This is a genomic window from Burkholderia sp. MSMB1835, from assembly GCF_001526365.1.
GTDB lineage: Bacteria > Pseudomonadota > Gammaproteobacteria > Burkholderiales > Burkholderiaceae > Burkholderia.
In genome coordinates, this window is the sequence record NZ_LOYP01000004.1 from 1 (window position 1) to 57,477 (window position 57,477).

At 66.1% G+C, this 57,477-nt stretch carries 53 protein-coding genes and 1 pseudogene (1 of these 54 only partly in view); 33 read left to right on the top strand and 21 right to left on the bottom strand.

Annotated elements, in window-relative coordinates:
• Positions 1-6: 6 nt before the first annotated feature.
• Positions 7-999, top strand: coding sequence for a hypothetical protein (locus WS96_RS01750; protein ID WP_059830603.1), 993 nt, complete (start codon positions 7-9; stop codon positions 997-999).
• A 195-nt stretch (positions 1,000-1,194) separates the two neighbouring features.
• Here WS96_RS01750 and WS96_RS01755 read toward each other — a convergent pair whose 3' ends face one another.
• Complete coding sequence (locus tag WS96_RS01755; RefSeq protein WP_059830194.1) at positions 1,195-2,211, bottom strand: 1-aminocyclopropane-1-carboxylate deaminase; 1,017 nt, start codon at positions 2,209-2,211, stop codon at positions 1,195-1,197.
• Positions 2,212-2,408: 197 nt separating this feature from the next.
• On the opposite strand from WS96_RS01755, the gene WS96_RS01760 reads away from it, so the two are divergent.
• The 16 genes and pseudogenes from WS96_RS01760 to WS96_RS34955 form a co-directional block, all read left to right on the top strand.
• A complete protein-coding gene (locus WS96_RS01760; protein ID WP_059830196.1) occupies positions 2,409-2,909 on the top strand; it encodes an Lrp/AsnC family transcriptional regulator in 501 nt (166 codons plus the stop codon).
• Positions 2,910-3,055: 146 nt separating this feature from the next.
• On the top strand, positions 3,056-4,777 hold the full coding sequence (gene poxB, locus WS96_RS01765; protein WP_059830198.1) for a ubiquinone-dependent pyruvate dehydrogenase: 1,722 nt from the start codon (positions 3,056-3,058) through the stop codon (positions 4,775-4,777).
• A gap of 243 nt (positions 4,778-5,020) precedes the next feature.
• Positions 5,021-5,623, top strand: a complete 603-nt coding sequence (locus tag WS96_RS01770; protein ID WP_059830200.1) for a class I SAM-dependent methyltransferase — start codon at positions 5,021-5,023, stop codon at positions 5,621-5,623.
• Positions 5,624-5,888: 265 nt separating this feature from the next.
• The gene (locus tag WS96_RS01775; RefSeq protein ID WP_059501742.1) at positions 5,889-6,383 is read left to right on the top strand and encodes an RNA polymerase sigma factor; all 495 of its coding nucleotides are present in this window, start codon (positions 5,889-5,891) and stop codon (positions 6,381-6,383) included.
• A gap of 33 nt (positions 6,384-6,416) precedes the next feature.
• Positions 6,417-7,439, top strand: coding sequence for a FecR family protein (locus WS96_RS01780; protein WP_156443545.1), 1,023 nt, complete (start codon positions 6,417-6,419; stop codon positions 7,437-7,439).
• A 190-nt stretch (positions 7,440-7,629) separates the two neighbouring features.
• Positions 7,630-9,927, top strand: a complete 2,298-nt coding sequence (locus tag WS96_RS01785) for a TonB-dependent siderophore receptor (protein WP_082720152.1) — start codon at positions 7,630-7,632, stop codon at positions 9,925-9,927.
• A gap of 503 nt (positions 9,928-10,430) precedes the next feature.
• Positions 10,431-10,748, top strand: coding sequence for an H-NS histone family protein (locus WS96_RS01790; protein WP_059830206.1), 318 nt, complete (start codon positions 10,431-10,433; stop codon positions 10,746-10,748).
• Positions 10,749-10,909: 161 nt separating this feature from the next.
• Positions 10,910-11,140, top strand: coding sequence for a hypothetical protein (locus WS96_RS01795; RefSeq protein WP_156443546.1), 231 nt, complete (start codon positions 10,910-10,912; stop codon positions 11,138-11,140).
• Positions 11,141-11,229: 89 nt separating this feature from the next.
• On the top strand, positions 11,230-11,997 hold the full coding sequence (locus WS96_RS01800; RefSeq protein ID WP_059830210.1) for a DUF1120 domain-containing protein: 768 nt from the start codon (positions 11,230-11,232) through the stop codon (positions 11,995-11,997).
• Between the two features lie 33 nt (positions 11,998-12,030).
• Complete coding sequence (locus tag WS96_RS01805; RefSeq protein WP_059830212.1) at positions 12,031-12,750, top strand: DUF1120 domain-containing protein; 720 nt, start codon at positions 12,031-12,033, stop codon at positions 12,748-12,750.
• 61 nt (positions 12,751-12,811) lie between these two features.
• Positions 12,812-13,573: a fimbria/pilus chaperone family protein gene (locus tag WS96_RS34300; protein WP_257127911.1), complete on the top strand. Its 762-nt coding sequence runs from the start codon at positions 12,812-12,814 to the stop codon at positions 13,571-13,573.
• A gap of 89 nt (positions 13,574-13,662) precedes the next feature.
• Entirely contained in the window at positions 13,663-15,996 is a 2,334-nt protein-coding gene (locus tag WS96_RS01815) for a fimbria/pilus outer membrane usher protein (protein ID WP_257127924.1), read from the top strand.
• A 60-nt stretch (positions 15,997-16,056) separates the two neighbouring features.
• Positions 16,057-16,731 (top strand): hypothetical protein, encoded by a 675-nt coding sequence (locus WS96_RS01820; RefSeq protein WP_156443548.1) that lies wholly within the window; start codon positions 16,057-16,059, stop codon positions 16,729-16,731.
• A 150-nt stretch (positions 16,732-16,881) separates the two neighbouring features.
• Positions 16,882-17,511, top strand: coding sequence for a hypothetical protein (locus WS96_RS01825; protein ID WP_156443549.1), 630 nt, complete (start codon positions 16,882-16,884; stop codon positions 17,509-17,511).
• Positions 17,512-17,571: 60 nt separating this feature from the next.
• Positions 17,572-17,982 (top strand): hypothetical protein, encoded by a 411-nt coding sequence (locus WS96_RS01830; protein ID WP_156443550.1) that lies wholly within the window; start codon positions 17,572-17,574, stop codon positions 17,980-17,982.
• Positions 17,983-18,182: 200 nt separating this feature from the next.
• Positions 18,183-19,277 (top strand): annotated as a pseudogene (locus tag WS96_RS34955) (S10 family serine carboxypeptidase-like protein); the annotation flags it as partial.
• Between the two features lie 1,036 nt (positions 19,278-20,313).
• Here the strand turns inward: WS96_RS34955 and WS96_RS01840 are convergent.
• From WS96_RS01840 to WS96_RS01850, 3 genes are all read right to left on the bottom strand, one after another.
• Entirely contained in the window at positions 20,314-21,453 is a 1,140-nt protein-coding gene (locus tag WS96_RS01840; RefSeq protein WP_059830224.1) for an acyltransferase family protein, read from the bottom strand.
• A complete protein-coding gene (gene blaOXA / locus WS96_RS01845) occupies positions 21,450-22,262 on the bottom strand; it encodes an OXA-1043 family class D beta-lactamase (protein ID WP_059830225.1) in 813 nt (270 codons plus the stop codon). Before blaOXA ends, WS96_RS01840 begins: the two co-directional genes overlap by 4 nt.
• 326 nt (positions 22,263-22,588) lie before the next feature.
• Positions 22,589-23,740, bottom strand: a complete 1,152-nt coding sequence (locus WS96_RS01850; RefSeq protein WP_059795019.1) for a porin — start codon at positions 23,738-23,740, stop codon at positions 22,589-22,591.
• A 572-nt stretch (positions 23,741-24,312) separates the two neighbouring features.
• Between WS96_RS01850 and WS96_RS01855 the strand changes: the two genes are divergently transcribed.
• The 3 genes from WS96_RS01855 to WS96_RS01865 all read left to right on the top strand — a co-directional run bounded on the left by WS96_RS01855 (position 24,313) and on the right by WS96_RS01865 (position 27,225).
• Positions 24,313-25,350, top strand: coding sequence for an ABC transporter substrate-binding protein (locus WS96_RS01855; RefSeq protein ID WP_059784891.1), 1,038 nt, complete (start codon positions 24,313-24,315; stop codon positions 25,348-25,350).
• Positions 25,351-25,420: 70 nt separating this feature from the next.
• Positions 25,421-26,389 carry an ABC transporter permease gene (locus WS96_RS01860; protein ID WP_059830227.1) on the top strand — a complete coding sequence of 323 codons (969 nt, stop codon included), beginning with the start codon at positions 25,421-25,423 and terminating at the stop codon, positions 26,387-26,389.
• A 14-nt stretch (positions 26,390-26,403) separates the two neighbouring features.
• A complete protein-coding gene (locus tag WS96_RS01865; RefSeq protein ID WP_052100149.1) occupies positions 26,404-27,225 on the top strand; it encodes a quaternary amine ABC transporter ATP-binding protein in 822 nt (273 codons plus the stop codon).
• A gap of 157 nt (positions 27,226-27,382) precedes the next feature.
• Here WS96_RS01865 and WS96_RS01870 read toward each other — a convergent pair whose 3' ends face one another.
• The 6 genes from WS96_RS01870 to WS96_RS01895 form a co-directional block, all read right to left on the bottom strand.
• Positions 27,383-27,970 carry a class I SAM-dependent methyltransferase gene (locus tag WS96_RS01870; RefSeq protein WP_059830228.1) on the bottom strand — a complete coding sequence of 196 codons (588 nt, stop codon included), beginning with the start codon at positions 27,968-27,970 and terminating at the stop codon, positions 27,383-27,385.
• A gap of 104 nt (positions 27,971-28,074) precedes the next feature.
• Complete coding sequence (locus WS96_RS01875; protein ID WP_059830230.1) at positions 28,075-29,742, bottom strand: GMC family oxidoreductase; 1,668 nt, start codon at positions 29,740-29,742, stop codon at positions 28,075-28,077.
• A gap of 16 nt (positions 29,743-29,758) precedes the next feature.
• Positions 29,759-30,976 carry a mandelate racemase/muconate lactonizing enzyme family protein gene (locus WS96_RS01880; RefSeq protein WP_059830232.1) on the bottom strand — a complete coding sequence of 406 codons (1,218 nt, stop codon included), beginning with the start codon at positions 30,974-30,976 and terminating at the stop codon, positions 29,759-29,761.
• Positions 30,973-32,295, bottom strand: coding sequence for an MFS transporter (locus WS96_RS01885; RefSeq protein WP_236872741.1), 1,323 nt, complete (start codon positions 32,293-32,295; stop codon positions 30,973-30,975). Before WS96_RS01885 ends, WS96_RS01880 begins: the two co-directional genes overlap by 4 nt.
• Before the next feature lie 106 nt (positions 32,296-32,401).
• Entirely contained in the window at positions 32,402-33,826 is a 1,425-nt protein-coding gene (aldA, locus tag WS96_RS01890; protein ID WP_059830234.1) for an aldehyde dehydrogenase, read from the bottom strand.
• A 375-nt stretch (positions 33,827-34,201) separates the two neighbouring features.
• Positions 34,202-35,140 carry a LysR substrate-binding domain-containing protein gene (locus WS96_RS01895; RefSeq protein ID WP_011356424.1) on the bottom strand — a complete coding sequence of 313 codons (939 nt, stop codon included), beginning with the start codon at positions 35,138-35,140 and terminating at the stop codon, positions 34,202-34,204.
• Positions 35,141-35,360: 220 nt separating this feature from the next.
• Here WS96_RS01895 and WS96_RS01900 point away from each other — a divergent pair, with 220 nt between their 5' ends.
• Entirely contained in the window at positions 35,361-36,266 is a 906-nt protein-coding gene (locus WS96_RS01900) for a LysR substrate-binding domain-containing protein (RefSeq protein WP_059830236.1), read from the top strand.
• Between the two features lie 102 nt (positions 36,267-36,368).
• Here WS96_RS01900 and WS96_RS01905 read toward each other — a convergent pair whose 3' ends face one another.
• Positions 36,369-36,722: a hypothetical protein gene (locus WS96_RS01905; RefSeq protein ID WP_059830238.1), complete on the bottom strand. Its 354-nt coding sequence runs from the start codon at positions 36,720-36,722 to the stop codon at positions 36,369-36,371.
• Positions 36,719-37,477 (bottom strand): hypothetical protein, encoded by a 759-nt coding sequence (locus tag WS96_RS01910; RefSeq protein ID WP_059830240.1) that lies wholly within the window; start codon positions 37,475-37,477, stop codon positions 36,719-36,721. The genes WS96_RS01905 and WS96_RS01910 overlap by 4 nt, the downstream gene beginning before the upstream one ends.
• 414 nt (positions 37,478-37,891) lie before the next feature.
• Here WS96_RS01910 and WS96_RS01915 point away from each other — a divergent pair, with 414 nt between their 5' ends.
• Both WS96_RS01915 and WS96_RS01920 read left to right on the top strand, forming a co-directional pair.
• Positions 37,892-38,149, top strand: coding sequence for a type II toxin-antitoxin system ParD family antitoxin (locus tag WS96_RS01915; RefSeq protein WP_059830242.1), 258 nt, complete (start codon positions 37,892-37,894; stop codon positions 38,147-38,149).
• Positions 38,146-38,445, top strand: coding sequence for a type II toxin-antitoxin system RelE/ParE family toxin (locus WS96_RS01920; RefSeq protein ID WP_059784859.1), 300 nt, complete (start codon positions 38,146-38,148; stop codon positions 38,443-38,445). The genes WS96_RS01915 and WS96_RS01920 overlap by 4 nt, the downstream gene beginning before the upstream one ends.
• A 124-nt stretch (positions 38,446-38,569) precedes the next feature.
• Here the strand turns inward: WS96_RS01920 and WS96_RS01925 are convergent, their stop codons facing one another.
• The 4 genes from WS96_RS01925 to fae all read right to left on the bottom strand — a co-directional run bounded on the left by WS96_RS01925 (position 38,570) and on the right by fae (position 43,159).
• Positions 38,570-39,943 (bottom strand): MFS transporter, encoded by a 1,374-nt coding sequence (locus tag WS96_RS01925; RefSeq protein WP_059830243.1) that lies wholly within the window; start codon positions 39,941-39,943, stop codon positions 38,570-38,572.
• Between the two features lie 139 nt (positions 39,944-40,082).
• Positions 40,083-41,534: an NAD-dependent succinate-semialdehyde dehydrogenase gene (locus tag WS96_RS01930; protein WP_034205601.1), complete on the bottom strand. Its 1,452-nt coding sequence runs from the start codon at positions 41,532-41,534 to the stop codon at positions 40,083-40,085.
• Between the two features lie 22 nt (positions 41,535-41,556).
• Positions 41,557-42,579: an aldo/keto reductase gene (locus WS96_RS01935; protein WP_059501793.1), complete on the bottom strand. Its 1,023-nt coding sequence runs from the start codon at positions 42,577-42,579 to the stop codon at positions 41,557-41,559.
• Between the two features lie 55 nt (positions 42,580-42,634).
• On the bottom strand, positions 42,635-43,159 hold the full coding sequence (gene fae, locus WS96_RS01940) for a formaldehyde-activating enzyme (RefSeq protein WP_059501795.1): 525 nt from the start codon (positions 43,157-43,159) through the stop codon (positions 42,635-42,637).
• A 380-nt stretch (positions 43,160-43,539) separates the two neighbouring features.
• Between fae and WS96_RS01945 the strand changes: the two genes are divergently transcribed.
• Positions 43,540-44,499, top strand: coding sequence for a LysR family transcriptional regulator (locus tag WS96_RS01945; protein ID WP_257127913.1), 960 nt, complete (start codon positions 43,540-43,542; stop codon positions 44,497-44,499).
• A 379-nt stretch (positions 44,500-44,878) separates the two neighbouring features.
• Complete coding sequence (locus tag WS96_RS01950) at positions 44,879-45,445, top strand: hypothetical protein (protein WP_034205598.1); 567 nt, start codon at positions 44,879-44,881, stop codon at positions 45,443-45,445.
• Positions 45,446-45,472: 27 nt separating this feature from the next.
• On the opposite strand, the gene WS96_RS01955 is transcribed toward WS96_RS01950, so the two are convergent.
• Positions 45,473-46,348, bottom strand: a complete 876-nt coding sequence (locus WS96_RS01955; RefSeq protein WP_034205597.1) for a LysR family transcriptional regulator — start codon at positions 46,346-46,348, stop codon at positions 45,473-45,475.
• Between the two features lie 160 nt (positions 46,349-46,508).
• Here WS96_RS01955 and WS96_RS01960 point away from each other — a divergent pair, with 160 nt between their 5' ends.
• The 3 genes from WS96_RS01960 to WS96_RS01970 all read left to right on the top strand — a co-directional run bounded on the left by WS96_RS01960 (position 46,509) and on the right by WS96_RS01970 (position 48,679).
• Positions 46,509-47,828 (top strand): DUF3422 family protein, encoded by a 1,320-nt coding sequence (locus WS96_RS01960; protein ID WP_059830245.1) that lies wholly within the window; start codon positions 46,509-46,511, stop codon positions 47,826-47,828.
• 32 nt (positions 47,829-47,860) lie between these two features.
• The gene (locus tag WS96_RS01965) at positions 47,861-48,061 is read left to right on the top strand and encodes a hypothetical protein (protein ID WP_034205595.1); all 201 of its coding nucleotides are present in this window, start codon (positions 47,861-47,863) and stop codon (positions 48,059-48,061) included.
• Between the two features lie 183 nt (positions 48,062-48,244).
• The gene (locus WS96_RS01970) at positions 48,245-48,679 is read left to right on the top strand and encodes a GNAT family N-acetyltransferase (protein ID WP_059830246.1); all 435 of its coding nucleotides are present in this window, start codon (positions 48,245-48,247) and stop codon (positions 48,677-48,679) included.
• Here the strand turns inward: WS96_RS01970 and WS96_RS01975 are convergent.
• From WS96_RS01975 to WS96_RS01990, 4 genes are all read right to left on the bottom strand, one after another.
• Positions 48,666-49,571 carry a helix-turn-helix transcriptional regulator gene (locus tag WS96_RS01975; RefSeq protein WP_059830248.1) on the bottom strand — a complete coding sequence of 302 codons (906 nt, stop codon included), beginning with the start codon at positions 49,569-49,571 and terminating at the stop codon, positions 48,666-48,668. The two genes, WS96_RS01970 and WS96_RS01975, sit on opposite strands and share 14 nt — an antisense overlap.
• Positions 49,572-50,115: 544 nt before the next feature.
• Positions 50,116-51,507, bottom strand: a complete 1,392-nt coding sequence (locus WS96_RS01980; protein ID WP_059830250.1) for an MFS transporter — start codon at positions 51,505-51,507, stop codon at positions 50,116-50,118.
• 214 nt (positions 51,508-51,721) lie between these two features.
• The gene (locus WS96_RS01985) at positions 51,722-52,090 is read right to left on the bottom strand and encodes a hypothetical protein (protein WP_059830252.1); all 369 of its coding nucleotides are present in this window, start codon (positions 52,088-52,090) and stop codon (positions 51,722-51,724) included.
• Positions 52,091-52,112: 22 nt separating this feature from the next.
• Positions 52,113-52,499, bottom strand: a complete 387-nt coding sequence (locus tag WS96_RS01990) for a winged helix-turn-helix transcriptional regulator (protein WP_059830254.1) — start codon at positions 52,497-52,499, stop codon at positions 52,113-52,115.
• Positions 52,500-52,635: 136 nt separating this feature from the next.
• On the opposite strand from WS96_RS01990, the gene gstA reads away from it, so the two are divergent.
• The 5 genes from gstA to WS96_RS02015 form a co-directional block, all read left to right on the top strand.
• Positions 52,636-53,268 carry a glutathione transferase GstA gene (gene gstA, locus WS96_RS01995; RefSeq protein ID WP_059830256.1) on the top strand — a complete coding sequence of 211 codons (633 nt, stop codon included), beginning with the start codon at positions 52,636-52,638 and terminating at the stop codon, positions 53,266-53,268.
• Positions 53,269-53,355: 87 nt separating this feature from the next.
• Positions 53,356-53,745: a hypothetical protein gene (locus WS96_RS02000; protein WP_059785155.1), complete on the top strand. Its 390-nt coding sequence runs from the start codon at positions 53,356-53,358 to the stop codon at positions 53,743-53,745.
• A 91-nt stretch (positions 53,746-53,836) separates the two neighbouring features.
• Entirely contained in the window at positions 53,837-55,129 is a 1,293-nt protein-coding gene (locus WS96_RS02005) for a TolC family protein (RefSeq protein WP_059830257.1), read from the top strand.
• A gap of 11 nt (positions 55,130-55,140) precedes the next feature.
• A complete protein-coding gene (locus tag WS96_RS02010) occupies positions 55,141-56,664 on the top strand; it encodes an efflux RND transporter periplasmic adaptor subunit (protein ID WP_059830608.1) in 1,524 nt (507 codons plus the stop codon).
• A protein-coding gene (locus WS96_RS02015) for an efflux RND transporter permease subunit (protein ID WP_059830259.1) crosses the window boundary here: on the top strand, positions 56,661-57,477 show its 5' end (the start). Its footprint extends 2,390 nt past the window's final position; the window shows 817 of its 3,207 coding nt (coding positions 1-817); it begins with the start codon at positions 56,661-56,663; its stop codon lies off the right edge, out of view. The genes WS96_RS02010 and WS96_RS02015 overlap by 4 nt, the downstream gene beginning before the upstream one ends.

Genomic DNA, 57,477 nt, shown 5'->3' on the forward strand with positions numbered 1-57,477 from the left:
GCTGTACTGATTGCATTGACCTGCGTTGCGCTGACCGCTTGCGGCGGCGACGACAATTCCTCGCCCGCGGCGTCCGGGGGGGCGGGGACGAGCAACAACGGTGGCGGTGGAACGGGTTCAGGCGGGACGGGTTCAGGCGGCACGGGTTCAGGCGGCACGGGAAGCGGCGGGTCAGGCGGCAGCACGGTGACGCTGCGCTACGAGACGAAGCCTATCGCATCGGACAAGGCGAGTTTCGTGACGCTCGTCAACGGCGAAGGTGCAAAGGGCTATCGCTATCTGGGCGACTACTTTTACTCGGCCGACAATGCGACGGTTTCGATCTTCGTGAACGACGGGACGGCGCCGACCTATACATATCAGCTTCAGGACGCACCGTCCGATGTCGCGAGCTTCGTTACTCAAGCCAACGCGCAGGGCGCGAGCGGTTACCGTTACGACGGCCCGCTATCGTACGGCTACCTCTATCGGAAGGACGGCGGCTCGTCGTCCACCTATTCGTACGTGAGTGCGGCGTTGCCGACCAGCCAAGCCGCGTTTCTTGCGCAGGCAAATGGCCAGGGGCAGTCGGGTTACTGGTTCGTCAGTCCGATGATGGTGGCATCGGGCTCCGGCAATCTGTATATGAAGGACAACGCGTCGAGCGCCACTTACACCTACGAAGCGCTGCCGCAAGCGTCGAATGTGGCTGATCTGGTTGCGCAGGCCAACAGCGAGGGGGCGAAGGGCTTTCGTGCAAAGGGGGCAAACATGTTCGGGAGCGATGTCGCATGGGTCTATGTGAAGGACCAGACGCAGTCGCCCACTTTCGCTTATCAGTCGACCGCAATCCAGACGGCCGGTGCTGCCTTTGTTCAGCAGTCGAATAACCTGGCGGCTCAGGGATACGCGTATCTCAGCGACATCGTGACGGGAGGCGGCAGCGCGTCGTTCTATTTCAAACCGACCAACTGCACGGGCTTCCTGTGCACGACGCTGAATCCGCTCACGCAGAACTGAGCGGGCGCGTCCGGGGCGGCTGCATCGCACGGCGCGTTCCGTCGAACATGCCCCGCGCGCATTGAATCGCGTGCCTCAGGTGCGCCACATCCGTGGCCGCATCTTTTGTCGCCGGCTGGCCGGCGACATTTCATTTCGTACGTGCGTCGGTCGGGCACGCCGGAAACGCCGCGCGCGCAGTCTCGACCGGCGCCGTCAACCGTTGCGGAAGATCTCGTTGTACGCGCTCAACGCCGGCGCCCCGCCAAGATGCGCGTACAGCACCTTCGACCCCGGCTCGAATTCCCCGCGCCGCACCTTGTCGATCATCCCGTGCATCGATTTCCCTTCATAGACGGGATCGGTCAACATCCCTTCCAGTCGGGCGCACAGGCGAATCGCTTCCAGCGTGCCGTCGCTCGGCAAGCCGTACTCGGGTCCGCCGTACCGCGTATCGAGCACGACATCCCGTTCGACGATATCGCGGCCGAGCCCGACCAGTTCGGCCGTATGCCGCGCGATGCGCGTGATCTGTTCGCGCGTCTGCTCCGGCTTCGCCGACGCATCGATACCGATCACACGATCCGCGCGCCCGTCGGCCGCGAAGCCGACGACCATGCCGGCCTGCGTGCTGCCCGTCACCGAGCAGACGACGACGTAATCGAACTTGAACCCGAGTGCCGCTTCTTGCGCACGCACCTCCTCGGCGAAGCCGACGAATCCGAGCCCGCCGAGCGGATGCTCGGAGCAGCCGGCCGGAATCGGATACGGCTTGCCGCCCGCCTGCCGCACGCTCTCCATCGCTTCTTCCCAACTGCGGCGAATGCCGATGTCGAAGCCGTCGGACACGAGCCGCACGTCGGCGCCCATCATCCGGGACAACTGGATGTTGCCGACCCGGTCGTATACCGGATCTTCGTAGTTGACCCAGTGTTCCTGCACGAGCACGCACTTCATCCCGAGATGCGCGGCGACGGCCGCCACCTGGCGCGTCTGGTTCGACTGCACGCCGCCGATCGACACGAGCGTATCGGCGCCCTGCGCGAGCGCGTCGGGAACGAGATATTCGAGCTTGCGGGTCTTGTTGCCGCCGAACGCGAGACCGCTGTTGCAGTCCTCGCGCTTCGCATACAGCTCGACCTTGCCGCCGAGGTGCGCGCTCAGGCGCTCGAGTGGCTGGATGGGTGTCGGGCCGAACGTCAGCGGATAGCGGGGGAAGCGTTGCAGGTTCATCGGCGGGGCTCCGGAAAGGGGGAACAAGACGGGAAAGCGGATCGTTCGGGCGCTGCCGGCAGGCCGGGCTCCGATGCAAAAAATGATAGGCACAAGCGCGGGAAATGAGCTTGCGAAATGAATTGTGTCGACCTACGTTATCGACGATATGAATGCAGCTTGAGCAATTTCGATTCGTCGAAATGGGAGTTGACGCAATGAAATTAGATGGCGGCAGTGCATCGCGAGCCGACGCCGCACCGACGCTCGACCGTATCGACCGCGCGATCCTGCGGCAACTTCAGCAGGATGCGTCGATCTCGAACGTGAGCCTCGCGGCGAAAGTGAAGTTGAGCGCGCCGGCGTGCCTGCGGCGCGTCGAGCGGCTCAAGGAAATGGGGCTGATCCGCGGCATCGTCGCGTTGCTCGAACCGAAGCCGCTCGGCGCCGGGATGCTGGTCGTGATCGGCTTCGTACTCGATCGCTCGACGCCGGAAGCGTTCGCCGCGTTCGAGAAGGCGGCGCAGAAAGTGTCGGGGTGTGTCGAATGCCACGTCGTGACGGGAGAATTCGACTACTTCATGCTGGTGCGCACACGCGACAACGACAGCTTCAACCGGCTGCATGCCGAGCAGTTGCTTTACTTGCCGGGCGTGCGGCAGGTGCGCTCGTTCATGGTGCTCAAGGAAATCCTGTCGACGCATGCGTTGCCGCTGTAGCGCGGCAGGACGGCGGGTTGCGCGTCGGTCGTCCGTGCGGAACGAATCGCGATTGCACCGTTCATACGCGGGTTCGCATCCTTGACTATCATGCGCCGATGCAGGGCAGATGCTGCATGTCGCGACAACCCAACCGTGAGGGCATCATGGCAAGACAGACGATGGCGGAATATCTGGCGAAGACGCTTGCAGCTGCGGGCGTCGAGCGCATCTGGGGCGTGACGGGCGACAGCCTGAACGGCCTGTCGTTCAGCTTGAGCCAGATCGGCTCGATCCGCTGGATGCACACGCGGCACGAGGAGAGTGCGGCGTTCGCGGCCGGCGCCGATGCGGCCTCCACCAGGCGGCTCGCGGTGTGCGCGGGCAGTTGCGGCCCCGGCAACCTGCACCTGATCAACGGGTTGTACGACTGCCACCGCAACCACCAGCCCGTGCTCGCGATCGCCGCGCACATTCCGTCCACGGAGATCGGCCTCGGCTACTTCCAGGAAACCCATCCGCAGGAGCTGTTCCGCGAGTGCAGCCACTTCGCCGAACTCGTGACGAACGCGTCGCAGTTCCCGCGCGTGCTGGCGCGCGCGATGCGCACCGCGATCGACGAGCGCGGCGTGGCGGTGATCGTGCTGCCGGGCGATATCGCGCTCGGCGACGGTCCGGACGAAGCGCCGGCGTGGAGCGAAGCGGCGCCGCCGTCGATCCTGCCGGCCGATGCCGATCTCGACCGGCTTGCGGCGCTGCTCAACGGGTCCGACGCGGTCACGCTGCTGTGCGGCAGCGGCACGCAGGGCGCGCACGACGAAGTGGTCGCGCTGGCCGATACGCTCGGCGCGCCGGTCGTGCACGCGCTGCGCGGCAAGCAATTCGTCGAATGGGACAACCCGTTCGACGTCGGAATGACCGGGCTGATCGGTTTCAGCTCCGGCTATCACGCGATGGAATCGTGCGACACGCTGCTGATGCTCGGCACGGATTTCCCGTACCGGCCGTTTTATCCGACCCATGCGAAGATCGCGCAGATCGACTGGAAGGGCTCGCAGCTCGGCCATCGCGCACCGCTCGCGCTCGGGCTCGTCGGCACCGTGAAGGAAACGATCGCGGCGTTGTTGCCGCGGCTCACGCGCAAGACGCAGCGGCGTTTCCTCGAGAATGCGCTGAAGCATTACGCGGCCGCGCGCAAGGGGCTCGACGATCTCGCGGTGGCCGAGCCGCCGGGCCGCGCGATCCATCCGCAGTACCTGACGAAGATCGTCGACGAGGTCGCGGCCGACGACGCGATCTTCACGGCCGACGTCGGCACGCCGACACTCTGGGCCGCGCGCTACCTGACGATGAACGGCAAGCGGCAACTGCACGGCTCGTTCAACCACGGGTCGATGGCGAATGCGATGCCGCAGGCGCTCGGCGCGCAGGGCGCGCATCCGGGGCGGCAGGTCGTGTCGCTGTCGGGCGACGGCGGGCTGTCGATGCTGCTCGGCGATTTGCTGAGCGCACGCCAGTTGAAGCTGCCGATCAAGGTCGTCGTGTACAACAACAGCCTGCTCGGCTTCGTGTCGATGGAGCTGAAGGCGGCCGGCTATCTCGACACGAACGTCGACCTGAGCCCGACCGACTTCGCGGCGATCGCGAAGGGCGCCGGTATTTTCAGCGTGCGCGTCGAGCATTCGGAGAACGTCGAGCACGCGTTGCGCACGGCGTTCGAGCATGACGGGCCGGCCGTGGTCGACGTCGTCACGTCGAAGTACGAGCTCGCGATGCCGCCGAAGATCGAGCTCGCGCATGCGAAGGGCTTCAGCCTGTTCATGTTGCGCGCGATCCTCAGTGGGCGCGGCGACGAGATCGTCGAGCTGGCGCGAACGAATTTGCGGTGAGAGGGCGGCGCAAGCGGGACGGGCGCGCGCCGCCGATCCGGCACGAATTGATCGGGTAAATCAGGGACAATCTTCACGTCGCCTTAAGTTTGCTTTTCCTAAAATCGATTGGATCGCTGCGCCCTGCGGCGGATCGATTCGTTCCAGGAGGATGCGCATGCTCAAGCCCCGTGTCGCCGCAGCCCTGTTCCATGAAGTCGTCGACATGTCGAAGTCGACGGCGCAACCGCTCGAGGCGCGCCAATGACGTGGCCGAACGCGTGGCGTGTCTCGGCGCTGTTCGTGCGCGAGTGGGTCGATCGTCCGGCCTTGGTGGGCGCGTTGTGCCCCAGTTCGCGGCACCTGGCGCGCGAGATGGCCGATGCAGTGCCGGACGGCGACGGGCTGGTCGTCGAACTCGGCGGCGGCACCGGCGCGATCACCGCGGCGTTGCTCCAGCGCGGCGTCGCGCCACAGCGCCTCGTCGTGGTCGAACGCTCGCCCGCGTTCGTGCAGCACCTGCGACGACGTTTTCCGGGCATCTCGATCGTTTTGGGCGATGCGCGGCAGCTCGAGCGGTTGCTGCCGTCCGATGCTCGCGTCGATGCGATCGTCTCATGCCTGCCGCTGCGCACGCTGCCGCGTGAAGACGTGGCGGTGATCGTTGATCAATGCCGTCGTGTGCTGTGGGCCGACGGTGTGATGATTCAGTTCACGTACGATTTGCGGCCGCCTGGCCGTCATCCGCTCGGCGATTCGGCATTCGTTGCCTGCAATAGCCGGATCGTCTGGGCAAATTTTCCGCCTGCGCGCATCGTGACCGTGCGCAATGCGGCTACCGAAACATCGACACTCGTCGAGTATTGACTCGTGATGTCGTGCATTGGGCCGTGCGCGGTCAAATCCGGCGTCGAATTAAATGTTTTCTGAATTGACCGGACTGCCTCGATTCGAATCGTCAAAGCCAATTTTCAATTGTTGACAGTGATGGATGAGTCTTGTGAGAGAATTCAGTACGCATGGCGTAAGGTTTTGACGCGATATTCTCCATATGTACTCGCGGTTAAAAAGGGGCGGGGTCGCTCGGGATTTTCGGCGCCCCATGACATTCGACTGACGAACGGGGCGATAAATGTCTGGCGTGCTGGACGAGCTTCTGCGAGGCTACAGCGACCTGCGCCGCTATCTTTCCAGGCGGCTGAGCAGCGACGACGCTGCCGATCTTGCGCAGGCTTCGTTCGAGGTGGCGCTTCGCTACGCTCAGCAGAACGAAGTGCGGTCGCCGGCTGCGCTGATGTTCCATGTTTCGAATAATTTGCAGATCGATGCGGCGCGACGCCGCCGATTTTTCCCCCAGCAATTGTGCGAAGACGTCGGCGACGAAGGCATTGACCGGCTCGTGCGTTCCGATGTGACGCCGGAGCGCGAATGCATCGCGCGCGAGTCTCTCGATCAGGTGACGCGGGCGCTGGACGGGTTGCCGCCCCGCTGCCGCGAAGCCTTCGTGCTTTGCAAGCTGCATGGCCTTTCGTACGAAGAGGCAGCGCAGGAAATGGACATCAGTCCGACCGTCATCAAGAAGTACCTGGTTCAGGCAATGAAAGCGTGTCGGGACGCTGTGCTATAACTGCGCAATCGCGCGCATTGCACGGGGCCGCCGTTGACAGTCGACATGCCACTTACCCAGGCCGAGATAGACAAAGCCGATGACTTGCTCGTTTCGCTGACGTTCGGTAGCGACGCGGAGAAGTCGCGCGCGCAAATCGAGCTTGAATCGTGGGCGGGCAATCATCCGGAACGGCGCCAGTACCTGGCCGATCATCATGCGGCGGAGCGCGTCGTCGACGCGTTGAGCGACGACCTCGGCCGACGGTACAAGCGGCACGTCGGTCCCGCCGTCCACCCTCCTGCCCGTGCCGAAGAGCGAATCTCCCAGCCCGTGCCGAGCGGCCGGCGCACGGGCGTTCGCGTAGCGACCTATGGCGCCGCGCTCGCATTGTTCGGCGCAATTTCGACGCTCTGGATCGTCAACCCGATCCTGACGAGCCAGCACCTGCGAACCTCGATCGGCGAGCACGTCGATGTCGCACTCGCCGACGGCAGTCACGTTACGCTCAATACCGATACGGAAGTGATCTTCGTGAACCGGCTCCGCTCGCGCGATGCGACGGTTCAACGGGGCGAGGCGCTGTTTTCGGTTGCCCATAGCCTGGTGCGGTCGTTCGACGTGTCGGTGGGCACGGCCAACGTCCGGGATATCGGCACGCGCTTCACGGTGCGGAAAATGACCGATGGCGTGGACGTTGCGGTGCTGGAAGGCCGGGTCGAGCTGACCGCGTCCGCCGGCGCCGCGCCGGTGCCGTTGCAGGCTGGTCAGGCCGCACGCGCCGATCGCGTGGGGAACGTCGAACTGCAGGACCAGCAGCAGTTCGATGCGATGGTCGGCTGGAAGGACAACCGTCTGCAATTCAACGGGACGCCGTTGCGGGACGTCGTCCACGAAGTGCAGCGCTATCGCAAGCAGCCGATCGTGCTCGCCGATGCACGGGTGGGCGACTATCGCGTGACGGGCGGGTTTTCCAGTGCGGACCCCGACTTGCTGTTGAAGACGTTGTCGAGCGTCGTGCCGGTGACCGTCGACATTCAGCCGGCCGGTACGGCCGTGATTGCGTCGCGTCGTTGATACGCTCGGCGGCCTGCGTCGTCTGATCGCCCGGGTGCGGACTGCCGCTATCGAAGGCGGCTGTGGGTAAAAATAATGGCAGGCTGCCGACTGGTCCCTTCCTGCGTCTCGTTCGCCTCGTCGACAAAGACGGGCGTGGCGCGTGTGTCGCGTCGATCAGGTGCAAAGGGACGAAGTGGGGCGGGCGAGCATGGGAAAAACAGGAGCGGGTAACAGGATGGGGGTACGGGCGCGCGTCGCTGCCGCACTGTGGATACTGTTCAGTTCGCCGCTCCATGCTCAATCGGCCGTCGACCTGCCCGCCCAGCCGCTGAGCAGTGCACTGGTCCGTCTGGCGAGCGCCATGGGCGTCAACATTCTCGCGCCCGACCAGCTCGTTGCGGGCCGGCAAGCGCCGGCCGTATCGGGGCAAATGTCCTTGCGCGACGCGCTCGATCGCCTGTTGGCCGGCACCGGACTGAAAGCCGTGGCACGCGGCGACAAGACTTATGTGATCGAGGCGTCGTCTTCGGCGCCGCAATCGGCGCTGCCGGAGTCGACCGATTCCGTGTTGCCGGCGATCGAGGTCAATGCGAGCGCGATTTCCGACGCGCCGGGCTTCGTGAGCGAATCGTCGAGCGCGGCGACTCGCACCGACACCCCCATCGCGCTGCTTCCGCAGTCGATTCAGATTCTGAACCGGAAGTTGCTCGAGAGTCAGGGTACGCAGTCGGTATCCGATGCGCTCGCTTATCTCGGCGGCGTGACGACGAGCAATTACGGCGGCGTCCAGGCCCAGGCGACCGTCCGCGGATTCAATGCGCCGGTGACGGTCAACGGTCTGCCGACGGCGCTCGGGCTGGGTTCGCAGGTCGCCGGCGCGTTGAGCATCCCGATCGACGGCATCGAGAAGGTCGAGGTGCTCAGGGGCGCGGACTCCATTCTGGCCGGCGCGATGGATCCGGGCGGGATCGTCAACGTCGTCACCAAGCAGCCGACCGGGAAGTCGGTGCGCGAGGTGACGATGCAGGTCGGCTCGTTCGGGGACTGGAAGCAGGCGATCGACCTGGGTGGCCCGTTCGGCGGCGACAAGCGCCTGACTTATCGTTTTGTCCTGTCGGCCGAGAGAACCGGCGAGAGCGCGTATGGATACGATGGCGCCAAATCCCTCTACGTGGCACCGTCGGTGAGCTGGAAATCGGCGGGCGCATCGATCGTCATCGGCTACCGTCATCAGGTGCAGGACGTGCCGCTCAATGCGACGACGCTGTTCGGCCCTGACGGGTCTCCGGCGAAAGTGTCCTTGCCGACGGCCCAGCCTGGCGGGACGCTCGTCCAGTCGGACGACGTCGACGTCGATTTCAGGCATCGATTCAACGAGGTCTACTCGATCGAAAGTCGCACCGTTTATTCGCGCTATATCGAGAAATATTCGAATACCGGATACTGGCCGGCATCTTTTGCTTCGACGCCCGACTCGGCCTATTTCAATGCACTGGCCGGCGACCACCATGTATTCAATGTATTGACCGACAACAACCTGAATGCCCGATTCTCGACCGGCCCCGTCAAGCACGTGGTACTCGCCGGGTTCCAGTATTCGGTGAACTGGGAAAGTTCAAGTGCCCCCGCCGGTGACGGCAGTTTTCCCGCGGCGCCATTTCCGAGCCCGGTATTGCCTCCCTATAACGGGTCGTTCGTCTACAACGATCCCGGGAAAAATTACTTCAGCAACACGTATCTGCAAGATCAATTGTCGTGGGGGCGGCTGCATGTGACGGCGAGCGTCGCCTATGGGAAGTCGCAGACGCCCGCAGCGGCATCCCAGCATGCGTGGTTGCCCAATTTCGGCGTGCTTTACGAGCTGACGGACACCTTGTCTGTCTACGCGAGCTCGATGCGCAGCTTCTATCCGCGACACGGTTATGCGTTGACGACGGGCGGGACGCCGCCGCCGTATTCGGGACGTTCCGTCGAGGCGGGCCTGAAGCTGAATCTGCTCGACGATCGCCTGGCGTTGACCGCGGACGTGTTTCGAACCGAGTCGGCAACCGTCGTTCAGCAAATTCCGGGTACCGGCTTCGTCGATCTGCAAAGTGGACAGGTGACCCGCGGTGTCGAGGCCGGCGCAACGGGGCGGTTGTTGCCCGGCCTCAACCTCAATGCGAGCTACGCCTACAATGCCGTGCAAAGCGGCCCGGGTCTGCCGCGTCACGCGGGTTCGTTGTGGCTGACCTACGACCTTCAGGGCGAACGGTTGAAGGGCTGGGGCGGGGGCATCGGCGTGCTCGCGCGTACCGAAACATTCGTCCGGGAAGGCAGTGGCAATCGCTTGCCGGGGCAGGCTCAAACCGACTTCGGCATCTGGTATCGGGCGAAGCACTGGTCCACCACGCTCAGCGTCAAGAACGTATTCGATCGCGTGCTCTACCAGTCCGGTGCAACGACCAATCAAGCGTTTCTGCAGCCGGGCAGGCTGGTCTATCTGACGGCACGCCGCGACATCTAGGCTCGGCGCCTTCCGTACCGGCAACCGGCCGCAACGGTATCGTGCCGCGCGGCATCGATGCCGAATGCCCACCGGGAGCAGCAGTCTCGGCTCGGACCGAGGAAGACGGCAGTCATGAAAATATAAAAGCACAATCACTGTCGGGGGATCGATAGAGATTTTTGCAACAAATCGACTGGTCCGTTTTCCTGCGTCGTTCGCCTTTGCATACAGAGACGACGAAACGACTTCGTATGGCAATCGATAGTTGGCTCGTCACGCCGGCTGGGCGTTCGTACGGCATCAGCGTATGTCCGATCGCGAGCGGAGCGTCCCCGTCGGCGAACTCGGCAAGGCAGTGAGGTGGCGTTGGCATCGATTCGAAGCGTGAAGCTCCATGTCGATCGATATGGATTCCTGATTGTATGGGGCGGCGATGACACGTCGGTGATTCGGATCGTCATTCTGTCAAGGATTTAGTCAAACACTGAAGTCCGGAGCAGAGGCATAGGGTCGGGCGTGCGATGGATAAATTCACCAGATATATACAGAGGAAATGTGAGCTGGAGGCGCAGATCGCCAGGGACCGTGCGCTGGTCCGCGACGAGATTCTCATTGAAATCATGCTTGCGATCGAAGAATTCAACTTCGAATCGAACGAGCTTTTTCCTGGCGGAAAGAAGCGAAAAATCAAGCCGAAATACTTCGATCCACAAAGCGGGGCGGTGTGGAGTGGACGAGGGCGCGAGCCGCTCTGGTTGAAAGGCAAGAACAGGCGAGATTTCGAGCTCGAATCGACGGAGGGGGCGTGGAACGGCGTAGCGGGAGGCGGTTGCGAATAATGCCGCCGCAGTTCCCGGTGCATCGAGACGTCGAGGTTCATACAGCTTTGGCCGTGTCCGGTAATCCTCGTGACCGGACACTTTGCGCATCATCACCCCGCATGCGCACTTTTTATTCTGAAAGACGGAGATGGGTGGCGGACGCTATTGAGGAATGAGACGTGAGTACATTTCGGGAAGTCAGAATCCAGGCGTTGCAACAGGCATTGATGGACGAAGCACGAGGATTTTGGATCGACAACGAAGTGGCGGAAAGCGTGATCGCCAAACTCGACAACGTGACGCTGGCTGCAAAGATATCGATCGTCAATCGGAGATCGATATTCATGGAGAGAGACGAATTGCCGAATCGATCTGGTCTGAATGGCGACGCGTCGAACTCGTCGTCGTGACACGAAACTGATTATTTCAAGGAGGTGGACGGATTTCATTGATGGTTTTTTCCGGATGAACAAATTTGATCGACATGTGGAAGGTTGAAATGAAACTCAACAAGAAATTCACCCTGTTTGCGGCCATTTCGCTGCTCGCAAGCGCATCGACGGCTTTCGCCGCATCTTCGGGGACGCCGGTTGCATCGTCGGCAACGGGCACGCTCGCCGTGACCGGGGCGCTCGTTCCCGGGACCTGCAGCGTCACCTTGCAAGGCGGCGGCAAAGCCGATTTCGGCACCATCAGCAGCACGTCGCTGAATGCTTCGTCGACGACCGGTACCGCACTGCCGACGTCGGCTGCGATTCCGATGACCGTGTCCTGTACGGCGCCCACGCAGATCGCATTCCGGGTCTTGGACAATCGCGCTGCCAGCCTGGCAAGCATTACGTCTGGCAGCAATGTGACGTTGCAACTGAACAGCGGCACTGTTGCGAAATGCGCGTCCTCGTGCGCGCGCTATCTGGCCTACGGTCTCGGTACGGTCAGCGGCACGACCACTGCCGTGGGCGTGTACTCGATCACCGCGGACACGTTTGCAGTCGATGGAACCGCGGGTGCGGCTGCGGCGACCTACGGCGCCGACAGCAAGGGCAACTTCGGTCCTTACTCGGCAGCGACCACCGTTCAGGCGTATTCGCAACCGAGCGGGTACTGGACCTGGGTTTCGAGCGTGAGCGCGACTGCACCGACGATGGGTCAGGTGTTTACGGCCAATCTGTATGTCACGCCGACGATCAACAACATCAGCGCCCTTCCGTTGAACACGAATATCCCGCTCGACGGCAACGCGACCGTCACGATTTTCTATATCTGATGTTCGGGCGTGACACATTAGCTTGAGGACGACATGAAAAAACGAATCATCGAAGCGGCGCTTGCTGGCGCCGCACTGAGCCTGGCCAGCGCATCGTTTGCCGGTTCGCCCGTTCCCGGCCCGACCGCGACGCTGACGGTGACGGGCACGATCACGCCGCCGTCGTGCACGCTGTCGCTCGGCGCGAACGGCACGGCGGCATTCGGCACGACGCCGCTGAGCAGCATCTCCAACAATGCGACCGGCACCGTGCTGACGAACCCGCAGACGGTTCCGCTGACGATCACCTGTACCGGCAATACGCAGGTCGCATTCGGCGTCAAGGACAACCGCGCAACCAGCGTGGTGAGCGGGCTGACGGCCAACTGGGCGTCGGGCATCGCCGCGGGTACGACGAGCGCAACGAACTCGTTCGGTCTCGGCCAGGCGAGCTCGAGGAACATCGGCGCGTACACGCTGACGGCCAATACGTTCGCCGTGGACGGTACGACCAAGACGCCCGCTACGATCACCAAGGCGAACGAGACGCTGGCGCCGGCGGCATCGACGTCGGCGGGCCTGGTCGTGAACCCGAGCGACGCCACCAACCTGCTCACGTGGGCGGACAGCACGTCGTCGACGGCGGCATCGACCGGTTCGGCGTTCACTGCAAACATCGTCGTTACGCCGACGGTGAACCAGTCGAGCGCACTGCCGACGAGCGGCAACATCACGTTCGACGGTAGCGCGACGTTCACGGTGTATTACCTGTAAGGGCTTCGAGGCGCCGTCTCGCCGGCGCCTCGTCTTCAAGATGTGTTTTCTCGTGCTTATCATGAAAAACAGGATTACTAATAAATATGGCATGCCGATTCTCGCCAGCCTCGCGCTGTTAAGCACGACAAGCCATGCAGACAACCTCAAGCTCGAGTCCTCGGTGGTACTGGTCGATGCAGGAAAGGGGGAGGCGTCGCTTGGCGTGCTCAACAACGACAAAGGCCCGTTGCTGATGGTGACGCGCCTGGAGAAGATCCCGGAAGAACCGGTGCAGCGTCTGACCGTCACCCCGCCGGTCGCACGGGTCGAGCCGGGCGATACGCAGGTCGTCCGGTTCTTTCTGGCCAGCCAGGATGACATCAAGGTCGAGCACCTCGAGCGCGTGAGCTTCGAGGGCGTGCCGCCCAAGGACGACAACTCCGTCCACATCGCGATCAGGCAGAACATTCCCGTGATCATCCGGCCCAAAAATCTGGCCCGGAATGACGAGCCGTGGAAGCTGCTGACATGGTCGCGCACCGCATCCGGATTTTCGGTGAAGAATCCCGGCCCGTACGTCGTGCGCATGGCGCAAGCCGCGACGCTTCTGCCAAGCAAGACCGCGGTTGCATTGCCCCGGACCTACATCCTGCCGGGAGAGACGCTCGATATCAAGACGAAAGCGCCGAGCGCGTCGGATACGGACATCGAAATCAGTCCGGCTTCGCTATACGGCTACATCGTCGGCAAGTATCCGGCGAAGATCGGTCCGTCCGCGTCCGGCGCGCCGACCGCGTCGACGGGCGCGAACTCCGCCATGGCCACGAGCACTCCTCAATAACAAACCGGCGGCCCATCACCTCCATGCAATACCCAGAATGCTTCCCGAAGCGGACGCTGACGCGCTGCATCCTGCTCGGACTCGGTGCGATGTCCGCGGCGCATGCGGCCGACACGAAATTCGACGTGGACACGCTCAAGTCGATGGGTATCTCGCCGGCCGTGGCGGACTACTACAGCGCCGAGCCGCGGTTTCCGTCCGGCGCGAACGCGGTCGTACTGATCGTCAACGGGATGAGGATGGCGACGACAACGGTGCAGTTCGATCAGAACGGCGTACCGTGCCTGACGCACGAAGTGCTCGATCGCGCCAACGTCGAGTGGCCAGGACGCGAAGCGGCGACGGCCTGTGTGAACCTCAAATCGGTATATCCGGATGCGGTCGCGACGCCGAAGCCGTCGCAGAACACGCTCGAATTGCTCGTGCCGCCGGAAGCGGTGCGCTCGCGGGACCCCGCGCCCGTCTACGGGCAAGGCGGCCGGGGCGCGATGCTGAACTACAACCTGTTCACGGTTCGCACGCAGGCACCCGGCTCGCATACCAACACGTATTACGCAGACACGACGTTCGGTTTCAACGCGGGCGACTGGCTGTTTCGAAGCCACGAAATCTACTCGGGGCAGGACGGCAAGAGTCAGTTCCAGCATCAGGAAGCCTATATCCAGCGCACGTTCACGCAATACAAGTCGACGTTTCAGGCAGGCCAACTGAGTCTGCGCAGCAATCTGTTTTCCGCGCCGCTGTTTACCGGCGTGCAGTTTTTCCCCGAAATGCAGCTCGGCGAAGACAGCAGCACGAGCGTCTCGGGCATCGCGCAGACGCCATCGAGGGTCGAGGTGCGGCAAGCCGGGGTGCTGATCTATTCGACGCTGGTTCCGTCCGGGCCGTTTACGCTGAACCGGCTGCCGCTGATCAACGGCAGTTCGGACCTGCAGGTCACCGTGATCGAGGCCAACGGTTCTCGGCACGGGTTCATGGTGCCTGCCGCGTCTTTCGCCAACAATTTCGTCTCGCCGGAGAAGGGCGTGTCGTTCGCGGTGGGCAAGCCGCGAACGATTGGCGGCGACGTCTCCTATCTGCGGAGCAACTGGTTCGTGACTGCGACGGACGTGATGCCGCTGCCGCACATCCACGCGAACCTGACCACGGGCCTGCTGGTGGGGCAAGATTATCGGTCGATCGGGCTGGCGGTGGACGGTTCGCCGACGCGGCGCGTTCGCGCGTACGTGCGCTCGGTATTCGCGGACGACGCGCGCATCGACCACAAGGGCTTCAAGGGACAGTCGGGGATCAGCGCGATCCTGACCGACGCGATGGCGCTCAGCGCATCGGTGACGCATCAGACTCGCGGTTACCGCGAACTGGCCGATTCGCCGAGCTATCTCGACCTGTACTACGCGAACACGAAAGACACGTTCAATGCCACGGTGTCCTATTCGACGCGGAATTTCGGTGGATTCAGCGCTGGCTACACGCGCATTGCCAGTTTCGACGGTTCGAACAGCAACCGCGCGCTGCTCAGCTGGAACAAGAATTTCAAGAAAGTGTCGGTGTCGGTGAGCGCGGATATCGGTTCCGGGCGCGGCATGTCGAACCTGTACTACGCGAACATCAGCTTCCCGATCGGCGACAACGCCGGATACGTGTCGGCCAACGCGTTCCGCACCGGCGACCAGACGCAGGCGGGCGTCACCTACGACCAGCAGGTCAACGACTACTTCGGCTACAACGTGGCTGCGGCGACGCAGGCACCTGGCGGGCATCAGAACTACAGCGCAAGCGTTCGCGTGCTGCCCAAGTACACGCAGTTCGGCGCAACGGCCACTGCGACAAGCGACAGCGCGCAGTCCTATTCGGCAAGCCTGACCGGCGGCATTGCGTTCGACGGCATGCATCCGCTGTTCTCGCCCTATGCGATCGGCGATACCTATGCGGTCATGCAGGCAGGCGACCTGTCGGGTGCGCGCATCGTCACGCCGGCGGGCCCGGTATGGACGGACTATTCGGGGCGCGCCGTCGCGCCCAACCTGACGCCGTATCGCAACAGCCGTCTCGAGCTTGGCGTCGACGGGCTGCCGCGAAACGTGGAGGTGAAGGACGCCGTCAACGTGCTCGACGCGGGGCGCGGTTCGATCGGCCGTGTGGCGTTCAAGGCGGTACGCATCCGTCGTCTTCTGCTGACGGTGCGCGATGCCCAAGGCAAGTCGCTCGAAGGGGCGAGCGTGCTGGCGCCGGACGGGCGGTTCCTGACGATCGTCGGCCCCGAAAGCAAATTGTTCGTCGACGCCGACCAATTCGCAAGCGGCGCGCTTCAGGTCAAGCCCGAAACCGGGCCGGCGTGCTTCATTCACTTCAAGCCGAATGCGCATCCGGTTGACGACGCGATCTACGAGACCGCGTCGACCGTCTGCGCGGGGAACTGATTCATGTCGAATCTATCGAGTACGAGCCGAACGCTGGTCGCGACAGTGATCGCGTGTTGCATGACGCCGGCGCACGCCGGCTTGCCGTTGCCGGGCCAGCCGTTCAATCAGGGTATGCCCGTCGTGCCGGGTCAGGCGCTCTCGCCAGGTCACGTTATGGCGCCGGGCAGGAATATCACGTCATTCAACAAGGGGCCGCTCGGGCGTATCGGGCAAGCGATCGGTACGCCGGGGAACGCATTGTCCGAATGTGTGCTGACGCTGAGCAGCGCGAAGATCGATTTCGGGCGCTACAACAGCGGAGCAGCGGCAAATGCGGCACCCGGCACGCAGATTCCGATCGGCACCCGGGGGACGAATCTGCAGGTTGCCTGCCCGCAGCCCGGGTATGTCGCGATCACGTTGCACGGGCAGACGCGTCCGGACGGGGCTCGATATGCGTTCGGGCAGTCGGGGGACGTGACCGTTACCGCACGTTCGGCACAAGCCGACGGGCGGACGATTCGCGTCGGGCTGGTCGACACGCCCGGACAGGTTCCGCAGACCTGGCAGGACGAAGTGAAGTGGCTGCCGGGGAAGACGCTGGTGCTGGGCGAGCCGAACGTTGCGCCGTTCAGCCAGGCGAGCGTTCAGCTGACCGTCGACGCGAATCTCGACTCGGCCAAGGCGCATCCGACCGGTGCGCTGTCGCTGACGAATTCGCTTCAATTCAGTCTGTTCCGCTGGGAAAAGTAGCGACGCAACGGCGAGGCAGATTTCGACGGACGGCAACGGATGCATCGAGCGTATTGGGAGAACCGCTATGAAGCCATGTGTCGATGCCTGTCAGCCGGACTGGAACTGCATCCCCGAGGTAATGATCGATCGGAATCCTGGAGAAAATCGGTGACCAATACGCATCGCTATTCGACGGCGATCATGTCGGACGGACAACGCATCCTCGACGTCATCGAGCCGGGCCGAGCTTGCGAGCCGGCCGGATTGGCCGGTCAACTCGGCATGAGAACCTCGGCGGTTCGGGCGTGGTTGGAACACTGGGTCGCTGCCGGCAAGCTCGAACAAGGCATGTTTCAGAATGCCGACGGCGGCCGCAGGGTGTGCTTCTTTCTTCCTTCGGGCGACACGCCGTTGTGCGCTCACGACGAAGCGCGGCGTGTGGTCGAGGTGCGTGCGCACGACGTACTCGAGGCGATGAAGCCGGGTGTCGGCCATCGTGTCCGGGAAATCGCGACGCGGCACGTGCTGCCGCTACACCGGGCGACGGCGCTGCTCTCCCTGTTGCTCCGGGACGGGCGGGTGATCAGGAAAACGGAGGGCGGAACTCACCGCCGACACGACCTGTACTACGTCGCGGGCACCGAGCCCGATTCCGTCACGCGGAGCGCGGCAACGCCTGCACCGACACATGCGCACGCGACGGCACCGTTGTCCACTCAACCTGCGTACGACGCCGAATATGCCCGCGCGCTGCGATCGCTGCGCGACATCTGCATTGCGAGCCGTGGCCGATCGTAGCCGGTTCGTCGAGAGACGAATGCAATCATTCATGTGAACACGCCTGTCGCGAGGAAACGAATGAGCCGAATTCAACAGCGCCACGGAAGACGTATGGGCGAGCATCTGTTCAATCGCTGGATCGCTGCGGGGCTCTTCAACGGCGATATCGAGAAAGCAGGCGGAAGTACGGCCGACGAACGAAGCCTGATGTGCGACAGGCTGGCCAGCCGGCTGGCCGTCGCGTTTCTCAAGGGCGAGGTCACCTGTGACGCCGGACTTCGTGCGATGGGCAATCTGATCGTCGTTTCGAATACGCACTTGTCTCCGTTTTGTTGGGCGGTTTTCGAGGCATTTGCCGCCGGGATTTATGGTGCGGATGAAATCTCGATATATCTCGATCCGGTTATGACGTTCACGATCCCGCAGATGAAGCAGGCACTTGAGCGCCGCGAGAATGGGCGCGAAACCGGTGCGCGGGCTTCCGGTTAGCGGGCGGGCCAGATCGAATTCCGCCGGGAGAGGTATTTTCCGGCATTGATGGTCGTCGATGTGTTTCGCAATGCTTATTTTGTAGTGGTGTGTTTGATGTTCGTTGTTTTTTAAACATGAAGATCAGGATGGCTATGAAAAAATATGCGCAAATCAAATCGCGATCGGATGATTCAATTTCGAACGGTCGCGCATGGCGTTTGCCGGCCGCGCTGGTGTTGAGCGCCGTGCTGTCGAGCGCATGCGGTGGCGACGACGGTCCGTCGGCCTCGTCGGCCGCGCCGGTCGAAACGCCGACCAACACGCCGACGCTCGCGGCCGACAAGCCGTACTTCGATCCGGTCGCCTACGGCAATCGAGCCGACGATTCGATCACCGATGCCAACGAAGACGGCGCGATAACCCATCACGTCGTGACACTCAACGGGACGCCAATCCAATACACTGCGACGGCCGGCCATCTCGTGACGATCGATCCCCATAGCTCGCAGCCAGACGCGAAAATCTTCTACGTCGCATACACCGCCGACGGCAAGGATGCGAACACGCGTCCAGTCACGTTCTTCTATAACGGCGGGCCGGGTTCCGCCGCGGTCTGGTTGTTGCTCGGCTCCTATGCGCCGAAGCGAATCAAGACCTCGATGCCCGACTACACGCCGCCGGCGCCATACACGATCGAGACAAATCCCGACAGCTTGCTCGACAAGACCGATCTCGTGTTCATCAATCCGGTGGGCACCGGCTATTCGACGGCGATCGCACCGGCGAAGAACAGGAACTTCTGGGGTGTCGATCAGGATGCGTCTTCGCTGAAGCAGTTCATCAAGCGCTACCTGACCGCGAACCAGCGCTGGAACTCGCCGAAATTTCTTTATGGCGAGTCGTACGGTACACCGCGTACCGCCGTGCTTGCGAATGCGCTGCACAGCGACGGCGTCGATCTGAACGGGATCGTGCTGCAATCGTCGATTCTCGATTTCCGCCACAGCGACGATCCGGTCGGCCTGCTACCGACTTACGTCGCCGATGCGTGGTATCACAAGAAGTTCACCGCGCCGACCCAGGCGACGACGCTTGCCGGCGTGATGTCGGAGGCCGCGCAGTTCGCGTCGGGCGACTTCGCGACGCTGGCGAAAGACGCGATCGCCGCGAATGTGGCGGCGACGGCAACACGCTACGACCCGATCCTGTCTGCCGGTATCGATGCGGCTTTCGCGGCGGCGGGCAGCCCATCGTCGATGAAATGGACGGACATCATCGCGTACTTCGAGACGCAACCCAACGCAAGCGTGCTGCTCCAGAAAACGCAGGCGTATTTCGATGCTGCCGACGCGGTGTCCAATCTCCCGGCGCCGAGCGATGCTGCCGTGCAACGCGTTGCGCAGTACATCGGCATCGACGAGACGCGGGTGCGGGAGGCGAAACTGCTCGTCGATACCGACACGTTCCAGCGCAACCTCGTGCCGGGACGCAGCGTCGGTGCATATGATGGCCGCGTGACGACCACCAACCTGGGGGTGGCGGCCGACGTCAGCCTGATCAACAACGACGCATTCGATCGCGCAACGAACGGCGTATACATCGCTGCCTGGAACGTCTATTTGAATCAGGAGCTGAAATACACGTCGAACTCCGCGTTCACCGGCATCACCGACGTGTCGTGGGACTGGACGCACAAGGACCCGACCGGCAAGACGTCGCAAGGTCGCGGCAATCTGAACACGGTCACCGATCTGGCCGCGATCATGGGGATCAATCCGGACCTGAAGGTGTTCCAGGCGAGCGGCTATTTCGACGACGTGACGCCGTGGTACCAGACCCGGATCGACTTGCAGAACATGCAGATCGACCCCGCGCTGCGCAAGAACCTGCAGATCAACGAGTATCCGTCCGGGCACATGATTTATCTCGATCCCGAATCGCGCACCGCGTTGCGCGGCGACCTGCTGAAATTCTTCCAGGCGGTCGGTTCGGATCGGGCGGCGATGACGCGCATCCTGCGGTTGCAGAAGGCAGGTCGCGGGATCTGACGCGCGTCGGAACGGACGGCGGCACGACGACGCCTCCGGTTCGATCCCGGACCGGCAAACTGCGCAGCCCCTTCGAGACGCGCCCGGATCGTTGCGTCGGCGAGTCCCGCGACGCGTCGTCGCGAACGGATCGCCGGCAAATCGCGATGAAGTCGGGGCGATTCGCGCAAGGAACGCGTCGATCATCTGGCGTGATCGACGCGTCGTCAGCGGCGCTTGCGGTCCGGTCGGCCGGTATCGTGTTGGCGACACGGCCGAGCCGTGGCCGGGTTCTTCGTTGCGCGGCGCCGCACGCGGACAGCTAGACTCGCGTGCTGCTCGCCATCTGCACGGCAGGCCGCGACGCGACGCGCTTGATGAAGCGATCGAGCGGCGCCGCATAGCCGCGCGCGATGACTGCACTGAAACCTGCCGAAAGCACCAGATACGCGGCGAGCAGCGCGAGCTTGCCGTCGCCGTGCGTGGCGGACGGCGCCCAGAACGTGCGCAGCATGCCGAGCACGATCAGATGGAACAGATACAGCTCGTAGCTGAGCCGGCCGCTCCAGCGCAGCGGCGCGAGCATGCGGCCGCGACCGGGCGTGCGTTCCGCATGCGCGCCGATCAATAGCACGGCCGTGCCGAGCGCCATCGCGGAGACGCCGAACACATGGCTTTCGACGATCGGCCACGCGAGATAGAGCGCTGTCATCGCCGTTGCCGCGAGCCATTGCACGGGCGCCGCCGCGAGCACCTGCCAGCGCGCGCGTTCGGCCAGCAGCGCGGTGCAGCAGCCGATCGCGATGCCGTCGAAGCAGGCGAAGTACGCGTACAGGAAGCCGCCTTCGTCGCCCGAATGCGTGTAGCGGTACACGGGGCCGACCGCGGCGACCAGCAGCCAGAACGCGAACAGCAACGCGTCGCGGCGCAGTGCGATGCACAGCAGCGGGAACGACAGGTAGAACACTTCCTCGACCGACAGCGACCACAGTACGCCAAGCGCGTAGTTGACCCATCCGTACGTGCCGATCAGCACGTTCATCCAGAACGTGAGCGACGCCAGGTTCACGAGCCAGTACGACACGGCGACGCCCTGCGGCGCATGGTTCGCGAAGATCGGCACGCCGGCCGCGGCCAGTCCGTTGACGAGCGCGAGCAGCAGAAGCAGGCACGGGACGATCCGCGCGATGCGCGACACGTAGAACGCGCGCACGTCGAGCGTGCCGAGGCTGCCCCAGCGGCGGCGCGTGTTCGACGTGATCAGGTAGCCCGAGATCGCGAAGAACATCGTCACGCCGTAATTGCCGTTGCGCACGATCGCATGGACCGTGTCCCAGCCGAGCACGCGTGCGAGCGCGGTGTCGCGCAGCGGATACGCGATGTTGAAGTGATGCAGCAGGACGAGCAGGATCGATACGCCGCGCAGCAGGTCGATGCGGGCGTTGCGCGGGGCGGCGCTCATTGTGGCCGGGCCGGTTCGGCGAGCGCCGGCAGCGTCGCGAGAAACGTGTCGCGCGAGCGCAGGCCGGCATTCGGCGTGTGCGCCTGCTCATCCTGGATCAGGTTCGCGAACACGAGCGTACGCGCCCCCTTCGTTGCCCAGCCGACGAACCAGCCGTACGCGTGCGCGGCGTCGTACGCGAGGCCCGGCGATCCGGTCCCCGTCTTGCCGTGCACGGTCCAGCCGCCCGGCTGCGCGTCGAGCAGCGTGATGCGCTCGGTCATGTCGTACGCGTGCGCGCTGACGGGCAGCGTGCGGCGGACGATCTTGCGCATGAACGCGACCTGTTCGAGCGGCGAGATCCGTAGCGACGAGTTGACCCACGCGCCCATCACGCCGGGGAGTTCGCCCTGCCTGCTGGTGACGTCGGCATTGCCGTAGCCGAACGCGGTCGTGTACTGCTGGAAGCGCGCCTGCCCGAGCGCCTGCGTGACCTGCTCCGAATACCAGAAGATCGACAGCTTTATCCAGCGCGCCGGATCGGTCGGCTCGCGCCACGGCGCACCGCCCCAGTCGGGGTAGCCGGCGTGGAAGTCGAGCGTGGGCGTGTGCTCGTCCTTCAGCACGCCGGCGTCGAAGCCCATCAGGCCGATTGCGACCTTGAACGTCGATGCGGGCGTCACGCGGGTCGTGCAATCGCCCTGCTGCACGAGCACGTTGCCGGTGGCGGCGTCGGCGACGACGGTGCAGACGGGATGGGCGCGAGCGGACGCGGCGGCGACGAGGCCGGCGAAGGCGAGCAGCGCATGACGCCAGTGCTTCAAGTGCATCTCCTTGAAAAGCATGCGGAAGGTGTGCGGGGCGGGCGGGGAGCGGAAGGCCGTGCGCAATCGAAGCGACGGCCGGCATTCGATGACGAGGTCGATCGCCGCCGTCGGGATAGCTCACAGTGTATCGGCGGATCGCGGGCTGTCGACCTGTCATGGTTGACGGGGCACGCGTGCGACCTTCGCCGGTTCCGGCGGTTCATGTCGTTCGCGCACCCGTTGCCGGGCCGATGAAAAAACCCGCCGGCAGACCTGTGCCTGCGGGCGGGCGAAGACACCTCGCGCCGACCGGCGCGGGTATCGCGTGAAGAACGGAGAACGGGCTGGCGTCAGAACTTGTGGCGCAGCGCGAGCCGTACGGCCACCTGGTTCGACGTCGACGACGGCGCATCCGTGCCGGGGATGAATGCGTTGTCGAGGATCGAGTTCGTCCGGTCGCCGGCGATGTGCTGGTACGCGGCCTGCACGTACACGTCGGTGCGCTTCGACAGGTTGTAGTCGGCCATTAGCCCGACCGAATGGATCTTCGGCTTCGCGTCGCCGCTCGATGCGTCGTACTTCTCGAGCGACAGCACGTACTGCGCGCCGACCATGAACGCCGGCGTGATCTGGTACGAGCCGTTCACCTCGAAGTTCTGGTACTTGATCGCGCTGACCGTCGCTCCCGGCGCGATGATCGCGCCCGGCGTGCCCAGGTAGCCGTTGCCGGTCGGGTTCTTGTAGTTCGAGTTCGTGTACGCGAAGCCGACGGTCGCCGGCCCGAACGTATAGTTGATGCCCGCGCCGAACACGCGCATGCGCTCGGCGATGTAGCTCGCGTCGTTCGCGGTGATCGCGCCGGCCGAGCCGTTGCCCGGATGGTTCGCCTGCAGGTACGCGGCGCCGATCAGCAGCCCGCTGTTCTGGTACTGCGCGCCGAAGCTGTACGCGCGGTTGTCGGAGAAACCGGTGCTGTTGCTGAAGCTGTATGCGCCGCCGAACTGGAAGCCGCCGAAACTCGGGCTCGCGTATTTCACCGTGTTGTCGAGGCGGAACGAGTTGTCGGTGTTGTCGTTGTCGAACGGGTGCGCGAGCAGGTAGCCGCCCCAGTTGCCGTTGGCGGTGGTCGGCGCGAGATAGTCGACGACGGAATCGTACTGGCGGCCGAACGTCAGCGTGCCGTACTGCGCCTGGCTCAGGCCGACGTAAGCCTGGCGGCCGAACATGCGGCCGCCCTGGCCGAGCCGGCCGCTGTTCACGTCGAAGCCGTTTTCGAGCTGGAAGATCGCCTTCATGCCGCCGCCGAGATCCTCGCTGCCCTTCAGGCCCCAGCGGCTGCCCTGCGCGTAGCCGCTGGCCATTTCGTAGACGTGGCCGGTGCCGACGTTGTTCGTGTAGTTCAGGCCTTCGTCGATCACGCCGTACAGCGTGACGCTACTTTGCGCGAACGCGGGCACGGCGAAGGTTGCCGTTACGGCGAGCGCCGTCAGGGTCTTTTTCATTGATGAGATCTCCGGGATATCCAGCTCATATCGGTTGTCGTGAGCGCGTCCGGCGAGGCGCGCCCCGTCATCCGGGGCGATCCGGCGCAGCGCGTGCGGCGCCGGATCGCGCAACGCGCGGCGGCGCGGCACCCGGCAACGTCGGGTCGTGTCTCCTCCGATGACACCGCGCATTCTTCCGAAGCCGAAACGGAATCGAAAGCGAGTAATTTCGATGGATGGGATCGGGTTCGCCAATGGGGGCGCGACGGGCGGTTTCGACAGCGGAAACCGGCGGCTCGGCGTCGCGGTGCGAGGTCGCCCGGGCAACGGGCGAGCGGCGCGCAATGCCGCCCGCGCCGGGCCGTGGCCGCACGACCGGAAAACGGCCGGGAGGCCCGCCGCACGGGCCTCGCGGCGCGTCGGGCGATCGATTGACGCAGCCGATTGCAATGATCGGAATTACTCGTTTCCCTAAACAAATTGGCGGTTCGACCATGCAGGCTGACCGGGCGTGGATGCATTCGCGATGCGCCGGTCGCCGCGCCTGCCGCGACGCACAAACAACAGATTCGATTTGGAGACGACCCACCATGCAGATTCGACGACTGAAAACGGCCCTTCTCGCCGCCGCGGCGATCCTGTCCGCGCCCGCGGCCCACGCGGCCGGCGGCGCGTGCACCGACGGCAAGACGGTCCATTTCGCGAGCATCACGTGGGAGAGCGGGGCGTTCGCGACCGAGGTGCTGCGGCAGATCATGGAGAAGGGCTACGGCTGCAAGACGGACGTCGTGCCGGGCAGCACGGCCGCCACCGAAACGGCGCTCGCACGCAACGACCTGCAGATCTGGGCCGAGCAGTGGACGGGCCGCAGCGAGATCACCGCGAAGGCGGTCGCGTCGGGCGCCGTGAAGCTGATCGGCGACACGCTGCCGGGCGGCACGACGGAAGGCTGGTTCGTGCCCGACTACGTGGTGAAGGGCGATCCGGCGCGCCACATCAAGCCGGTCGCGCCGGGGCTCGTGTCGGTCGACGATCTGCCGAAGTACAAGCAGGTGTTCGCCGACGAGGAGGAGCCGGACAAGGGCCGTTTCCTGAATTGCCCGACCGGCTGGGACTGCGAGCGCGTGAACACGCGCCTGCTGCGTGTGCTGAAGCTCGACCAGTCCTATACGAACTTCCATCCGGGCACGGGCGCGGCGCTGGACGCGGCGATCGCGTCCGCGTACCAGCGCGGCGCGCCGATCGTGTTCTATTACTGGGGCCCGGCCGCGCTGATGGCGAAGTACAAGTTCACCGCGCTGAAGATGCCGGCCTATAACGAAGCATGCTGGAAGACGTTGCGCGACGAGAGCAGCACGCATCAGTGCGCGTCGTCGTACATGGTGTCGCGGCTGACGGTCGGCGTGTCGAAGCCGTTCGCCGATGCGAACCCCGATCTCGTCGGCGTATTCGGCAAGGTGCGTTTTCCGATGGACTTCCTGAACCAGACGATCCTCGAGATGACGACGAAGAAGATCGACGGCGCGGCGATGGCCACGCAGTTCCTGAAGACCCGCCCGGACATGTGGAAGCAGTGGGTGCCGGCCGACGTCGCGCAGAAGATCGCCGGCAGCCTGAAGGGCGCGTAACCTGCGCGCGGCGGCGGGCTCGCGCCTGCCGCCGCCGTCATGCGCCTTCGCGGCGCGACGGAGAATCAACATGGACGGTTTCTTTCTGCACCTGTCGATCGCCGACTGGGTCAACGGCGCGCTCGAGACGTTCGTCGCGCAATACGGCGACGGCTTCCATCGTTTCAGCGCGCTGGTCCTGCGCTACCTGCTCGTGCCGCTCGAAGGCGCGCTGCGCGCGGCGCCGCCGTGGCTCGTGCTGCTGGTCGTCGGCGCGATCGCGTGGAACGCGACGCGCCGCATCGGGCTCGGCGCGCTCTTCATGCTGCTGCTCTATGCGATCGGCTGCTTCGGCCTGTGGGACAAACTGATGCAGACGCTCGCGCTGATGCTCGTCGCGACGGTGCTGTCGGTCGCGGTCGGCGTGCCGCTCGGCATTCTCGCGTCGCGCAGCGCCTGGCTGCGCAGGATGCTGTTGCCGGTGCTCGACGTGATGCAGACGCTGCCGAGCTTCGTGTACCTGATTCCGGTGCTGATGCTGTTCGGGCTCGGCAAGGTGCCCGCGATCCTCGCGACGATCATCTACGCGCTGCCGCCGCTGATTCGCCTGACCGATCTCGGCATCCGCCAGGTCGATCCGGACGTGACGGAAGCCGCGCGCGCGTTCGGCACCACGCGCTGGCAACTGCTCGTCAACGTGCAGTTGCCGCTGGCGCGGCCGAGCATCATGGCCGGCATCAACCAGACGACGATGATGGCGCTGTCGATGGTCGTGATCGCGTCGATGATCGGCTCGCGCGGGCTCGGCGAGGACGTGCTCGCGGGCATCCAGACGCTCGACGTCGGCAAGGGCACGCAGGCCGGTCTCGCGATCGTGATTCTCGCGATCGTGATCGACCGGATCAGCCAGGGCTTCGGCCAGGAGCGGCGCGCCCGGCGGCGGCTCGCGCAGCAGCGCCGGCAGCGGGGCGCGTCGCGGGTGCCGTACCGGCTGCCGGGCAAGGCGGCATCGTCGGCGGGCGTCGATTCGAATCAGGCGACGCAATCGTCGCGCGCATAGGAACGGAGGCAAACATGGCGACCATCGACGTCAAACACGTGTACAAGCTGTTCGGGCCGCAGGCCGCGCATGCACGCGTGCTCGACCTGCTGCGGGCCGGCAAGCGCAAGGCCGACGTGCTGGCCGAAACGGGCTGCAACGTCGGGCTCAACGACGTGAGCCTCGGCATCGCGTCGGGCGAGATCTTCGTGATCATGGGGCTGTCGGGTTCCGGGAAATCGACGCTCGTGCGGCACTTCAACCGGCTGATCGAGCCGACCGCCGGCGAGATCGTGATCGACGGCCGCGACGTGATCAAGCTCGATGCGCACGGGCTGCGCGAGTTGCGCCGCTACAAGGTCAGCATGGTGTTCCAGAACTTCGGGCTGCTGCCGCACCAGACGGTGCTCGACAACGCCGCGTATGCGCTGCGCACGCGCGGCGAGAAGCGACACGACGCGGCCGATGCGGCGCGCAACTGGCTGACGAAGGTCGGGCTCGACGGCTACGGCGACCATTACCCGGACGAGCTGTCGGGCGGAATGCGCCAGCGCGTCGGGCTGGCGCGCGCGCTGGCGGCCGACACCGACGTGCTGCTGATGGACGAGGCGTTTTCCGCGCTCGATCCGCTGATCCGCACCGAGATGCAGGATCAGTTGCTCGAACTGCAGGCGACGCTCGCGAAGACCATCGTGTTCATCACGCACGATCTCGACGAGGCGTTGCGCATCGGCGACCGGATCGCGATCCTGCGCGACGGCACGCTCGTGCAGGTCGGAACGCCGGACGACATCCTGTCGCGGCCGGCGGACGACTATGTGAGACGGTTCGTGGAGAAGCGCACGAGCGTGGCTTGAGCGGCCGGATCGCTGCGTGAATGAAAAACGGCGCATCGCGATGAGCGGTGCGCCGTTTTTTACAGGGTTGGGCGACGGGATTCGTGCGACGAGCGGCGCTTCCCGCCAGTTGCCGATGCAGCGAACTCGTCGGCACGTGTCTTCACGCCACGCCCGCCTACTTGCTGCCGAGCACACAGGCAAGCGGATGCGACGCCGTGCCGTTGCGCTGCACGGCGACGGACCCGAAGCCCGCGCCGCTCATCAGCCGCGCGAGCTTGTCGGGCCGATGGGCATCGTAGGGCGCGCGGTCGAGGTCGCGAACGGTGATCGCGACGATCCCGCCGCGCCGGACGACGCGCCGCAATTCGCGCAGGCCGTGTGCGGGCGCGGGCCAGAAGTAGATGCAGTTGATCGAGAACGCCTTGTCGAACGCGTCGTCCGGGAACGGCAGCGCGTCGACGGAGCCGAGCGCGAGGTTCACGCGTCCTTGTTCGATGGGTACGCGGTTCAAGCGTTTCGCGGCGGCCAGCATGGTCAGCGAGTGATCGACGCCGGCGACGTGGCAGGACGGCGCCGCTTCGGTCGCGAGCCGGATCGCGTCGCCGGGGCCGAACCCGACTTCGAGTACCCGGTCGCTGTCGCCGATCGCCAGCAGCGACAGGGTCCACACGTTGTCCAGCCGGTTGTGCCGGCGCATGATGCGGCCGGCGATGCGCCCGGCGAGGCCGCGCGGCCGGCCGGGTTGCCCGAGATGAGTCGCCATGATGTGCTCTCCTTTCCGGCCCGGGCGAGCAAGCGGCGTGCCGCCGGCAGGGCCGCGGCGGCGGCCGGGGAGAGCAGGGAGCCGCGCGGGCCCCGTTCGCCGGCTCAGGGCGCGACGGTTTCCCGTTCGCCTTCGCGCGCGCCGGTCGTCTCGCCGCGCCGCGCGTCGGCCAGAATCAGGTCGGCCCCTTTCTCCGCGACCATCATCGTCGGCGCGTTGATGTTGCCCGACGTGATGTTCGGAAACACCGACGCATCGACGATCCGCAGCGCCTGCAGCCCGTGCACGCGCAGCGACGCATCGACGACGGACGTCGCCGCATCGGGACCCATCGCGCACGAGCCGCACAGGTGGTAGATCGAACCCGATTGCTCGCGGAAGTATTGCAGCATCGCCTCATCGGAATCGACTTGCGGGCCCGGCGAAATTTCCTCGACGGTCATCGATTTCAACGCCGGCGCGCGCATCAGCGCACGGATCAGCTTGCTGCCCTGCACGGCTTCGTCGAGATCCTTCTGCGTGGTCAGCGCGTTGATGTGGATCCTCGCGGCATCCTCCGCGCGGTTCGACGCGATCTCGATCGTGCCGCGGCTCGTCGGCCGGCACGGGTTGAACGCGATCAGGAAGCCCGAATACGGCTCGGGCTTGATGCTTGCGCGCTCGCTCTTCGGGATCCGGTACGACAGCGGGTTGAAGTAGAGCTGCAGGTTCGGTTCGTGCGCGTCGTCCGACCCGCGAAAGAAGCCGCCGGCCTGGTTCACGCTCATCGCGAGCGGGCCGCGCTTCGTCAGCAGGTAGCGCAGCCCGATCTTCATCTTGCCGAGCAGCGTGCCCATCTCGTCGTTCAGCGTCGGCCGGTTCGCCTTGAAGTAGAAGCTCACGCACAGGTGATCCTGCAGGTTGCGGCCGACGGCCGGCAGCGCATGCACGAGCGGCACGCGCCGGCGCGCGAGCAGCGCCGGATCGCCGACGCCCGACAGTTGCAGCAGCTTCGGCGTATCGACCGCGCCGGCGGCGAGAATCACCTCGCGCGCGGCGACGAGCGTTTCGTCGCCGTGCGCGCCGGCGACGACCACGCCGGTCGCACGCGTGCCGTCGAACGTCACGCGCCGCACGAGCACGCCGGCACGCAGCGTGAGGTTCGCACGACCGAGCGCGGGCCGCAGGTACGCGAAGCTGCTCGAACAGCGTTCGCCGTGCTTCGTGTTCAGGTCGTAGATGCCCGCGCCTTCGAACTGCGCGCCGTTGAAATCGTCGGTGCGCGGCAGGTTCAACTGCCCGCAGCCCTTCAGGAACTCGTGGACGATCGGATGCACGTCGGCCTTCATCGACGTGACGTGGATCGGCCCGGTCGCGCCGTGATGCTGCGGATCGGTCGTGCCGGCCGCGTGGGTTTCGAGCTTGCGGAAGTACGGCAGCACGTCGTCGTACGCCCAGCCCGGATTGCCGGCCGTCGCCCAGTCGTCGTAGTCGCTGCGCTGGCCGCGCACGTAGACCATCGCGTTGATCGAGCCCGACCCGCCGACCACCTTGCCGCGCGGGCAGTACAGCTTGCGCTCGGCGAGTTGCGCTTCGGGCTCGCTGTAGTACATCCAGTTGTAGCGGCGGTTGTAGTAGGTCTTCGTGAAGCCGACCGGTACCTTGAACCAGAACGACGCGTCGCGCTCGCCCGCTTCGAGCAGCAGCACCGAGTGCCGGCCCGATTCGCTCAGGCGATTCGCGAGGATGCAGCCGGCCGAGCCCGCGCCGACGATGATGTAGTCGTAGGTCATGTCGCTTCCTTTGCGCTCAGCCCTTCGCCGGGGCGAGGTCCTTCACGTCGACGGGCTTCTCGCCCATCTGCAGGTGCAGTCGCTCGCCCGTGTACGGCGTGTGGCGCTTCACGACGTCCATGTTCAGTTCGATGCCGAGGCCCGGCTCGTTCGACGGAACGATGTAGCCGTCTTCCCAGCGGATCGGCGTCTTCACGACTTCCGAATGGAAGCCGCCCCACGTCATGATGCTTTCCTGGATCAGGAAGTTCGGCGTGCAGGTCGCGAGCTGGATGCTGGCGGCAGCGCCCACCGGCCCGTTGTACAGGTGCGGCGCGATCTGCGCGTAGTGCACTTCCGCGAGCGTCGCGATCTTCTTCGCTTCGAGCAGGCCGCCCACGCGCGCGACGTTCAGTTGCAGGATCGATGCGCCGCCCGCCTGCAGCAGCTTGTGGAATTCGTACTTGGTCGTCAGGCGCTCGCCGGTCGCGATCGGAATCGACGTGTGCTTCGCGACTTCCGCGATCGCTTCTTCCTGCCCGGGCGGCACCGGTTCCTCGAACCACAGCGGGTCGTACTTTTCGAGCCGCTTCGCGAGCCGGATCGCCGACGACGGCACCATCTGCCCGTGCGTGCCGAACAGCAGGTCGGCCTTGCTGCCGACGGCTTCGCGCACGCGCCGGCAGAACAGTTCGCAGCGGTCGAGGACTTCGAGCGACAGCTGGTGGCCGGAATAGGCGGTGTACGGGCCGGCCGGATCGAACTTGACGGCCGTGAAGCCGAGCTTCACGTTCTCGGCCGCGCATTCGGCGGCCAGGTCGGGATCGTCGTAGTCGTATTCGCCGCGCGCGTTCTTCGGATACAGATACGTGTACGAGCGCAGCCGCTCGTGGATCCTGCCGCCGAGCAGTTCGTACACGGGCTTGCCGGCCGCCTTGCCGACGATGTCCCAGCACGCCATTTCGAGGCCGCTGACCACGCCCATCATCGTCAGGTCCGGCCGCTGCGTGAAGCCGCTCGAATACGCCTGGCGGAACAGCCGCTCGACGTGGTGCGGGTCGTGGTTCAGCAGGTAGCGGTCGAACACGTCGTCGATGATCGGGCCCATCGCCTTCGGGTGGAACGTCGCCGAATAGATCTCGCCGACGCCTTCGATGCCGTCGTCGGTCTTCAGTTTCACGAAGATCCAGTACATGCCGCCGATGTGCGGCGGCGGCACGGCGACGATATGGGTTTCGAGCGAAACGATCTTCATGCGGACTCCTGGATGCGGTTGAGGCGGGTTTTGAGGAACGCGGCGGCGCCCGCTCCGCAGAGCGCCACGGCCGCGATATAGCCGAAATAGAGCTGGTAGCCGTGCGCGCCCGGCCAGGTCTGCGTCACGTAGCCGTTGATCAGCGGCACGAACACGTCGGGCGAATAGCCGAGCACCGAGATCAGGCCGATCGCGAGGCCCGCGCAGTGCGTCGGCACCTTGCAGTCGTCGAGCAGCGACCAGTACAGGCCGCGGATCGCGTAAGTGAGGATGCCGATGAACAGCACGAGCACGACGAGCATCGCCTGCGGGCTGTGCGCGGGCGCCGCGATCAGTCCGACCAGCGACAGCGCGGCGAGCACGAGCGCCCAGAACAGCACGGACACTTTCGACACGCGGTCGCCGAGGAAGCCGCCGCCGATGCCGCCGACGGGGCGCATCCACAGCTTGAGCGTCGTGATGAAGCCGGCCGCCGTCGCGCTGAGCCCGAAATTGCCTTCGTGCAGGTACGCCGAGAAGCTGTAGGTGGCCCAGAACACCTGGTAGCCGCAGAACACGATCGCGGCGACGAGCCACAGCTCGGGGATCGCCGCGAGCGTTTTCAGGTCGCTCAGGACGTTGCCCCTGGCGCGCTTGATGGCGGCCGCACGGTCGTCGGTGCGCGCCGGATCCTTCACCAGCGCGAGCACCACGCCGAGCCCGATGCAGCAGAACGCGTACAGGTGCACCACGAGCTTGAAGCCGGCCGCATCGGTACCGCCGTGCGTGTGCGTCACGTACGCGAACAGCGTGATCGCGATCGTCGCGAGCAGCGCCTCGACGAGCCCGCGGCCGCCGTCGAGCAACCCGAAGAAGCGGCCCTGTTCGTCGCGGCCCGCGATCATGTTCACGCGCTTGATCACGGCCGCCCAGAACGTGAGGCCGGTCGTCAGCCCCCAGCCGGCGAAGATCGCCACGAGCGTGTTGAACGACGGCCCGGTCGCGTAGATCAGCCCGAGCGCGCCCGTCGCGAGCAGCGAGAAGCAGATCAGCCAGCGCGGCGACAGGCGGTCGGCGAGCCAGCCGCTCGGCAGGTAGCTGACGAGAAAGATCGTGCCGAGCGACGAGTACAGGTAGCCGAGCTGCACGTCGTCGATCCGGAAGAACTGCAGCATCGTCGGCTGGTACACCTGCCGCAGATACAGCATCGGATAGATCGCGCCCGCGGCAATCACGAGCAGCAGCAGTTGCAGGTAGCGTTGCGAGCGCGAATGCGGCGACGCGTGGGCGTCGTCGTGCAACGCGAGCGACGCGGCGGGCGTCGACGGTTGGGTCGGCATGATGTCTTCCTCCATCAGACTTCCGTGGCTCGGAGGTCTGCAGATTTGTTTTGTGTCGGATCGGATCAGGGGGACGCGCCGGCGACGGTGCGCCGGCGCGGCGGCGTCAATACTTCATGACGACGAGGCGCGTCTGCGTGAATTCGAGCATGCCGTGCTTGCCGTCGTCGCCGCCGAGGCCCGAGCGCTTCCAGCCGGCGTGGAAGCCCTGATACGGATCGGCCGGCGTGCGGTTCACGTACAGTTCGCCCGCCTCGATTGCGTTCGCGACGGTCATCGCGGTGCGGTAGCGCTCGGTGTAGAGCACCGACGACAGGCCGAACTGGTGATCGTTCGCGAAGCCGATGGCCTCGTCGAGCGTCGTGTAGCGCAGCACCGGCATGACCGGGCCGAAGGTTTCCTCCTGCACGATCTCCATGTCCTGGCGGCAGTTCGTCAGCAGCGTGGCCGGGTAGAAGAAACCGGGGCCGTCGGGGATCGTGCCGCCGGTTTCGAGCGTCGCACCCGCCGCGACCGCGCGTTCGACCATTCCGTGGATGTGCGCGCGCGCGGCCGCACTGACGAGCGGGCCCATCCGCGTGGCGTCTTGCGCGCGGTCGCCGCTGCGCACGGCGGCCATCTTGTCCTTCAGCAACGCGACGAAGCGGTCGTGCACGCTGTCGTGCACGTACACGCGTTCGATCGCCGTGCACAGCTGGCCGCAATGCGTCGTCTTCGATGCGACGAGCGCGGCGGCCGCGCGTTCGAGATCGGCGTCGGGCTCGATGATCGCGGGCGTCTTGCCGCCGAGCTCGAGCGACGGCTTCGCGATGTTCGCCTTGCAGTAGTCGAGCACCTTGCGGCCCGCGTTCACGCTGCCGGTCAGCGTGATCATCCCGACCGCCGGATGCGTGCACAGCGCTTCGGCCGTCGCATGGTCCATCGTCAGGATGTTGACGACGCCCGGCGGGAAGCCGGCCTCGTCGACGGCCTTCGCGATCTCGAACGCCGACACCGGCGTGTGATTGCTCGGCCGCACGACCACGGTGTTGCCGGCGATTAGCGCGGGCGCGACCTTGCGCAGCAGCGTGTACACGGGATAGTTGAACGGGATCAGGCACGCGACGACGCCGATCGGTTCGCGCTGCAGGAACAGGTTCTCGTCGGGCGTATCGCTCGGAATGATCTCGCCCTCGATCCGGCGCGCCCACTCGGCGTGGTAACGCGTGATCTGCCCGGCGTAGACGGCTTCGTTCGATGCGTCCTCGACGCTCTTGCCGGATTCCTGCGCGAGCGCCGCGCCGATTTCGGGCGCGCGCGCGGTCAGCGCGTCGGCGAAGCGGTGCAGGTATGCGGCGCGCTCGGCGCTCGGCAGCGTGCGCCACGCCTTTTGCGCGGCGGCGGCAGCGTCGACGGCGGCGAGCGCGTCGGCCGGCGTCGCGGCCGGCACGCGCGCGAACGGCGCTTCGGTGGCGGGGTTGCTGACGACGATGAACGTGTCGCTTTCCGGGGCGACGAAACGGCCGTTCACGTAGTTGCGTTCGATGCGCATGAAAGTGACTCCTCCGATGGATGCCGGCGGATCGCTTCGGGTGGCGACACGCGTGGCACGGGATGGAGTCATTCTGTTCATGCGTTTATCGCACGACAAACGACTTATTTTTGCGTCGACCATGAGAAAAACGCACGTTACTCCGCGAATCGGCCGGAATCGCCCGTCAGGCAAGGCGATGACGGCTGGCGGCGTGCGTGGCGAAGGTGCGGGCCTTCGGGTATTTTCCGACTGGTCCGAGTGCGGACGGACGCGCGAGCGGGTAAGGTGTCGCCCGCGGACGCGTCCGTATCCGCATCCGCATCCGCGGGCGGCGGGCGGCGGGCGGCAGGCGGCAGGCGGCGGGCGGACCGCGGACCGCGGGCCGGGCAGATCTCAGGCCAACGGCACTTGCGGCAGCGGCGACGACGGTTCGAGGTGGCGTTTCGCGAGCCACACTTCCTGCTGCAGCCAGTCGCGGAACTGCACGATGTGCGGCAGGTTCGTCTGCTCGGGTCGCGTGACGAACCAGTACGACTGGTGGCCGTCGACGTGCACGTTGAGCACCTGCATCAACTGCCCGGTCGCGAGTTCGCGCGCGACCATGTGACGGTCGGCGATGGTGATCCCGAGGCCGTCGATCGCCGCGCGGATCGCATGGTCGAGCAGGTCGAATTCGTAGCCGCCGCGCGTGTCGACGTCGGCGATGCCGGCGGCCTTCAGCCAGTGCTGCCAGGTCAGGTAGCGCTGGTCGTCGGTCGCGAGCACGTGCAGCAGCGTGAAGCGGTTCAGGTCGATCGGCGCGCCGTCCTGCCGCAGCCGCGCATACAGCGCGGGCGCACAGACGGCGATATGCTGCTCCTGCATCAGCAGCGCGTTGTCGAAGCCGTCCCATTCGCCGTCGCCGAACCGGATCGCGCAGTCGAGCACGCGGGATTCGCCGAGGCTGTCGTGGATGCGCGTCGTGAGGCTCAGCTCGAACTCGGGATGCGCGTCGCGCAGGCGGCCGAGGCGCGGCATCAGCCAGCGCGCGGCGAAGGTGGGCGGCACGTTCGCGCGCAGGCGGTTCAGGTGGGTTTTTTCCTGCAGGCTGCGCACCGTCAACTCGATCTTGTCGAACGATTGCTGCAGCGCGCGCAGCAGCACGCGGCCGGCCGCCGTCAGTTCGAGCTGGTGATGGCGGCGCTCGAGCAGGGTTTCGCCGAGCTGGCCTTCGAGCTGGCGGACCTGCCGGCTCACCGCGCTCTGCGTCACGTTGAGCAGTTCGGCCGCGCGCGTGAAGCTGCCGGTGCGGCCGGCCATCTCGAAGGCTTTCAGCGCATTCAGCGCCGGCATCTTGCGTCTCACGGGGCAATGTCGTGTTTGGTGCGGGATGCTTATTGTAGGCGGGAGGCCGGCACGGCGGGGCGATGAATGACGGGGTGAATGGCGCCGGGCCTCGGGGTTTTCACGGCATGACGGCCGGCGCGCTTTTCTGCGATAAAGCTGCCCGCGGAATGGCCGGCGGCGCCGGCCGGCAACCATACGAACGATACGAACGAAGGGGACACACATCATGCGACGCCTGCCATCGTTGATCGCGCTGCGATTTTTCGAGGAGACCGCGCGTCATCTGAGCTTCAATCGCGCGGCGGTGTCGCTGTGCGTGACGCAAGGCGCGGTGAGCCGGCAGATCCGGCTGCTCGAGGAAGCGCTCGGCGCCCGCCTGTTCGAGCGCGATCACAAGGGCGTGCGCCTGACCGACGCCGGCCAGCGGTTGCTGCCGTTCATCGGGCAGGCGTTCGACACGATCGAACGCGGTGTCGGCGAAATCGCCGCGACGCGGCCGGGCGCGAAGCGGCGCCTGACGATATCGCTGCCGCCGACGTTCGCCACGCAGTGGTTCTCGCCGCGGCTCGGCACGCTCGCGGAGGCGCTGCCCGACGTCGAGCTGTCGATCCGCACCGAGCCGGCCGACGATTGCGATTGTCATGTCCGCTTCGGGCGTGCGGCGCGGCCGGGCATGCATTCGGAGCTCCTGATGATGGAGCGGCATGCGCTGGTCGGCGCGCCGCGCTACCGAGGCGACACGCTCGATGCGCTGCTCGGCCGGCTGCCGTCGCTGCACGTGCTGCACGAGGGCCGGCGCCTGACGCTGTGGGCCGACTGGTGCGAGCAGGCCGGCATCGCGCCCGAACGAATCGGCGACGGCATCGAGTTCTCGACGCTCGAACAGGCGATCCGTGCGGCGCGCAAGGGCGCGGGGCTTGCCGTGGTCGACCTCACGATGATCGAGGAGGAGATCGCCGAAGGCAGCCTCGTGCGGCTGTCGCCGGTGCAGCCGATCGGGCCGTTCGGCTATTGGCTCGATATCGCGCCGGAGAGCGTCGCGGTCGAGCATGTGGTGGCGTTTGCGGAGTGGCTGCGGGAGCAGGCGGCGAGGAAGGGGGAGGGGACGACGTCACCGGTGAGACGCGGCTGACGGGCGGGGATGAAAGGATGGTCCCGTCCGAGCCCGACACGCGTTCGTCCCCGCTTCGCTATCCGTCAACGACTGTCACGGCGCCGGCTATCGGTCGCCGGGTCATTGATCGGGATCGAGGCCGAAATGGAGGAGCGTTTCCCGCCGTCCGACGGCCCTTGCTTCCTCTTCCGAAATGATCGGGAGCTGACTCTTCGCATGATCCATGCGTCCAACGTCGAATACCTTTCGTTGCGACCGTGATGCGGGCCCGTTGGCCGGTCGCGCGCCATATCCGGCGGCGAAATCGCGCATGATGCGCGCCAGGCCGTGTTGGAGCGCATTCGCGACGGACGTATCGATGAACTGCCTGGCTTCCGCTCGACGAATGGCGCGATGTTCGCTTGTCGAGCGGCCGCGCTTCACCGCAGCGCGCGTCATCCGGAAGCCGATGATGGAACCGTGCTTTACCGTCATTCGTACATCTCCTTTTCAATCAGGTAGTCGCGCAACGCCAGCAGAGACGCCCGGCGCGGATCAACGTCGAATGTCATCCACCGATGGGATCCGGCCGCACGCCAGAAGTCGCGCCCGGACCTCGTCGCGTAGAGCGCACGCAGCGATCGCAGGCTTCCATCGGCCAATCCGATCGGGTATCCGCGGAAATACTGGAACAGCGCTGCTTCGTCGTCGTGCTCGCCGGGAATGGGCGCATCGAATCCGAATCTCGGCCACGCGTAGTACCCGTGGAGCCGTGGTCCGCCGGGTTGGGGTGCCGTCTTTCGGCCGCCCACCGCGAGTGCGACTATTCTGGCAATCCCCAACGTATCGCATGCTCGGGCGATTCTCCACAGCATGGCCGCGCCGAGTCCGGCGACTGCGCTATCGGAAAGATCGATGATTCCGAGTTCGAGTACGGACGCATCCGTGTTTTTGACGACGGATATCCGGTTTTCGGATCGAATCAACCTTGGATGAGTGACGGCGAAGGTCAGCCTGCCTGAACTATCGAGATAAGCCTGAACATCCGAATCGGCCGGTGCGCCACACAGCGACACGAGCAGTTCGTCGCCAACTTCCTGTTCCACACCGAGCAACGCAGGAATGTCCAGATCGTTTCGCTCGATCGTCAGCCGATCGTCGAAGTACGTCGCTTCGTACGGGAGAACGTGGCTGAGATCGACGTGACGGGCAGGCATGATTGCGCGCGAGAAACGGAAAGCACGCAGCATATCGTCGCGCGGCCGGCGCGCCGAGTCTGCCGAATGGCTGGGTCGCACGACGGTTGGCCAGCCTGCCCGCATTGCCGGTCGAGCGTTGGCAGCGCCTCCCGGCCGACCGACGAGGCGCCCGATTGCGCGTTGCGCTTGCCGGCAGGTCCGACACCCCGGGGCGAATATGCCATCAGGCCAGGTTGTGGCGTGACGGTCTCGTCGCGCATGATCGGCGTTCGGAGAGCGAGATCGGGACGGGCGTACGCGTAGCGCCGTTGCGTATCGCGCAAACGCACCCGATACGCGTACCGCGCCATCCGCCCGGTCGGTGAGCGGCGTCGACACCTCATCAGTCAGGAGTTCCATTCTTGATAATAGTTGATAACCCGGCTAATCTGCCTGCATCGGAATTCATGCCGTCTGGAGGGCAACATGATCAGTGCCGACCTTGGCCCGCAACTGGAAAGCTACGTCGCGAAGCTGGTCGAATCCGGCCGTTACGGATCCAAAAGCGAAGTGCTTCGGGAAGGCGTGCGCTTGATTCAGGACCGCGAAGCGCAACTGAGCGCACTCGATGCCGTGATCGCCCGCAGCCTTGCCGATGCGGACGCGGGACGCGGAGCAGACCTGGCGGACGTGTTCGATCGTCTGGAAGCGAAGTATCGGGCGCAGGCGGATCGTCAGGCGTGATCGTGCGCCTGTCCGGTTTTGCGATAACCGAACTGGAACTGATCGCCGATTACATCGCACGCGACAATCCGCAACGTGCGATCACGTTCGTGCGGGAGCTTCGCGAAAAGTGCCTGAGCCTCGCCGAGATGCCGTTCGCGTTCCCGCTGGTGCCGCGCTTCGAAGCCCACGGCGTGCGGCATCGCGGATACGGCAATTTTCAGATTTTCTATCGGGTCAAAGGCGATCCCCCCGTGCAGATCGACGTGCTTCACGTACTGCACGGCGCGCGGGACTGCACGAGCATTCTGTTCTGAGCCGAGCGGCGAGTTCCGGCTTTTTCGTCAGCGGCAAAGTACGCGTTACAAACGAAGGAACCTGGCCGGGTTCCTTCGTTGCGAGCGCGATGCCGCGCCTCCTGCCGTCGGCACCGCACTCGCCTCAATGCCCCGCCGCCTCCTCCAGCGTCAGATGCTTGGTCTCCGGCGCCCACGCGATCGACACGAGCATCCCGACCAGCAGCACGCCGGCCAGCGCGAACATCGTCGCGTGAAAGCCGAGCGTCGCGATGCCGACCGGCAGCAGGAACGTGCCGATCGCCGAACCGAGCCGGCTGCACGCGATCGCGAGGCCCACGCCGCTCGCACGCACCTCGGTCGGGAAGCATTCGGGCGGGAACACGCCGACGAGATTGCTGAACGCCGACATCGTCAGCGTGAAGATCGCGAACGCGACGATCATCGCGACGGCCGCCGACGACGGCAGCACCGCCAGCGCGACGAGCGACGCGCACGTCACCGCGAACGAACCGATCAGGAAGCCGCGGCGCGACAACCGGATCGTGAGCCAGATCCCGATCAGCGCGCCGAGCACGAGGAAGCCGTTCAGCAGGAGGTCGGCGCCGAAACCTTCGGCGAGACCGATGGTCTTCAGGATCGTCGGCAGGAACGTGTAGATCGCGAAATACGGAATCACGAGACACACGAAGAACGCGCAGTTGAAGGCGGTGCGGCGAATCAGGTCCGGCCGGAACAGTCGCGCGAAGCCGCCGTGCGCATGCGGTTCGGCCGAACCGTCGAGCATCACGTGCGGCCCGAAATGTTTCGCGACGATCGCGCGCGCCTCCTGCACGCGGCCCTTGCCGAGCAGCCAGCGCGGCGATTCGGGCGTGCCGATGCGCAGCACCAGCACGATCAGCGCGGGCAGCGCGGCCGATGCGAGCAGCCAGCGCCATGCATCGGGCGCGGCGTCGCTGTACGCGAGGCCGAGCACGTTCGCGGCGACATAGCCGATCGTCCAGATCACGCTGAACGAACCGAGCAACGCGCCGCGATGCTTGCGCGGCGAAAATTCGGCGAGGATCGCGTGGCCGACCGTGAAGTCGCCGCCCATCCCGAAGCCGATCAGCACGCGCAGCACGCACAGTTCGAGCGGCGAGCTCACGAAGAACTGCGCGAACGCAGCCGCGGTGATGATCACGAAGCTCGTCAGGAAGATCTTCTGCCGGCCCATCCGGTCGGACAGCCAGCCGAACACGAGGCTGCCGAAGAAGATGCCGATCAGCGCGGAGCTGCCGATCATCCCCATCCAGAACGCGTCGATCGGCATCTGCTTGCCGAGTGCGGCGAGCGCATAGCCGATCGTGCCGAGCGTGTAGCCCTCGGTGAAATGCGCGCCGAACGTCAGGCCGGCGATCTTCACGTGGAAGCGGTTGAGCGGCACGTCGTCGAGCGCGACGGGGCGGTGCGGCACATCGGCGCCGCGCGACAGCGGCAGCGCGCGTGCGGTGCCGGATTGAACGTTGGCTTGATTCAAGCAGCCTCCTGGATTGTTATGTGTGTCGTCGTCGCAAGCGGTGCGCGACGAACCGACGTCGTCGCGCGACCGTGCGACGCGCCGCGCAGCCGGACGGCGCGCGGCGCGAGCCGTCCGCCGGGCGGCGGCCGGGCAGCGCTCAGCGGCCGAGGCCGGCCATCAGCGTGTACTTGAGCTCCACGTATTCGTCGAGGCCGTACTTCGAGCCTTCGCGCCCGAGCCCTGATTGCTTGACGCCGCCGAACGGCGCGACTTCGGTCGAGATGATCCCGTCGTTGACGCCGACCATCCCGCTTTCCAGCGCGCCCGACACACGCCATGCGCGGCCGAGGTCGCGCGTGTAGAAATACGCGGACAGCCCGAACGGCGTGTCGTTGGCCGCGGCGACGGCTTCATCCTCGGTCGTGAAGCGGAAGCAGCCGGCGACGGGGCCGAAGGTTTCCTCTTCGGCGATCAGCATGTCGGGCGTCATGCCGGTCAGCACGGTCGGCTCGTAGAAGGTGCCGCCGAGCGCGTGGCGCTTGCCGCCGGTGAGCACGTTCGCGCCTTTCGCGGTGGCGTCGGCGACGTGCCGCTCGACCTTGCCGAGCGCCGCTTCGTTGATCAGCGGGCCCTGGTCGACTTCGCCCGCGAGCGCGTTGCCGACCCGCAGCTTGCGCACGGCGTCCGCGAGCTTGCGCGTGAACGCGTCGTACACGCCGTCCTGCACGAGGAAGCGGTTCACGCACACGCAGGTCTGGCCGGTGTTGCGGAACTTCGACGCGATCGCACCGTCGACCGCCGCATCGAGATCGGCGTCGTCGAACACGATGAACGGCGCGTTGCCGCCGAGTTCGAGCGACAGCTTCTTCAGCGTGTCGGCCGACTGCTTCGCGAGTAGCTTGCCGACCCGCGTCGAGCCGGTGAACGACAGCTTGCGCACGACGGGCGAGCTCGTCAGCGTCTCGCCGATCGCGACCGCGTCGCCCGACACCACGTTGAACACGCCGGCCGGCACGCCCGCGCGCTCGGCGAGCACCGCGAGCGCGAACGCCGACAGCGGCGTTTCCTCGGACGGCTTGAGCACCATCGTGCAGCCGGCCGCGAGCGCCGGGCCGGCCTTGCGCGTGATCATCGCGAGCGGGAAATTCCACGGCGTGATCGCCGCGACGACGCCGACCGGCTCGCGCGTGACGACGATCTGCGCATTCGGCTTCGGGCTCGGGATCACGTCGCCGTACATGCGCTTCGCTTCTTCCGCGAACCATTCGAGAAAGCTGGCCGCGTAGGCCACTTCGCCGCGCGCCTCCGCGAGCGGCTTGCCCTGTTCGCGCGTCAGCAGCTCGGCGAGCGCATCGCGGTGTTCGAGCATCAGCTCGCCCCAGCGCTTCACGCGTGCGCCGCGCTCCTTCGCGGTCAGCGCGCGCCAGGCGGGAAACGCGCGGGCGGCCGCGTCGATCGCGCGCTGCGTGTCGTCGGCGCCGCCTTTCGCGACCTTCGCGATCGTCTCGCCGGTCGCCGGGTTCAGCACCGGATAGGTCGCATCGCTCGCGCCATGCGATTCGTGCCATTCGCCGCCGATGTAATGGCCGGTCCTCAGAAATTCGTTCATCGTATGTCGTTCCTTCAATGCTTCAGTCGGCCGCGAAGCTGCCCTGCGCCGGGCGCGGCTCGCGCGCGATGCGCTTGCCGGCCGTGTAGTCGTTGATCAGGTCGCACGGCGTGTAGTTGCGCTCCAGCTCGTGCAGTTCCTCTTCGGTGAGCCGTGTTTCGAGCGCGCCGAGCGCGCTGTCGAACTGCGCGACGGAATCCGCGCCGACCAGCATGCTCGCGACGCCGGGACGGCTCAGCACCCACGCCTGCGCGATCTGCGCGGGCGGCACGCCGCGCCGCTTCGCGACCTTCGCGACCGATGCGGCGATCGCGAGCGACGACGCGTCGCCGTACATCTGCGCGGTGAAGAAGTCGGTCTGGTTGCGCGTCGATTGCGGCTCGCAGGTCAGCAGGCCGCGCGCAAGCGGGCTGAACACCGAGACGCCGACGCCCTGGTCGATGCAGTACGGCACCATCTCGCGCTCTTCCTCGCGATACGCGAGATTGAGCTGCAGCTGCATGTTGATCGGCTTGTCCCAGCCGTTTCGTTCGCAGGCCTGCATGATCTTCGCGAACTGCCACGTGTACATCGTCGACACGCCGATGTAGCGTGCCTTGCCCGCGCGCACGATGTCGTGCAGCGTGCTCATCGTTTCCTCGACGGGCGTGTTCACGTCGAAGAAATGCAGCATGAAGATGTCGACGTAATCCATCCCGAGACGCTTGAGCGACCCGTCGATGCCGTCGAGCACGTGCTTGCGCGAATGGCCGCCGGCATTCGGGTCGCTGCCCATGTCGTAGCCGACCTTGGTCGTCACGACGAGTTCCTCGCGGCGCGCGTTGCGCTTCAGGATGCGGCCCACCACTTCCTCGCCGACGCCCGTCGAATAGAAATCCGCGAGATCGATGAAGTTGACGCCGGCATCGAGCGCGCGGCGCACGATCGGTTCGCTCTGCGCTTCGTCGAAGATCCACGGCTTCCACTCGGGCGTGCCCATGTTCATCGTGCCCAGACACAGGCGGGACACCTTCAGGCCGGACTGGCCGAGGCGGACGTATTCCATGCTTCCTCCTGATGCGGCCTGGCCGGCCGCGCGTTGTCGTTGTCGGTCGGTTCCGTCAGTTCTTTTTCGGCGTGTAGAACGGGTTCGACACGTCGCGTGCGGCGGCGAACACCGCGTCGCGATGCGGCAGTCCTTCCATCGCCGCGACGATCGCGTTGCGGCATGCGCGGTAGTTGTTCTCGAACACGGCATCGAGATCGTCGGTCTGCGGGTTCACCCAGTTCGCCGACACGACGACCCAGTCGTTCTCCGCTTCGGGCGGCAGCGTGCCGTTCTCGAGCGCTTCGGCCACGGCCTTCGCGATGCCGGCCTGCGACGCGCCCCACGTGGCATTGCCGTGGAAGTCGCCGGCGATCTGCGCCTTGTTCACGTACAGCGTGAGCGGCTTGGTCGGTACGCCCGGCTGCGCGATCACGACGAACGGCGCATGGCCGGCCGACGGCGTCGCGAGCGCGGTCGCGAACGCCTGGCCCGCCGGGCCGTTGCGCGGGCCGACCAGCACGTTGATGTGCGCGAGGTTGACGCCGGGGCCTTCGAAGCCTTCGCCGATGTAAAGCTGCCTGGATTGGGATGCGGTCATTGCAGTGTCTCGTCCATGAGGTTGGGTGTGAGGCGATTGTGGTGGGCCGCGATGCGGCCCGTGAATCGATGTTTCCTGATCGAGGTATGAGTTTTCGTCGTCTCCGGGAAAGCCCCGAGCCCGGCGCGCGGCCGCCCGCCGGGCGGCCCGCGGCGGCCGTCGTGACGCGCCGCGGCGCACCGGCGGCGAAGGGGCGCTCGCGTACCGGCTCCGGGTTTGTCATACCCGGGCAGGGGTTGGAGGGCCGCGTGCATCCGGGCAACAATCGGCGTACTCCGAGCCCTATCTTTCGTGTTCCCTTCCATTTTCGAAAGCGAGTAATTCCGATGGCTGCCATTGAGAAATCTGGCGCACTGCGCCGGTCCCCCGAGGCGGGGCCCGTGCTCCTGGGGGTTTCGTCCGGGGCGGAGCGCCCGGGGCGGCCCGACGTTTTCTCGAAGCCCGACTGGTCGAAACTGACGTCGCTCGACCCGGAGCTGATCCGCGCATTCGTCGCGGTCGTCGAAAGCGGCGGCTTCACCGCGGCGGCCCGGCAACTGCACCGCACGCAGTCGACGATCAGCCTGCGCATCCGCACGCTGGAGGAGCGGCTCGACACGCACCTGTTCATGCGCAACAGCCGGCGGCTCGAACTGTCGCGCGACGGCGAGAATTTCCTGATCCACGCGCGGCGGATCATCCAGGTGCAGAACGACGCGATCCGCGCGCTGAAGCAGGCGAGCAGCGATCGCGGCATCGTGCGCTTCGGGCTGCCGGAGGACTACGCGGAGCTGTGGCTGCCCGACCTGCTGAAGTCGTTCTACGCGCTGCGGCCGGGCGCACGCCTGCACGTGCATTGCCGCACGTCGCTCGAACTGATCGAGCGGCTGCAGGCCGGCGAGCTCGACGTCGCGCTCGTCGTGCGGCACGGACCGAACGCGGGCGGGCGGCTGCTCGGCCGTCACGACGTCGTGTGGGCCGCGCATCGCGATTTCGCGCTCGAGCCCGATGCGTCGGTGCCGCTCGCCCTGTTTCCCGAGACGTGCTGCTACCGGCAACGCGGGCTGCAGGCGCTCGCGACGGCCGAGCGGCCGTATCACGTCGTCTATACGAGCCAGAGCCCGACCGGCATCAGGATCGCGGTGAACCACGGCGCGGCCGTGACGATGATCGATCGCTGCACGCTGCCCGACAGCTGGCGCGTGCTCGACGAGGCGGACGGGCTGCCGCCGCTGCCGGCGGCCGATCTCGAACTGCATCGCTCGCCCGGCATCTGCGATCCGCTGACCGACGATCTCGTCTCGCTGATCGAATCGATGGTCGACGAGCGGCGGCGCGCGTCGCTCGCGGCGTTCGCGTAACGCGACGCCCGCGACGCGGGTGACGCCGCATGCACATCGTGCGCGGGGCGCGATCCCGGCGCGCATGCCGTTTTTTGCACGGCAACCCCGTTTTTTTGCACGGCATTGATACGGTCTCTTCTAAGCTGGGGGCGTGTCGAACAGTCGGGACGGCTTCCGTCCATGTCATGACCTTCATGCATCCCTTTCCGCATTCGATGTCGCCGGCCGCCGATCGCGCGCCGGTGGCGGGTCGCGGCGCGCGCCCGTCGAATCGGGAACGGCGATTGCTCGGCTAATCCGCCGCCGATTCGCCGGCCGCCGTGCTGTCCGCCGGCCGGCGACGGCGGCCGTTTGTGCGCTGCGTCGAACGCGGCGCTACCCCGAACAGGGAGGGCCCATGTACCTTACGGAAGAAGTGCGTATCGCGCGCCCGGCGGCTCGTCGCGCGCATGCCGCGGCGTTGCCGTCGGGCAGGCAGCTTGCCCGGCAGTTGATGGTGACGGTTCGCGCGGCGGACGTGCTGTTGCGCCAGGCGATTCGCGTGCCCGATCGCCATCAATGGTCGGTCGACGCCGAGCGCGTCGACGCGGCCGGCGGGCCGCTCGCCGCGTGGGATTCCCACGTGACGTTCCGCATCGTCAAAGTATTCGCGCCGGCGCTCGATGCGCACGCGTGCGCGGCCGACCCCGATCAAGTGGCGGTCGAAATCCGATTGTTTCTTCCCGAACAGGCGTACGTCGCCGAGCGGCGCATCGGCATCTTCGGCCGGCGGCACGGCCAACGATTCAGCGCGACGCTGTCGGTCACGGCCGGTTCGCAGTGGGGCGGCCGGCGCAGCGAGCGCGTTCCGCCGGCCGGGCGGCACGTGCACGGCGACACGCTGGAAGCGCTCGTCGATACGGTGGCCGGCATCGTCAATGCGGCACTGGGCGTGGCCGCGCATGGCGCGAGCGCCCACGGGTGACGCCGCGGCGAGCGGGCGCCGCCGGGCTCACGCGTCGCCGGCCTGTCCGGTCTGCCGTTGCAGGTCTTCCATCAATTGTTCCGCGAGGAAGTCGCACGGCGGCCGTTTCGACTTGGTGCTGCGCGCGAGGATCAGCTCGAGCGGCGGCAGGTCGGGCAAGCCGTGCGAACGGCCGAGCATCGACAGTTGCGCGGGAATCGCGCAGCGGGCGAGCGGCGCGACCGCGAGGCCGGCTTCGACCATGCTGAGCAGCCCGAGCAGGCTCGGGCTTTCATACGACGTGCGGTACGGCACTTTCGCGCGTTCGAGGCTGCGGATCGCGTTCTCGCGCGCGACGCTGCCCGGCATGAACACCGCGATCGGCAACGGCCGTTCCTCCCAGACGCGCGGCCCGTTCGTCATCGCGGCCCACGCCATCGGTTCGTGGCGGATGAAGTCGCCGGTGAGCCCCTTGATGCGCGTCCCGCATACGAGATCGACGGTGCCCTCCTTGATCAGCGGCGCGAGCGCGCTGCTCGGCAGCCCCATCACCTGGATCTCGACCTTCGGATAGGTCGCGGAGAATTTCTTCAGCACCGACGGCAGCAGCGACGACGCATAGTCGTCCGGCACGCCGATCACGACCTTGCCGGTCACCTCCGGCCGCACCACGGCCGCCCATGCCTCGTCGCGCAGCGCCAGCATTCGTCTGGCGAATCCCAGCAGCACCTCGCCCTCGCGCGTCAGCACGATGCTGCGCGGCTTGCGCACGAACAGCGGCCGGCCGATCGCGTCCTCCAGGCTCTTGATCTGCATGCTCACCGCGGACTGCGAGCGGTTCACGGCCTCGGCGGCGCGGGTCATGTTGCCGGTTTCCGCGACGGCGACGACGGTGGCCAGTACGTCGTGATCGAGCATCTTCATGGGTATCAGGAAAACTGAACGTAACGATCAGCATTATGCGTTTTTATTGTTGCTGCGTGTCTGCCATAGTGCCATCACGTTTGCGCATCGCCCGAGCATGGCGCGGCGCTCGGGCCGGACGTCCGGCGTGCGGGACTGAACAGGAAAGCGTGGTGAATCGATGATGGACCATCCGTTGCGCGCCGCACTGGCCGCGGAATTGCATGCCCGGCCGTTCCTGCGGCTCGCCGAAGCGGTGTCGCTCACGCATTACGCGATCTACGCGGACGGCCAGCCCGACATCCACGAAACGCTGCTGCACGCGCTGTGCCGCGACACGGGCATCGACGCGCCGCATGAAGGCGCGACGCACTACGCGGTGCGCTCGCCGTGCGGCTGGCACCTGAAGTGGGAGCGCCACACCGAATTCTCGACCTTCACGTTCGTCGCGCCGCGTCGCGACACCGGTTATTTCGACGATGTCGCGATCGCCGGCATTCCGGCCGCGTGGTTCGCGCGGCTGGCCGGCATCCGCTTCGTCGCGGTACGGATGGAGCTGCTGTCGGGCGACGCCGCGCGGCGCGTGTGCGGCGATCTGCGGCACTGGATCGACGGGCCCGCGCTCGTCGGCAGCCGCGTGCTCGGCGGCGGCAAGGTGTTCTGCGACTGGCACGTGCGCGACGACGGCTTCATGCGCTTTCTCGTCGTCGACGAGGATTTCCGCGAGGAACAGGGCGGCCGGCTGTTGCAGCGCCTGTACGAAATCGAGACGTACCGGATGATGGCGCTGCTTGCGCTGCCGGTCGCACGCCGGATGAGCCGCGAGCTCGACGAGATTCACGCGGCGCTGCATGCGTTGATGCAGCGGATGGACGCAAGCGGCGCCGACGGCGACGACGCGGCGCTGCTGGTCAAGCTCACGCATCTCGCGGTGCGGGTCGAATCGTTGTCGGGATCGGGGGCGCGCTTCAGCGCGTCGCGCGCATACGAAAAGCTCGTGCTGGCGCGCATCCAGGAGTTGCGCGAGGAGCGTATCGAAGGGATGCCGACGATCGCCGAATTCATGGAACGGCGCTTCGCGCCGGCAATGGAAACGTGCCGCAGCGTATGGGCGCGCCACGAACAGATCGCCGCGCGGATCGCGCGAGCGGTCGACCTGCTGCGCACCCGCGTGAATCTCGCGCAGGAAAAGGACGTCACGCGGCTGCTGGCTGGCATGGAGCGCACCGCGCGCAACCAGCTTCATTTGCAGCACGCGGTCGAAGGGCTGTCGGTGGCCGCCATTTCGTACTACGTGCTGTCGCTCGCGACGGCGGCGTTCAAGGCGCTGCACGTGATGAACCTGCCGGTCGATCCGGAACTGGCGGAAGGGCTGCTGATCGCGCCGGTCGTGTTCGCGGTGATCCACATCACGCGGCGCACGCGGGCGCAGCTTGCGCGGTCCGAAGCGGCGCATGGCGGGGAGCCCGTGCATGCGGGCGCGTTGAAGCGGGCCGGCTAGAACAGACGACATATCAAAGCAAAGGAGTGGAGATGACTTTCATGCAAACGCAACACGCATGCTTCAGCGGTATCGATGCCTTCGACGAACCGGCCCAGGATGAAACCGGCGCACCGGAAGACGTGCGCGTGAGCTCATATCAGGCCGTGCTGCAGGAGCCGACGACGTCGCTCGTCGGCGGGACGATCGATCGGCCGGAGGTCGCGGCGGTGGCGATCCTCGGGTACAACTGACGCGCGTTTCCTGCGCGTCGTATCGACGTAGCGCGGGCGTTCGTTCGAGTGAGACGGCGTGGTCGTCCTGGCCGCCGGCGATGGCGTTCGCGGTGGCGTGAGCGCACGACGTCGCGCTATAGTCGTGCGATGCCCGCCGCGGCGCCGCATGCCCGGCGATCCATTCACGCACGCGTTCGCCCGATGACACCCCATCCCGACGTCACCCTGCAATTGACCGATACCGGTCAACCGGCCGCCCGAGACTTCATCAGCCGCAAGCTCGGCGAATTCAACCATGCGACGACGGGGCGCGCCGATGCATCCGCGCTCGACATCTACGTGACCGACTCCGCGACCGGCGAGGTATTGGGCGGCCTCACCGGCCGGACGTCGCTCGGCCTGTTCTTCATCGACCTGTTCTATCTGCCCGACTCGCTGCGCGGCGGCGGCTTCGGCAGCCGGCTGCTGCGCGAGGCGGAAGCGGAAGCGAAGCGGCGCGGTTGCGCGCGTGCGGTGCTGTACACGATCTCGTTCCAGGCGCCGGATTTCTACCGGAAGCACGGTTACGAGACGTTCGGCGAAGTGCCGTGCGAGCCGGAAGGCGCGGCGCGCGTGTTCATGGTCAAGGTGCTTTGAGCGGCAGCGGGCAGCCCGCCTGTTCGCGATGCGACCCGGTACGCACGCCGGCGACGGCGAGTACGGCGGTCGCCGCGCCCCACGCGGCGAGTTCGCGCTTCGTGCGCACGCCGAGCTTCGCGAATGCGCGCTTCACGTACGACTCGGCCGACGCGACGCGCACGCCGAGAATCCCGGCGGTTTCCGGCACGGTCTTGCCGGAGAGCAGGTGCTTGCAGGTTTCGTATTCGCGTTTCGACAGCTTCACGCCGTCGGCCGCGAGCCGCGCATCGAATTGCGCGAGCGGATGGACGTCGGGCGCCGCGTGCGCGATGCGCCGCGCGGCGGTGGTCGACGCATGCAGTTCGAGCAGCGGAAACAGCATGTCGCTGATGCTGCGGAAGCGGTTCATCTCGGCGAGCGTGAACGGCGGCCGATCGCGGCCGCGCTCCAGTGCGATCGAATGCTGCGAATAACGCGTGCCCCGCGCGAGCACGCATTCATGCCCGATATGCACGTCGTCGAACAGCCGCTGGCGGAATTCGCCGGGCGGAATCGCGTCGATATCGCGCACGACGAGCATCGTGCCCGTCTTGCCGCGCAGCCCCGCGAACAGCGGGTCGCTGTCGAGAAAGCGCTCGTAGTAGAGCGTCATCACGTCGGAGATGTCGGCGGACGCGGCGCCGATGCCGCTGCTGCCGATCCATTCGCATCGGTAGCCGGTGGGCATCGTGCCGTCGACGCGCGAACGTTCGACGTGCGCGACGTCGAGCGGCACGATGTCGTTCAGCAGTTGCGTGAGGCGCGGCACGAAATGCGGCGTGCCGACCGTCTCGATCAGCTCGCCCAATGTCTTGAACGATACGTTGAAGCGATCGTCGTCGCGGCGAGAGGCGTTCACGTTGAGCAGCATGCGGTTACCAAGGAACTGTTCCGCCCATCATGCACGTTCCCCCGATACGAAAAAAGCACGCGCGAGGGCCGGGCATCGGAACGGCCGCCCGTCGTTGGCGGAAGCAGGGCCTTGAAGCGGCTGGATTCTAGCGCTTGCCGCGACGGACGTCATCAGGGGGAAATACCGGCAGGCGTCGGCCGATCCGTTCGCCCCGTAAAACGTCGCGGGTCATTCCGAAGCGGGCATGCGGGAGCAGTGTAAGCGAGGAACCGTGCCCCCACCGCTTTCAGTCGGGCGACATACGATTCCGAGAACTTCCCTGAGCACGGACGACCTGCCGCCGCGCGCATGCATGGGTCAAGTCGAGACGCGCGACTTCGGATGAGCGCAAGCGGCCGGCGGGCAACGTGCGGATCGTCGGCATCGGTACCGATACATGTGCGTCGCCGACTGTGCAGTCGGCTATCCTCACGACCATCGCACGCGATGGGTGTCGGCGGTTGCGACGCCGCGCGGGCGCAGCGATCGAGCAGGGCGGCGCGCATGTGCCGCCCTCGTGCGCTCATGCGTCGATGCGCTCGACCTTGCCGACGAGCAGCCCGTACGACAGGCTGCCCGCGAGCGCCATCGCGGCGATGTAGGTGATCGCGCGCGAGAAGTCCGCGCCGTCGACCAGCAGCCCGATCACGATCGGCGTCGCGATCGCGGACAGGTTGCCGATCAGGTTGAATACGCCGCCCGTGAGGCCGAGCAGCCGCGCGGGCGCGAGCCCCGACACGAGCGACCACGTGATCGACGCGAAGCCGTTGCCGAAAAAGGCGATCGTCATGAACGCGATCACCCAGTCGGTGGAGCTCACGTAGTTCGCGCCGATGATGCAGGTCGAGATCAGCAGCCCCGAGATGATCGGCAGCTTGCGCGCGAAGCCTTGCGAGGCGCCGCGCCGCATCAGCCAGTCCGACAGCACGCCCGAGCAGAGCACGCCGACGAACGCGGCGAGGAACGGCAGCGACGCGAGGAAGCCCGACTTGATGAAGTCCATCCCGCGATACTTGACGAGATAGGTTGGAAACCACGTGAGGAAGAACCACAGCGTCGAGTTCAGCGCGAACTGACCGACGTAGATGCCCCACAGCTTGCGCCGGCCGAGCACGACGCCGAGGTCGCGCCACGTCGACGGCGTGCGTTCGCTGCGCGCAGCGACGCGGTCCTCGAGATCGACGAGCCCGCCGCCGTCGCGGATCAGCGCGATTTCGGCCGCGTTGACGCCGCGAAACGCGCGCGGCTCGCGATACACCGCATACCAGATCGCGGCCCACGCGATGCCGGCGAGGCCGGTCGCGACGAACACCATGTGCCAGCCGAGATGCGCCTGCAGCCACGCGAGCACCGGCGTGAGGAACGCGAGGCCGACGAATTGTCCCGACGTGTAGCCGCCGATCGCGCTCGCGCGCTCGCGGGTCGGGAACCACGTCGTCACCACGCGGTTGTTGATCGGATAGGCCGGCGCTTCCAGCGCGCCGACTGCAAGACGCAGCACGATCAGCCCGACGAACGAACCGGCGAAACCGAGCAGCAGCGTCGCGGCCGACCACAGCGCGAGCGCACCCGCATACAGCACGCGCGGCGACACCTTGTCGACGAGCCAGCCGCCCGGGATCTGCATCAGCGCATAGGTCCAGCCGAACGCGGAGAACACGAGGCCCGCGCGGACCGGATCGATGTTCAGTTCCTTGAACAGCTCGGGCGCCGCGATCGACAGGTTGCTGCGGTCGAGATAGTTGATCACGACGGTGACGAACAGCAGCGCGAGGATCAGCAGCCGCTTGCGGCTCGGCGGCGTGGCGGGGGCCGCGGACACGGTCGCGCGGGCGGCGGATTCCGATGAGGGACCGGTGTGCGCGGACGGCCGCGCGTTCGGGGTGGCATGGGTGCGTGACGCGGATTGGGCCACGGTCGTCTCCTGTGTTCTATGCGCCGGCCGGCGCTCGCGAACGAGGCGGCCGAATCGAATGGCGTTGGGGCGAACGTTAGAACCGTGGTGCGGCGTGCGTCAACATTTGGGCAGGCATCCCTATTAATGGGACGCTCGACGCTCAATATGTGGGAACGGACGCCGACAGGCGTGTGTCGGCGTCATCACGAAACGAGAGCGGCCGGCCGACCGTTCAGCCGCGCGTGCCGTCGTCGCGATAGCCGTTCTTGCCGACGAAGATTTCCGTCAACGCGGCGCGCAGCGTGACCGGATCGTACTGGCCGGGCGCGAGACGAATCACGTAACGCGTGTGGCCGTCGAGACGTGCGGCGATGCCCGGCTCGATCTCGACGTCGATCGTATCGTCCGTCAGCCGCACCGACAGATCCTTGACGCGCACGCTGAGCTGGTCGCGCACCATCACTTCGATCAGCGTGTCGTCCGGAAAGCGCGACAGCGCGAAGCAATAGTCCTGCTCCGCATCGTGACAGTAGATGTTGGCGAAGCTTTCGTCGTCGTCGAGGTCGGACGTGGCCGCGCCGACGGTAGCGTGAAGTTCCATGAACGAAGTTCCTGCCGAAGGGTTAGGGGTGAGTGTGGGCGTGCGTCGTCGTGTCGACCGCAGCGGCGCCATCGGGCATCGCGTCGGCGTGCGCGTCGCGCGCCTTCAGCCATAGCCCGAATTCGCGCATGACGTCGACCACCGGCCGCAGCCGGTCGCCGTCCGCGGTGAGATCGTACTCGACGCGCACCGGCACTTCCGGATAGACGGTTCGTCGCACGAGCCCCGCGTCTTCCAGCGCGCGCAGGTCGAGCGTCAGCATGCGCTGCGAGATGCCCGGCATGTCGCGCCGCAGGTCGCTGAAGCGGCGCGGCCCGTCGAGCAGATACGACACCAGCAGCAGCCGCCAGCGGCCGCCGAGCACGCGCGTCGCTTCTTCAACGGAACATCCTGTCGCACTCGTTTTCATCGTGCCGAATCCTGGTCGGTAAATTTTTTGTGACTACGGCACAAACGACTGCCGTCTTCCCGGCGCAGCGCCGATGCGAGATATTAGCGCCCGCGTCGCGGCGAATCGATACATGGACACCTCACAAAGGAAACGCATGAAGCTCTATCACGCTCCCGGCAGCTGTTCGCAGGCGATCTGCATCGTGCTGCGCGAAGGCGGGTTCGACGCCGAGATCGTCAAGGTCGACGCGCGCAAGCATGTCGTCGAAGACGGCCGCAACTACTACGACGTGACCGAACTCGGCTACGTGCCGCTGCTTGAACTCGACGACGGCACGATACTGCGCGAAGGGCCGGTGATCGCCCAGTATCTCGCCGACCAGCGCCCGGAAGCCGCGCTTGCGCCCGCTTACGGCACGCTCGCGCGCTACCGGCTGATGGAATGGCTCAACTTTCTCGGCACCGAGATCCACAAGGGCTTCATCCCGCTGCTGTACGCGGTGCAGGCGGGGAAGTACGTGGAGCCCGTGCGGCAGAAGCTCGACGGCCGCTTCGCGTGGATCGACCGCCAGCTCGACGGCAGGACGTTCGTCACCGGCGACACGTTCACGGTCGCCGATGCGTACCTGTTCGCGCTGACCGGCTGGGGCAAGGCCGACTGGATGCGCTCGGTGTACCACGCGGATATCGACCTGAGCCGGCATGCGCATCTGCGTGCATGGTACGAGCGGGTGCGCGAGCGACCGGCCGTGCAGGCCGTGCTGGCGGCGGACGGTCTGCTGCGATGACGCGCGGCGGCGGCGGCAGGGAACGCGTGTCGTTTTGCCGTAGCGACGCCGCGCCATGCCGCAATGGGCCGCGCTATAATCGCGGCCATGAAATGGCTTCGGACCTTCATCCTGTTGCTGCTGTGCGCGGTGCTGCCCATCAGTGGGCTGGCAGCCAGCGGCCTGACCGGTGAATGTCCGATGCAGCACACGATGCCGATGGAGGCGGGCACGGGCACGATGAACATGGCCATGTCCGCCGACATGAGCGACTGTGATTCGATGCAGTCGTCATCCGCCGATCGCGCAAAGGCCAAAGCCAAGGGCATGGCCTGCAAGGTGACGGCCCAATGCCAGTTCGGCAGTCTCTACCACCCGGCCGCCCGCTCCGGCATCAGCCGCCCCGCTGCATTCACCAGCACGATCGTCTTCCACTACACGCAGTCCATCCCGGTCCGCGACCCGAACGGGTTGTGGCGCCCGCCACGCATCAGCTGATCCCGATTTGACCGGTTCGCCGCGTACGCGGTGAGGTTCGTCCTGTGCGCAGGACGTGGAATCCCTTTGGGTTCCGATTTGGGGTTACACCATGTCATTCACTTTCCGCACGCTGGCCATGCCGCGTGCATGTCGGCGCACGCCCATGCCATGGGCCGCGCTGCTGGTGGTGGGCGCCGTTCACGCGCAACAGGCGCCGCTGACGCTGGATGCGGCGCTGCAGTCCGCCACCGATCGTTCCGCGTCGATGCGGGCCGCACAGGCTTCCGTGCTCGCGCGTTCCGAAGCGGCCGTCAAGGCCGGCCAGTTGCCGGACCCGATGCTCAAGGCCGGTATCGACAACTTGCCGATCAACGGCGGGCAGCGCTTCACCGTCGGCCAGGACTTCATGACGATGCGCCGCATCGGCATCGAGCAGGAATGGGTGTCCGGCGACAAGCGGCGGCTGCGCACCGCGCTGGCCGACGAGCAGGTCGGCCGCGAGCGCGCGGGCTATCTCCTGCAACTGGCGGCCGTGCGCCGGCAGACCGCGACGGCGTGGCTGGATGCCGTTTATGCGAAGCAGGCGCTCGCGCTTCAGCAGGCGCTGCTCGGTCACATGAACCATGAACTCGACGCGACGCAGGCGTCGTATCGCGGCGCGAAGGCGAGCGCGGGCGACGTCGTGCAGGCCCGCGCGATGCTCGCACAGACGCAGGACCAGGTGCTCAAGGCGCAGCAGGCGTATCGCACCGCGCTCGTCGCGCTGGCCCGCTGGACGGCGGCGCCCGTGACGGACGTGGCGGGTACGCCGCCCGCGCCCGAATCGTTCGTCTCGTCGTTGCCGCCGGACGAGCTGCGCCTGTCGCAGCCGGCGCTCGTCGCCGCCGCGGACGATATCGCGGTGGCCGAAGCCGACGTCGCGGTCGCGAACAGCGAGCGCAGCCCCAACTGGACGTGGGAAATCGCGTACCAGCAGCGCGGCGGAGCGTATTCGAACATGGTGTCGGTCGGCGTTTCGATCCCGCTGCCGCTCAATCGCAAGAATCGCCAGAGCCGCGACGTGGCCGAAAAGGCTGCGCTCGCAACGAAGGCGCGCCTGATGTACGAGGACACGCTGCGTCAGGTGCAGGCCGATATCCGCACGCAATCCGACACGCTGGCGACCGGCCGCGCACGCATCGCGCACCTGGGCGCCGCGCTGTTGCCGGCCGCCGATCAGCGTGTGCAGCTCGCGACGGCCGCGTACCGGGCCGGCACGGGATCGCTCGCCGACACGTTCGCCGCGCGGCGTGCGCAGCTCGAAGCGCAGTTGCAGGTGCTCGATCTCAGGCGCGACGTGTCGCAGACCTGGGCGCAGCTCGAATATCAGGTCGTGCCGTCGGCGATGGCCGCCGCTCAGTGAAGGAGACCGCCATGATCAAGCAATCACTGGCACGTGCGGCGCTGATGGCGTTCGCCGGCGCGGCGCTCGCCGGCGCCGGCTATTTCGCAGGCGTCCGCCATGCGACGGGCGATGCGGCGACGGCGGCCACGACTGCCGCTGCGCCGCCGGGCGCGCAGGCTCCGCAGCCCGCGCGCAAGGTGTTGTACTGGCACGACCCGATGGTGCCGAACCAGCACTTCGACAAACCGGGCAAATCGCCGTTCATGGACATGCAGTTGCAGCCCGTCTATGCGGATGAAGGCGGCGCGGCGACGGGCATCCGGATCGATCCGGGCCTGCAGCAGAACCTCGGCATCCGCTATGCGACCGTGCGTCGGCAGCAGACGGCGGCCGGTTTCGACGCGGTGGGCACCACGCAGTTCGACGAAGCACGCACGGAAGTCGTGCAGTCGCGCGTCACAGGCTACATCGACCGCCTGTATGCACGCGCGCCGATGCAGCGCATCGCGAAGGGAGCGCCGGTCGCATCGCTGTTCGTGCCCGACTGGCTCGCGCCGCAGGAGGAGTATCTCGCGCTGAAGCGCGGCGGGACGGATGGCAGCCTGCTCGATGCGGCGCGTGCGCGGATGCGGGCACTGTCGATTCCGGACGGCATGATCGCGAATCTCGATCGTACGGGCCGCGCGCAGACGCACGTCGAGCTGAGTGCGCCCGAGGCCGGCGTCGTCAGCGAGCTGAATGTGCGCGACGGCGCGATGGTCGCGCCCGGCCAGACGCTCGCGAAGATCGCCGGGTTGTCCACGCTATGGCTGATCGTCGAGGTGCCGGAAGCGCTTGCCTTGAACGTGCAGCCGGGAATGTCGGTCGACGCGACGTTCGCGGGCGATCCAGCCCGGCATTTCAGTGGACGCATCCGCGAAGTGTTGCCCGGCATCAGCACGGGCAGCCGCACGCTGCATGCGCGGGTGGAGATCGACAACGCATCGCTGAAGCTCACGCCCGGCATGCTGATGCGCGTGCGGGTCGCCGAGAAGGCGAAGGTGTCGCGCCTGCTTGTGCCGTCCGAGGCCGTGATCGCGACCGGCCAGCGCACGATCGTCATCGTGAAGAACGGCGACGGCCGGTTTCAGCCGACGTCGGTGACGGTCGGAAACGACGTCGGCGGCGACACGGAAGTGCTCGGCGGATTGAACGAAGGCGACACGGTGGTCGCGTCGGGGCAGTTCCTGATCGATTCGGAGGCCAGCCTGAAAAGCGTGCTGCCGCGGCTGGAGCGCGCGGCAGGGACAGCCGCGGCAGCATCGTCCTCGACGGCAACCGCGCCGGTCTACGAAACCACCGGCACGGTGGAGAAAGTCACGGCCGACGACATCACGTTCTCGCATCAGCCGGTGCCGGCGCTCGGCTGGGGGGCGATGACGATGGCGTTCGGCAAGCCGTCGGCGCACGCGTTCGCGGACGTGAAGCCGGGCCAGACCGTGCGTTTCGCGTTCACGCAGACCGACGACGGCTACCGGCTGACGAAGGTCGAGCAGCAGGGAGGTGGGCGATGATCCCGCGCATCATTCACTGGTCCGTCCATCATCGGTTCCTGGTGCTGCTGGCTACCGTGCTGCTCGTGGCATGGGGCGTGCATTCGCTGCGGCAGACGCCGCTCGATGCGTTGCCCGATCTGTCGGACACGCAGGTGATCGTGAAGGCATCGTATCCGGGCAACGCGCCGCAGGTCGTCGAGGACCTGGTGACCTATCCCCTCACGACGACGCTGCTCGGCGTGCCGGGCGCGAAAACCGTGCGCGCGTACTCGTCGTTCGGCGACGCGTTCGTCTATGTGCTGTTCGACGATCATACCGATCCGTACTGGGCGCGTTCGCGCGTGCTCGAATACCTGAGTCAGGTGCAGAGCCGCCTGCCGGCGGGCGCGACCGTGTCGCTAGGCCCGGATGCAACGGGCGTCGGTTGGGTATACGAGTACGCGCTCGTCGATCGCACCGGCCATCACGATCCCGGGCAACTGCGTGCGCTCAACGACTGGTTCCTGAAGTTCGAGCTGAAGGCCGTGCCGGACGTATCGGAAGTCGCGAGCATCGGCGGCATGGTGCGTCAGTACCAGGTCGTGCTGGACCCGGACAAGCTGCGCGCATACGGGATCACGCAGGCGGCGGTCGCGGAGGCCCTCGGCAAGGCCAACCAGGCCTCCGGCGGCGCGGTCGTCGAGCTGGCCGAGTCGGAGTACATGGTGCGGTCGTCAGGCTACCTGCGCACGCTCGACGATTTCCGTCACGTCGTGCTGCGCACCGACGACGCCGGCACGCCCGTCCTGCTCGGCGACGTCGCACGCATCCAGGTCGGGCCGGCGATGCGGC

Coding starts and splice junctions, on each gene's coding strand:
- WS96_RS01755 (WP_059830194.1), bottom strand. CDS start 2,211: ATGAACCTGCAACGCTTCCCCCGCTATCCGCTGACGTTCGGCCCGACA.
- WS96_RS01760 (WP_059830196.1), top strand. CDS start 2,409: ATGAAATTAGATGGCGGCAGTGCATCGCGAGCCGACGCCGCACCGACG.
- poxB (WP_059830198.1), top strand. CDS start 3,056: ATGGCAAGACAGACGATGGCGGAATATCTGGCGAAGACGCTTGCAGCT.
- WS96_RS01770 (WP_059830200.1), top strand. CDS start 5,021: ATGACGTGGCCGAACGCGTGGCGTGTCTCGGCGCTGTTCGTGCGCGAG.
- WS96_RS01775 (WP_059501742.1), top strand. CDS start 5,889: ATGTCTGGCGTGCTGGACGAGCTTCTGCGAGGCTACAGCGACCTGCGC.
- WS96_RS01785 (WP_082720152.1), top strand. CDS start 7,630: ATGGGAAAAACAGGAGCGGGTAACAGGATGGGGGTACGGGCGCGCGTC.
- WS96_RS01790 (WP_059830206.1), top strand. CDS start 10,431: ATGGATAAATTCACCAGATATATACAGAGGAAATGTGAGCTGGAGGCG.
- WS96_RS01800 (WP_059830210.1), top strand. CDS start 11,230: ATGAAACTCAACAAGAAATTCACCCTGTTTGCGGCCATTTCGCTGCTC.
- WS96_RS01805 (WP_059830212.1), top strand. CDS start 12,031: ATGAAAAAACGAATCATCGAAGCGGCGCTTGCTGGCGCCGCACTGAGC.
- WS96_RS34300 (WP_257127911.1), top strand. CDS start 12,812: ATGAAAAACAGGATTACTAATAAATATGGCATGCCGATTCTCGCCAGC.
- WS96_RS01815 (WP_257127924.1), top strand. CDS start 13,663: ATGTCCGCGGCGCATGCGGCCGACACGAAATTCGACGTGGACACGCTC.
- WS96_RS01820 (WP_156443548.1), top strand. CDS start 16,057: ATGACGCCGGCGCACGCCGGCTTGCCGTTGCCGGGCCAGCCGTTCAAT.
- WS96_RS01830 (WP_156443550.1), top strand. CDS start 17,572: ATGAGCCGAATTCAACAGCGCCACGGAAGACGTATGGGCGAGCATCTG.
- WS96_RS01840 (WP_059830224.1), bottom strand. CDS start 21,453: ATGAGCGCCGCCCCGCGCAACGCCCGCATCGACCTGCTGCGCGGCGTA.
- blaOXA (WP_059830225.1), bottom strand. CDS start 22,262: ATGCACTTGAAGCACTGGCGTCATGCGCTGCTCGCCTTCGCCGGCCTC.
- WS96_RS01850 (WP_059795019.1), bottom strand. CDS start 23,740: ATGAAAAAGACCCTGACGGCGCTCGCCGTAACGGCAACCTTCGCCGTG.
- WS96_RS01855 (WP_059784891.1), top strand. CDS start 24,313: ATGCAGATTCGACGACTGAAAACGGCCCTTCTCGCCGCCGCGGCGATC.
- WS96_RS01860 (WP_059830227.1), top strand. CDS start 25,421: ATGGACGGTTTCTTTCTGCACCTGTCGATCGCCGACTGGGTCAACGGC.
- WS96_RS01865 (WP_052100149.1), top strand. CDS start 26,404: ATGGCGACCATCGACGTCAAACACGTGTACAAGCTGTTCGGGCCGCAG.
- WS96_RS01870 (WP_059830228.1), bottom strand. CDS start 27,970: ATGGCGACTCATCTCGGGCAACCCGGCCGGCCGCGCGGCCTCGCCGGG.
- WS96_RS01875 (WP_059830230.1), bottom strand. CDS start 29,742: ATGACCTACGACTACATCATCGTCGGCGCGGGCTCGGCCGGCTGCATC.
- WS96_RS01880 (WP_059830232.1), bottom strand. CDS start 30,976: ATGAAGATCGTTTCGCTCGAAACCCATATCGTCGCCGTGCCGCCGCCG.
- WS96_RS01885 (WP_236872741.1), bottom strand. CDS start 32,295: ATGCCGACCCAACCGTCGACGCCCGCCGCGTCGCTCGCGTTGCACGAC.
- aldA (WP_059830234.1), bottom strand. CDS start 33,826: ATGCGCATCGAACGCAACTACGTGAACGGCCGTTTCGTCGCCCCGGAA.
- WS96_RS01895 (WP_011356424.1), bottom strand. CDS start 35,140: ATGCCGGCGCTGAATGCGCTGAAAGCCTTCGAGATGGCCGGCCGCACC.
- WS96_RS01900 (WP_059830236.1), top strand. CDS start 35,361: ATGCGACGCCTGCCATCGTTGATCGCGCTGCGATTTTTCGAGGAGACC.
- WS96_RS01905 (WP_059830238.1), bottom strand. CDS start 36,722: ATGACGGTAAAGCACGGTTCCATCATCGGCTTCCGGATGACGCGCGCT.
- WS96_RS01910 (WP_059830240.1), bottom strand. CDS start 37,477: ATGCTGCGTGCTTTCCGTTTCTCGCGCGCAATCATGCCTGCCCGTCAC.
- WS96_RS01915 (WP_059830242.1), top strand. CDS start 37,892: ATGATCAGTGCCGACCTTGGCCCGCAACTGGAAAGCTACGTCGCGAAG.
- WS96_RS01930 (WP_034205601.1), bottom strand. CDS start 41,534: ATGAACGAATTTCTGAGGACCGGCCATTACATCGGCGGCGAATGGCAC.
- WS96_RS01935 (WP_059501793.1), bottom strand. CDS start 42,579: ATGGAATACGTCCGCCTCGGCCAGTCCGGCCTGAAGGTGTCCCGCCTG.
- fae (WP_059501795.1), bottom strand. CDS start 43,159: ATGACCGCATCCCAATCCAGGCAGCTTTACATCGGCGAAGGCTTCGAA.
- WS96_RS01950 (WP_034205598.1), top strand. CDS start 44,879: ATGTACCTTACGGAAGAAGTGCGTATCGCGCGCCCGGCGGCTCGTCGC.
- WS96_RS01955 (WP_034205597.1), bottom strand. CDS start 46,348: ATGAAGATGCTCGATCACGACGTACTGGCCACCGTCGTCGCCGTCGCG.
- WS96_RS01960 (WP_059830245.1), top strand. CDS start 46,509: ATGATGGACCATCCGTTGCGCGCCGCACTGGCCGCGGAATTGCATGCC.
- WS96_RS01965 (WP_034205595.1), top strand. CDS start 47,861: ATGACTTTCATGCAAACGCAACACGCATGCTTCAGCGGTATCGATGCC.
- WS96_RS01970 (WP_059830246.1), top strand. CDS start 48,245: ATGACACCCCATCCCGACGTCACCCTGCAATTGACCGATACCGGTCAA.
- WS96_RS01975 (WP_059830248.1), bottom strand. CDS start 49,571: ATGCTGCTCAACGTGAACGCCTCTCGCCGCGACGACGATCGCTTCAAC.
- WS96_RS01985 (WP_059830252.1), bottom strand. CDS start 52,090: ATGGAACTTCACGCTACCGTCGGCGCGGCCACGTCCGACCTCGACGAC.
- WS96_RS01990 (WP_059830254.1), bottom strand. CDS start 52,499: ATGAAAACGAGTGCGACAGGATGTTCCGTTGAAGAAGCGACGCGCGTG.
- gstA (WP_059830256.1), top strand. CDS start 52,636: ATGAAGCTCTATCACGCTCCCGGCAGCTGTTCGCAGGCGATCTGCATC.
- WS96_RS02000 (WP_059785155.1), top strand. CDS start 53,356: ATGAAATGGCTTCGGACCTTCATCCTGTTGCTGCTGTGCGCGGTGCTG.
- WS96_RS02005 (WP_059830257.1), top strand. CDS start 53,837: ATGTCATTCACTTTCCGCACGCTGGCCATGCCGCGTGCATGTCGGCGC.
- WS96_RS02010 (WP_059830608.1), top strand. CDS start 55,141: ATGATCAAGCAATCACTGGCACGTGCGGCGCTGATGGCGTTCGCCGGC.